The sequence below is a fragment of the Sulfuriferula thiophila genome (assembly GCF_003864975.1).
In the GTDB taxonomy this organism is placed as follows: Bacteria; Pseudomonadota; Gammaproteobacteria; order Burkholderiales; family Sulfuriferulaceae; genus Sulfuriferula; species Sulfuriferula thiophila.
Genome location: NZ_BHGL01000007.1, coordinates 192,030 through 249,700 on the forward strand (window position 1 = coordinate 192,030; position 57,671 = coordinate 249,700).

Below are 57,671 nucleotides of genomic sequence, written 5' to 3' on the forward strand. Positions count from 1 at the left end.
TGGTAACAGCACCGCTCCAGCCAATCCAAAGCTTGCTGGTCAGCATGCTGAGTATATCACTAAGCAGTTGACGAACTTCAAATCTGGCGATCGCAAGAACGCTATTATGCAAGGCATAGTCACCAGCAATAACCTCACACCAGATGACATGAAGAATCTGGGTGCTTATTTTGCTGGCCAAACCCCGAAAGCGGGTTCAGCCAAAGATAAAGCCTTAGTTGAAGCTGGCGAAAAGATTTACAAAGGTGGCAATTCCGGTAGTGGCGTACCAGCATGCGCAGCATGTCATGGCCCAGCTGGTGCAGGCATTCCTGTTCAGTTCCCACGTCTGGCTAGCCAGCACAAAGAGTATATTTACACTCAGCTGAATAACTTCCGTTTAGGCGAACGCGCCAATGACGGCGGTAAAATGATGCGCACCATCGCAGCAAAAATGACTGACCAAGAAATGAAAGCTGTTGCTGAGTACATCTCAGGCTTGCATTAATCCTATCGTCGGAACCTGACGACGTTTTAGCAGTCCATAAAGGGGTGGCATTAGTCACCCCTTTATTTTTCAGGGTATGCGCTTAACTAACAAAATGAATAAATCGTCTGCCACATTTTCCCGCTCGTTCTATGAGCTGCTAAGTTCCATGCGTTTTGCCATCAGCTTATTAAGCTTACTGGCTATCGCATCCATTATTGGCACCGTACTAAAACAGAACGAGCCATACGCCAATTACATCATCCAGTTTGGCCAATACTGGTTTGTCGTCTTCAAGTGGCTAGGCCTCTACGACGTTTATCACAGCCCCTGGTTTGTCGTCATTCTTACCTTCCTGGTGCTATCCACCAGCACATGCATTTATCGCAACCTGCCTTCCATGCTGCGAGAAATGCGCAGTTATCGGGAACACGCAACCGAACAGTCAATACGCCACTTTCAGCATTTCGCCGCATTCACCCGAACCGGCAACCCGACAACGAATTTACAGAAATACCTGGATGTACAGGGTTACCACTATAAACAGCAAGCCGATGGCGACAATTTATTACTGGCAGCCAAGCGCGGCAGCACGAATCGCCTAGGCTATATTTTGACCCACAGCGCAATCGTAATGATCTGCATTGGTGGCTTAATCGACAGCAACATTCCACTCAAGCTCGAACAGGCTTTTGACATAAAGCGCATCGAAACCCGCGACATTCCTCAAAGTCAGGTTCCTGCGATTAGCCGATTATCACCCGAAAATCTTTCATTTCGCGGTAACGTAACCATCCCCGAAGGCACCAGCGCGGATGTCGTTTTCCTCAACATTGGCGACGGCTACATGGTGCAGGACCTGCCCTTCAAAATCGCGCTCAATAAATTCCATATCGAACATTACAGCACTGGACAACCCAAATCCTTTGCCAGTGACATAGTCATCATCGATAAAAAAACTGGTCGGCCGGTTCTGGCGCATACCATTACTGTCAACCACCCGTTGACCTATGATGGCGTTGCCATCTACCAGGCCAGCTTTGGCGATGGCGGCACCCATCTGAACATGAACGGCTGGAACCTGTTTGACCACGCCGGCGAGCCATTCCCAGTCACCGGTGCGATACATGACGAATCCAAACTTGCGGCAGATGACACGCAATACACTATCGAATTTACCGATTTCCGCCCATTTAATATCGAGAGCATGGGTGATAAAACTGAGCTGACCCATGATACCCGTGCCGTAATTGGTGGTAATGCTGTTGCTGATCACAAAGACCTGCATAACGTAGGCCCGAGTTTTCAGTACAAAATCCGCAATCCGGATGGTCAGGCCAAGGAATACAGCAATTACATGCTGCCTATTCAGATAGATAATCGCTGGTATATGCTTTCCGGAATGCGGGAAGCACCGAACGAGCCTTTCCACTACATTCGATTCCCGCTTGATCCGGAGCGGACGTTAGCCGGCTTTATGCGCTTACGGGGCGCCATGCTGGATAGCAAAATGTATCCGGAAATTGCCCAGCGTTTTGCCAAAAGCGCCGTACCTGACGCTAATCCAGAAGCTCAAGCCAAGCTGGCAGACAGCACTGTCAAGGTATTAGGCATCTTTGCCAAAAGCGGCTACAAGGGATTGTCCGATTTTATTGAAAAGCGCATCCCCGCTGCTGAACGTGACAAAGCGGCACAAACCTATCTGAAAATCCTTGAACTATCCGCGTTCGAGGCATATAACATCACCCAGGCCAGAGCCAACCAGCCCGCGCCTAAGATGGATGATGAAACCGGCTGGTTTATCCGTGACAGCCTGAATAGCATTAGTGATATTTTCTTTTACGGTGCACCTGTTTATTTGCAACTTGCCAGCTTCGAAGAAGTCCAATCGACGGGTCTGCAATTAACTCGCTCACCAGGTAAGAATATCGTTTATGCCGGCTCGGCTTTGTTGGTGCTTGGTGTATTTGCCATGTTCTTCATCCGTGAGCGCAGACTCTGGTTACTTATTAAATCAGACCAAGTATTATTTGCCATGTCCAGCAATCGTAAAACACTGGATTTTGAAAATGAATTTACGCAACATAAGCAACACATTGGCGAAATCGTAAAGGAAACGTAAATGCAACTTAGCCAGACTATGCCGCGCCCTGCGCTCATTAAGCAACTCAACATCCTGGACTGGCTGTTTGCCATCCTGTTATGGTCGGGTGCAATTTATGCATTCGATTTATATGGCGGCTACATGGATGTTTATGAAAAAGGCTTCCTGTTCGGCGCCGCGACAGTTTTTTCTGTACTAGGCTGGGCCTGGAAGCCCATACGCACCTTAATTCTCGTGGTGGCCGTTCTCAGCTTATTCGGCATCTCGGATTACCATGCTGACCTAGGCCGGGCAGAACATGCTTTCTTTCTGAAATACCTGCTTGCCAGCCAATCCGCCATCATGTGGATGAGCGTACTCTTTGTACTGGCCACCATCACCTACTGGATCAGCCTGGCTTCGCGCTCCGATTTTGTTGCCAAAGTCGGCTCCGCGCTGACCTGGAGCGCCTTGACAATGGGCCTGGTCGGGCTCATGGTGCGCTGGTATGAATCCTACTTAATCAGCCCGGACGTGGGTCACATCCCCATCTCCAACCTGTACGAAGTATTCATCCTGTTTTCCATCATCACCGCATTGCTGTATCTGCATTATGAAAACCGCTATGCCAACCGCCAGATGGGTGCGTTTGTATTGCCGGTAATCAGTGCTGCCGTCGGCTTCCTGCTGTGGTACACATTCGACCGTCAAGCTCAAAACATCCAGCCGCTGGTACCAGCGCTACAATCTTACTGGATGAAAATACATGTACCGGCCAACTTTATCGGCTATGGCTCATTCTCGCTGGCTGCGATGATAGGCGTAGCTTACTTGCTGGCATCCAAGGGCATACTGGCGTCACGCCTGCCCAAGCTCGAAGTGCTTGATGATGTGATGTACAAATCCATTGCTGTCGGTTTCGGTTTTTTCACCATCGCCACTATCCTTGGTGCGATGTGGGCAGCAGAAGCATGGGGCGGCTACTGGTCATGGGATCCTAAAGAAACCTGGGCACTGATCGTCTGGCTAAATTATGCAGCCTGGCTGCACATCCGCCTGGTTAAAGGTTTACGCGGACCGATGCTGGCCTGGTGGGCTGTAGTTGGCCTGTTCGTGACCGTGTTCGCCTTCCTCGGCGTGAATATGTTCCTGTCCGGACTGCATTCTTACGGCACGCTCTAAGCGCATCACGCACCCCAAAAAATAAAGGGCGGATTGGTTTTTTCACCAATCCGCCCTTTAATATTTCATACAATCAAAACTAAACAGCCATTTTGGCAAACACACGATCTGCAGCTACCAGTGTTGCCGCAATTTCGGCAGCATCATGTGCAGCAGATACGAAACCAGCTTCAAATGCAGACGGCGCGAAATAAACCCCTTCATCCAGCATTGCATGAAAGAAATGATTGAATGCCTCTTTATCACATTGCATAACTTCATCGTAAGTGTGCGGCACTTCAGCCCGGAAATAAAGACCGAACATCCCGCCAACATGTTGCGCGCTGAAGGCTATGTCATGTTTTTTCGCCACATCAGTTAAGCCCGCAGTAAGCTGCCCGGTCACTTCACTCAGCCGCTGGTGAAAACCCGGTACCTGTATCAGTTTCAAAGTTGCCAGACCGGCAGCTACGGCCACCGGATTGCCTGACAGGGTGCCTGCCTGGTATACCGGCCCCAATGGCGCAAGTTGCTCCATGATGTCGCGCCGCCCGCCAAACGCACCCACTGGCATGCCACCGCCAATCACTTTACCAAAGGTCGACAGATCAGGAGTTATGCCATACAGCGCCTGCGCTCCGCCCAAGGCCACACGAAACCCTGTCATCACCTCATCAAAAATCAGCACGGTTCCATACTGGGTACATACGTCGCGCATGGTTCGCAGAAATTCGGCATTGGGGGCGATCAAATTCATGTTGCCTACCACTGGCTCCACAATCACAGCGGCAATCTGGTCACCATACTGCACAAACGTATCAACCAGTTGCTGAGGTACGTTGTAGTCCAGAACCAACGTATGTGCCGCCAATTCAGGCGGCACCCCTGCAGAACTGGGCTGACCAAAGGTTAGTGCGCCAGAACCGGCTTTAACCAGCAGCGAATCGCTATGACCATGGTAGCAACCTTCAAATTTAATGATTTTAGAACGTCCGGTATAGCCGCGCGCCAGACGTATGGCACTCATCGTCGCCTCAGTACCTGAACTGGTCAAACGCACCATATCCATGCTGGGAATTAACTCGGTGAGCAAATCAGCAATTTCAACTTCACGCGCAGTAGGTGCGCCAAAACTCAAACCATTCGCTGCCGCATCGCATACTGCCTGCAATACTTCAGGATGACTATGCCCGACTATCATCGGCCCCCAGGAGCCTACATAATCGATAAATTCATGCCCATCTGCATCCCATATCCTGGCACCCTTGGCTCGCTCAAAAAAACAGGGGGTACCGCCCACCGAGCGGAATGCACGCACCGGTGAATTTACTCCGCCAGGAATATGCCGTTGCGCGCGCTCAAATAATATTTGATTTTTAGTCATAATTTAGTCTTCAGTTTCGTCTATAAACAAATTGGCAAACTGCCGGGCTGTGGTTTCTATGTCACCGCTATCAAACAATGCACTGATCACCGCGACCGAATCTGCGCCCGCATTAATCAGGCTATCGGCATTGCTCAACGTAATGCCGCCGATTGCGACAATGGGCACATGAATGACGTGACCAGCCTCATGCAACAGGGTCACGTCAGCAGGACTGGCATCCGGTTTGGTGCTGGATGGAAAGAAACTGCCGAAGGCCACGTAATCGGCCCCTGCTGCCTGTGCTTTCAAAGCCAACGGCAAGGACTGATAACACGATACGCCGATAACGCGGTCATGCCCGAGTACAATTCTCGCCTCATGGATTGCACCATCGTCACGACCCAGATGCACACCATCTGCACCTACCAAGTCAGCCAGGCGCAAACTGTCATTAATAATCAGGGGCACATGGTAACGCCGACATAATTCCAGTAACTCACTGGCCTGTTCATGCTGACGCGCCACATCTGCGCTTTTATCGCGATACTGCACCACTGCCGCGCCACCACGCAGAGCCGCCTCAACCGAGGCCAGTAAATACCCGGTGTTATCTGTTTCTCGCGTAATCGCGTACAAACCCGAAATCATTGATCGTCACCGTTGCGTGCCCAAAACAAACGGTCTGGAATATATTGCCCCATACCCGGCCTGAATCCTGCTCGCAGACTTTCATAGGTGAACTCTTGTGCTTCACGCACTGCTTCAGGCAGACTCATTTTGTGTGCCAACGTAGCTGCAATCGCTGAAGCTAATGTACAACCTGACCCATGGTAGCTGCCCGGCAGCCGCGCCCAGGCATCCGTACGAATCACGCCGGTACTGTCATACAAGGTATTAATCACCTGCAACGTATTCTCATGCGTACCAGTAATCAATACATACTCGCAACCCGTACTCAATAAATGGAGCGCACACTGTTCCAGACTGGCTTCATCTGCGCCATCCATGTCGTCCTGCACCAAGCTTCTGGCTTCCACGCTATTCGGTGTAATGATGGTGGTCTGCGGAATCAGCATATCTATCAAAGCAGCGCGCATATCATCATTCGCCAGCTCATCGCCCCGCCCGGAAGCCAGCACTGGATCCAGCACCAGAGGCACGTCCGGATAATCAGCCACAATCGCGGCGATTGCCGCAATCGCTTCGATGCTCCCGAGCATGCCAATCTTGAACGCAGCTACCGGCATATCTTCCAGCACGCAACGGGCCTGGTCAGCAATCCATTCCGCGTCCAGAGGCAGATAATCTTCCACGCCAACGGTATCTTGTACCGTAATTGCCGTTATTACCGACAGGGCATGGCACCCCATACTGGTAAGGGTCAGGATATCCGCCTGAATACCTGCACCACCGGTCGGGTCAGAGGCCGCAAATGTCAGAACAACTGGAGGTGAATCATTTGTCATTTTAAAAAACCACGCCATAAAAGCGTATAACTGGATTAGAATAAGTATTTTAACTGAAAAGCGAAGAAATAATGGAATCGGCCTACAATTGCTACATGTGCGTGGTCTGCGGTTATATTTACGACGAATCTCAAGGCAGCCCTGCAGACGGGATTGCCCCGGGCACCCGTTGGGACGATGTGCCCATCAACTGGACATGCCCCGAATGCGGTGCACGCAAAGACGACTTTGAGATGGTCGCTGTTTAACCCGGCAACATAACGACCCTGCTGAACTCAGAGAAAAATCACAACAAATACTTGCCAGCAGGGCAAAATAAGATTAAAAATGTAAACACGATTAATTATTATGATGGCTACTGAGAAACATCATGAATACTGGGTCTAGCCCTAAATTAATTCACCCAATACCAATTACAACAAATTTAAAATCATTACTGGGGGCGGCGTGACCGACACAAAAAATTTGAATGGCGTTAAAGTAATGGTGATAGACGACAGCAACACCATACGCAGAAGTGCCGAAATATTTTTGAAGCAGGCTGGATGTGAAATCATACTTGCCGAGGATGGTTTTGACGCTTTAGCCAAAATCACTGATCGACAGCCTGATGTCATCTTTGTTGATGTCATGATGCCTCGTCTCGATGGCTATCAGACATGCGCGCTGATCAAAAAAAACAGCCGCTTCAAATCTACGCCTGTCATTATGCTCTCCAGCAAAGATGGTCTTTTCGATAAAGCGCGTGGACGAATTGTTGGCTCCAACGAATACCTCACCAAGCCATTTACCAAAGACACTTTACTAACCGCGGTGCAGCGTTATGCACCATCAGACAATGTATCAGAAATTTAAATTCGAGGTCTCTCATGGCAGTTCATAAAATCCTTATCGTCGACGACTCCCCAACTGAGCGTTTCTTTCTTGCCGATTTGTTGAGCAAGCAAGGCTATCAGATCAATCTGGCCGAAAACGGTACGGAAGCGCTTGAAAAAGCAAAGCAGATCATGCCAGACCTGATTCTCATGGACGTCGTCATGCCTGGCCTGAATGGCTTTCAGGCAACCCGTGCGCTATCCAAAGATGAGGAGTTGAAACATATTCCCGTGATCCTTTGCACCACCAAAGATCAGGAAACCGACAAAATATGGGGTCTGCGTCAAGGTGCGATCGAATACATCATCAAACCAGTAGATGGTAATGCACTGTTACAAAAAATTCGCTCCCTATAAGACTCAACACCTCACGAAAATACGACCATGTCAAAACGTGTCAGTCTCAAACAGTTTCAGCAAGACCTGAGCGATCGATTACAAATAGCCACCAGCCAATCCACAGCCAACAGCCGACTGGCAGTTCGAGTGGGTTCACAAAACTGGTTAGTCGATTTGGCTGAAATCAGTGAGGTAATCACCCCGCCACCTTTTGCCACTGTTCCGCTTACACAAGAATGGTTTCTTGGCGTGACCAACATCCGCGGAAAACTATTCAGCGTAGTTGATTTACCCAGTTTCTCAAAACTGGGCAATGCCCAGCGCAATCTTGAAAACAGACTCCTGATCGTCCATCCACGATTCGCCACCAATGCTGCGCTACTTATCGATCAGGCATTGGGTTTACGCAATATTGACAAAATGCAACTGGAAACCAGTGGTGATCATACCTCCTGGTGCACCAGCACGCATCGCGATAGTGATGGCCACATCTGGTACAACCTGAACATGACTGCATTAGTAACGAATCCAGAGTTTCTTACTGTTGGCATTTAACCCAAGCTCAACCAACCAAACCTAATAAATATTTTGAAGTGGAGATACAAGATGGCGTTTAACCTGCTTAGCTTAATTAACCCAAAACACCAACCAAAGAAAACCGGTCGAGTCGTATCGAATCAGGAAAACACCACCCTGATTATGAGTGGGCTAAAGAAAATATCAAATAGCGCAGCAGCTGAAACGCCGTTAATTGGTCATCTGCCAATCGAAAAACAATACATCCTAACCATGGTCTCCGGTCTTGGTTTCCTGGTATTGGCAGGTGTGTTACTTATTTATAACGGCATCCAGGTCGGTAACAAAACCGAATACATCACCAAAGCGACGGAAATGCAGATGCTATCGCAGCGTATCGCTAAAGGTGCCCAACAGGCAGTTGCCGGCAACCTTGAAGCTTTCGCCCAACTAAAAAATAGTGAAAAGCAGTTCATCGACGACTTTACCGCTATTGCCAACGGCAGCATCAGCTTGCCAGCTTCCCCGAAGTCGATACAACCCTTACTCGCTGACTTGAAAAAAGACTGGACACCGGTTGAAGCTCAAATCAATCAGATTCTTGGGCAACAAAAGGCACTGGTAGAACTGCACAGCAACGTAGAACAAATCAACAAAAGCACTAACGACTTGCTAGAGATTTCCGAACAGCTTGTTGGGCGTATGACTGACGCTAATCTGGGGCAACGCGAAACCACACTTGCCAGCCAGATGGTCATGTTAACCCAGCGCATGGCAAAAAACGCCAACGCGCTCACGGCATCCGACGCAATTGACCAGGATGTGGCATTCCAGTTAGGTAAAGACACCACCACATTCCAGGAAACATTGCGTGGCTTGCGCGACGGTAGCGAACGCATGCACATCGCCGCACTGAAGGATACCGATGCGCACAACAAGCTCGCTGAACTGGCTGCGGCATTCAAACCATTCGAAGCCTCGGTCACCAACATTCTGAGCAATATGCAGCCTCTGGTAGAAACCAAACAAGCCAGCATGGCCATTTTCAAAGCCAGTGATGAAATCCTGAAAGACGCACAGATTGCCGCGCATGCCTATGAGAAGCTGGGTTCGATCGGCAACATGATAGCTGTCGTATCCGGATTGCTGGCTTTGGCAAGTCTGGTGCTGTTCGGTTTCGTTAACATCAACGAATCTAAACGCCGCGTACAGCTCAGCGAAGCAGAGAACAAACGTAACCAGGAAGCTATTTTGCGCTTGCTGAACGAGCTTGGCGACCTTGCTGACGGTGACCTCACTACCAATGCGACCGTGACCGAAGACATCACCGGTGCTATTGCTGACTCAATCAACTTCACCATCGACGAATTACGCGGACTGGTATCTGGTATTAACCGTGCAACAGAGAAAGTGACGAACACCACCCTCCAGGCACAAGCTATTTCCGAAGAGTTGCTTGCTGCTGCGCAACGCCAATCCCAGGAAATCGAAGAAACCTCTGCCGCTATTCTGGGTATTTCCCAATCTATTAATGATGTTTCCGCCAGCGCAAGCCAATCAGCACAAGTGGCGACCCAGTCACTGGAAGCAGCGGAAAAAGGTACCAAAGCGGTAGAAAACTCCATCAGCGGCATGAACAGTATTCGTGAAAACATTCAGGAAACCTCCAAACGCATTAAGCGCCTGGGTGAATCCTCACAGGAAATTGGTGAAATCGTGGAACTGATTTCCGACATTACCGAACAGACCAACGTGCTGGCGCTGAATGCAGCGATTCAGGCTGCGGCCGCCGGCGAAGCGGGCCGTGGCTTCTCCGTGGTTGCGGAAGAGGTGCAACGTCTGGCAGAACGTTCAGGCCAAGCGACCAAACAGATTGCAGCGATTGTGAAAACCATTCAGTCAGATACTCAAGATGCTGTGTCCGCTATGGAAACCAGTACGCAAGGGGTAGTAGAAGGTGCGAAACTCTCCGATGCTGCAGGTCAGGCACTGAACGAAATTGGACAGGTATCTCGCAATCTGGCCAGTCTGATTGAAAATATTTCAACTGCAACAGATAGCCAGGCAGTTGCCGCTACCAAAGTAGCGAAGGCTATGCAGGATATTCAGCAAATTACCGAGCAAACAACCGCTGGTACACAGCAAACTGCATCCTCGATTGGTGAATTGTCCGCACTCGCAGCTGATTTGAAAAAATCCATTTCTGGTTTCAAGTTGGCATAACGTTGTTTATCGAGGGTGGTTATTTTGCATCTGTTAATCACCCTGCATACGTTGACGAGCAATAAATCGCTTAACGAGCAATCAGCGAACTAAACAGGAAAAACCATGAGCTTGATGCCAGAATACGATATCGGCCCCCTCAGTTGGGTCAAAGATGAAATAGATCGCGCCTTGCGACAAGTCAATGAAGTATTGGATCTGTACAATTTGACTGAAGATGACCCAGCCAAGTTGCGTCAAGCTCGCACGCACTTGCATCAGGTGACCGGTGCAATTGAAATGGTTGGTTTACAGGGTGTCACACTGGTATGCCAAGAGATCGAAAAACTGGTCGAAGCACTTGAATCAGGTAAACTTGCTATCGATCAAAGCATGCTGGATCTTGTCCACAACGCCTGCGATGAACTCGAGCACTATCTGGATGAATTGCTAAATGGCAAACCTAACCTTGAACTCCAGCTATTGCCGTCATATCAGCAACTAAGAGCTGCGCAAGGCATTAGCCAGACGACAGCCAGCGATTTATTTTTCCCAGATATGGCGCACCGCGCACCGCGTGCTGCGACAGCATCCAGTCTGTCAGCAGATGAACTGACACAACTGATTAAAAAATCACGATCTGCCTTCCAGCGAGGATTACTGGACTTCCTGCGCCAGCAAAATACTGAACAAGGCCTGGTAAACATGCGCTCTGCTGTGCACGCCATCGAAATGGGTATGAGCATACCAGCCAGTCGCACTTTCTGGTGGGGCGCCAGTGCATTTGTTGATTGTCTGATTAACCATTCTATCGAGCCTACATTTGCAGTGAAACAACTATGTGGTCGCATTGACTTGCAAATGCGCCGCCATATCGAGGGTTCGCACAAAATTGCAGAACGGCTGTTACGCGATCTGCTTTACTTCATTGCGCAAAGCCAGGATATCAATGAACATATTACCGAAGTTAAAAACACGTTCAGTCTGGCGCAACTTATTCCACAGCACACGACTACGTTAAACGAAATCAGTGCATTACGTCCCTTACTCAAGCAATTATTAGCGTCGGTCAACAGCACCAAGGAAGCATGGATCAAGTTTGTCTCTGGCAACCAGGACAGTCTTTCGCAGTTCCAGATCCAGATTAATGAACTCAAAGATCTGACTGGCCAACTGAACAACACCCCGATTGCACAATTAGTGAGCGAGATCAAAGAAGTTGCAGACAACTACATGCAACTCCCCAACCAGCGCCATGAAGCCATTAATCTTGAAGTAGCGACAACGCTGCTGTTAATACAAAACAATCTGGAGCATTACGAAAATATCAGTGGTGAACTAGTGCACCAGGCAGAAGTACAAAACCAGCGTTTACGTGCGGCTGCCTATGCCGAAATTGATATTAGCGAAATTGCTGATGTACCCTTGCTGGATGATTTCTCCAGACAGGCGCAAGAAAAACTGCTCATGGCTCAGGTTGCGCAGGAAATCCAAATCAATGTGCAAAAAATCGAAGAAGCCCTTGATAATTTTTTCCGCGACAATTTCCATGACCGGCAACTGCTTGCAGAGCTAGACCGTCCTATCACCGAGATTCATGGTGCACTCAGCATCATGCAACTCGATGCGGCTAATCAGGTGCTGGAACGTACCCACGAGATGATCCGCCAATTACGTGATCCGGCGGTTGCCATCGACGAATCACAATTCCCTGTCATTGCTGATGCTATTAGCAGCATAAGCCTGTATGTTGACGCGCAACGCTACCAGCGTCAGGATGCCGCCAGTATTCTACAACCCATCCTCAAACAGTTTGGACTGGTTGAAGATGTCGAGCCGGACAATCTGGACAGCAATGAACGTGTAGAGGATGAGCTCGATTCACTCAAAGCTGATTTACATCAGCAACTGGATGCATGGCAACAGAATCCCGACGAGGAGGATACAAAAAAAAAGCTCCTTGAAACTCTGCGTGAAATAAATCAGGACGCAGAGTTAGTCGGTGATCAGGCGCTGAAATCGCAGACTGCTGAAGCCTTACAGCAAATTAACGCAGGACAAGGCCAGGAAGCGTTAACTGAATTGGCAGGGCAACTGGGCAGTACCATTCACACCCACGACGAACCAAGCATCAGCGAAAGTCCTGCGCAAGAAATTGATGCCGAACTTCTGGAAATATTCTTAGAGGAAGCTACCGAAGTTCTGGCCACGATACAGGATGAATTACACACACTGACCCGGCAACCACACGATGTTGAGTCGCTGCGCACCACCCGCCGCGGCTTTCATACCCTTAAAGGAAGTGGTCGCATGGTCGGGTTGAATGAACTGGGCGAAACTGCCTGGTCAGTCGAGCAACTCTTCAATCAATGGCTGCAAGATGAGAAGAGTGCGACGCCGGAATTAATCTCATTTTTAGAGCAGGCCCATCAATTTTTTGCCACATGGGTAGACGCACTTAAAGCAGGCACAGCGATACCGGCTGGATCCGCCGATATAAGCATACAAGCGGATCAATTGCGCCTGGAGCAAAGCTGCAACACAATCGAACAGCCTGCTGTCAACCCCGAAGTCACGCCTGAGTCAATTGTTGCGGAAGCTGAAACACCGGCAATCACCCTTGCAGAAGAATTCGCGGCTGAACAGGACATGGCTGACTTCGCTGATCTGGATCATCAGCCAGCGCCGACAGAGATAGCTGATCAAAACCGCGACACTGACAGTTTTAATATCGATACGACTGAAATCCATGCTGAACATACGACACTGCAAGCACCTACAGCAGACATAGTAGAACATGACGAAATGATGGCATTTGCTCAGGATGAGCACGTCGCCGAAGAGCACTCTAACCTAACTTCATTAGTTGAAGCTAGTGAACACGATGAAACAGACACTGCGCTTACCCAAAATAACGCCGAAGCGAACAGCGCAGTAGCCGATGGAGCGCCAGAGCCCATAGCCGAGACCCATTTGACCAATGATGAGCCGGTCGACGATCGTATTGCCATTGGCACCAACCTGATCTCACCGATGTTACTCGACATCTTCCTGCGCGAAGCTGATCAACATTACCACACCTTAAGAGATGAGTTTAACCGGCTGCAAAGTCAGCCATACGAAGCAGTCAGCTACGAATTTATGCGCGCTGCCCACACGCTGGCTGGCATTGCCGGACTGACTGGGTTCAAGCCCATCGCAGAACTTGCACACTCACTGGAAGGCTGGCTCAACCGCCTGCAAGCTATTGCAGCACCGCTGCCGCAACATGACAACGCAACAGACCTGGCGATAGCCCATATCGCCAGCATGTTACGCAGCATACGCAAACAAGAAGCTCCGCAAGCCGCACCTGAGCTGGTGAGCCTGCTCGACAAGGCTCAAGCCCAGCTAGCGCATATAGCTCACGATAACGCCCCAGCAGCAGACGAAGCTGCACTATTCGCAGCAAAGAGTGAAGAGCAAGAGGGCAGCAGCACTGTGGAAGCTGTGGAAGCTGTGGAAGCTGTGGAAGCTGTGGAAGCTGTGGAAGCTGTGGAAGCTGTGGAAGCTGTGGAAGCTGTGGAAGTAGCTGAAGTAGCTGAAGCCAAGCCTGTGCAACTTAACTCGACTATGGAGAAACTGCTACTCCCCATTGACGAGCAATCACATCACAACATCACTATTGCAGATGACGTGGATGAACAACTGCTGCCAATTTTCCTTGAGGAAGCTGCCGACCTCATGCCAGCAATCGAGAAATCGATACGCAACTGGCAACAAACTCCACATGGCGAAGAACAAGCCAATCTGCAGCGCCTGTTACATACGCTTAAGGGCAGTGCACGTATGGCGGGAGCAATGCGACTGGGCGAGCTTACGCACATTTTGGAAACGGACATTATTGACGCAATCAATAAACAGCACTTCGCTCAGCATGACTTTGATCGTTTCGAAGCGCAAACCGATCAACTAAATATCGCTGTAGAACAACTACGCAACCCGACACCACCGCAACCTCTGCTGACTACAACAGCGCCAGAGCAAGTCGTGAATGATGCAATTGCTGTGCAGCAAGCTGTTGCAATGCCCACCAACATCCAGATTCCTTCGCTGGATACGGAAGCTGGCGCACAGACTTTGCGCGTACGTGCAGATACTGTTGACCGACTGGTCAATGAAGCAGGAGAAATCAACATTGCCCGTTCACGCATGGAAAGCAGCGTAGCGAACATCAAAACCAGCACACTGGAATTGAATGAGAACGTGAACCGTCTGCGCACCCAATTGCGCGAGCTGGAAATCCAGGCTGAAAGTCAGATGCAGTCCACCCTATCGCATATGCGCAACGAGGATGCCGAGTTTGACCCGCTGGAATTTGACCGTTTCACGCGTTTGCAGGAACTGACCCGCATGATCGCGGAAAGTGTTAATGATATCGGCACGGTACAGCAAAGCTTGACTATTGGTCTGAATGAAACCGATGCTGCGATTAACCAGCAAGGCCGTCTGGCCAAAGATCTGCAACAGGCGCTTATGCATATACGCATGGTGCCATTGTCGAGTATTTCCGATCGACTTCACCGCACTGTACGCCTCGCCGCCAAGGAACTGGGCAAGAAAGCCAGTCTGCAACTGGTGGGAGAACATGTTGAATTCGACCGTGGCGTGCTGGATAAAATGGTTGCTCCGCTCGAACACTTGCTACGCAACTCCGTAGCCCACGGCATTGAGATGCCAAACGAACGCCTCGCTGCTGGCAAATCCGAATACGGCGAAATCGTACTCTATGCCCGTCAGGAAGGTAATGAAGTCGTCATCGCCTTACGCGATGACGGCCGTGGACTGGATTTACAGGCCATTCGCGCCAAAGCGGTCAGCCAGGAGTTAATCAGCAACGAAGCCGTACTGCCCGCTGACGAATTAATGCAATTGATTTTTGCCAGCGGCTTCTCCACTGCAGAATCAGTGACTGCATTATCCGGCCGCGGCGTAGGTATGGACGTCGTTAAAAACGAAATCAGCCAACTTGGCGGCCGCATTGATATTGCCTCAGAAATCGGCAAAGGCGTACAGTTCTTGGTATATCTACCGCTCACCCTGGCTGTGACCCAGACGGTAATGGTGACCGTGGCAGATCGAATGTATGCAATATCGTCATCCATGGTGGAACAAGTTCAGGAATACAAAACAGCGCAGTTGAATGAATTGCTCAAACAAGGCGCTATCGATTGGCAAGGCAACCATTACGATTTCTTCTACCTGCCGCATTTGTTAGGTGAAATCAGCGCCCAGCCAATTCAACAGCAATATAGCCCGGTACTGTTATTGAAGAGCGGTAACCAGCGTGTTGCGATTCTGGTTGACAGCATGACGGGCAACCGTGAGATTGTGATAAAAAACATTGGGCCGCAATTAGCGCGCGTACTCGGCATCGCCGGTGCAACGGTGATGGGTAACGGTCAAATCGTGCTGATTCTTAACCCGGTACAACTTGCGCAACGTCAAGGTGTGCAAGTCAGACAGGATATTGCGCATGCTCCGCAGGCAGTCGCCGAAAAAATCAGCACGGCTAAAACCGTCATGGTGGTGGATGACTCGCTCACAGTGCGCAAAATCACCAGCCGCATGCTAACTCGTGAGGGTTACGAAGTCATCACCGCCAAGGATGGTGTAGATGCTTTGCAGATATTGCAAAACACGATTCCCGACGTGATGTTACTCGATATTGAAATGCCGCGCATGGATGGCTTCGAGCTCACCAAAGTGATGCGTGCCGATCAGAAAATGGCGCACATCCCTATCATCATGATCACTTCGCGCACAGCAGACAAGCACCGTGAGCATGCCATGAACCTGGGTGTAAATGCCTATATGGGTAAACCTTTCCAGGAAGACGTCGTACTTGCCAAAGTAGCGGAACTCATCAATACCACTTGCGAAATATAGCAGTAGACACACCAATAAAAATGCCCGCTAAATGCGGGCATTTTTATTGGTGTGGGTAAAGAATAAATTAACTAGCCGACCAGTCTACCACCCCAGTATAGGCGCTAAGCAAGACCAGCATACCGAATACGATACGATACCAGGCAAAGCCAACAAAGGTATGATTGGAAACAAACTTAAGTAAGGCAGCAACTGCAAGATAGGCACTTACAAATGCCGCAACAAAACCGATGGCAAAAAGCGGTATATCATTGACCGATAACAGGGCCCAGTTTTTATACAAGTCATAAACAGTTGCAGCAAACATGGTAGGAATCGCGAGAAAAAACGAAAAAGCCGTTGCCGCACTACGATTCAAACCAAACATCATGCCGCCAATAATTGTCGCTCCCGAGCGCGATACACCGGGAAACATGGCGACCGATTGCGCAAAGCCGACTTTCAGCGCATCCTGCCAGCGCATCTCCTCTATCGTATGTACACGTGGCGTTAGGGCGCGTTTCTCAACCCACAAAATAATTACTCCACCCACAATCAACGCCATTGCTACAGTATAGGGATTAAACAAATAGGTTTTGATGACATCGTGGAATAGCAATCCGAGTACTACAGCAGGCATGAATGCTATCAAAACATTGCTGGCAAAACTCCACGCAGTCGGGTCACGTGTTACCAGCCCTCGCGTTACCACGCCCAGTTTAGCGCGAAACTCCCAAACCACCGCCAGTATTGCACCCAACTGAATCACAATTTCGAATACTTTGCCGCGTGCATCACTGAAACCGCCAAGCAGGTCGCCCATGATAATCAGATGACCAGTACTGGAAATCGGCAAAAATTCGGTTAAGCCTTCAACAAGCCCTAAAATCAATGCCTTCAATGCCAATATTATATCCATGAACAAGCCACCTAAAATAAATACAGATTAACAGAACAAGATTACGCCATTCTTAATGTATTGCAGAAATATATAAAAAAAGCAGTTACCACTTCCGTGGCAACTGCGAAGCTATGGTAATACAAAGCAATGTTTATGCCTTGCGATAAATCTCGGCACCCTGCTTAACAAACTCAATAGCTTTGACTTCCATACCCTGAATCAGCGCATCCTGATCCGACAAACCTTGCTGTGCGGCGTACTCGCGTACATCCTGAGTGATTTTCATGGAACAGAAATGCGGCCCGCACATGGAGCAGAAATGCGCCACCTTGGCAGAGTCTTTAGGCAAAGTCTCATCATGGAATTCGCGCGCTTTATCCGGATCCAGACCAAGATTAAACTGGTCATCCCAACGGAACTCGAAACGTGCCTTGGATAACGCATTATCGCGTATCTGTGCACCAGGATGGCCCTTGGCCAGATCAGCCGCATGCGCCGCAATCTTGTACGCCATAATGCCGTCTTTAACGTCATTTTTATCCGGCAATCCCAGATGCTCTTTCGGGGTGACATAGCACAGCATTGCTGTGCCGTACCAGCCAATCTGCGCAGCGCCAATCGCGCTGGTAATGTGATCATAGCCCGGTGCAATATCGGTTGTCAGCGGTCCCAGCGTGTAGAACGGTGCTTCATCGCACCAGTCCAGTTGTAGATCCATGTTTTCCTTGATCAGTTGCATAGGTACGTGACCAGGGCCTTCAATCATGACCTGACAGTCGTGCTTCCACGCCACCTGTGTCAACTCACCCAGGGTTTTCAGTTCAGCCAGTTGCGCATCGTCGTTCGCATCATAGATGGAACCGGGACGCAGCCCATCACCCAGACTGAAACTGACGTCATAGGCCTTCATGATTTCGCAGATATCTTCAAAATGCGTGTAGAGGAAACTCTCTTTATGATGCGCCAGGCACCATTTAGCCATGATAGAGCCGCCACGCGACACAATACCGGTCATGCGGTTCGCCGTCAGCGGCACATGGGCCAGACGGATACCGGCATGAATGGTGAAATAATCCACACCCTGCTCGGCCTGCTCGATCAGCGTGTCACGGAACATTTCCCAGGTCAGGTCTTCCGCTTTGCCGTTCACTTTTTCCAGCGCCTGATAAATAGGCACAGTACCGATAGGCACCGGTGAATTACGGATGATCCATTCACGGGTTTCGTGGATATTCTTGCCGGTCGACAAATCCATCACCGTATCGCCACCCCAGCGGATAGACCAGGTCATTTTTTCGACTTCTTCCTGAATGGATGAACCCAGCGCGGAATTGCCGATATTGGCATTGATTTTCACCAGGAAATTACGGCCGATAATCATCGGCTCGGTTTCAGGGTGATTAATATTCGCCGGGATGATGGCACGTCCGCGTGCAATTTCTTCGCGTACAAATTCAGCGGTAATGGTCTCAGGCAAGGCCGCACCGTAGGCTTGACCGCGATGCTGACGACCCAATAGCTCATACATCTTCTGGCCAGTCGGTCCAGATGCTTTCAGCGATGCCAGATATTCTTCGCGCCGCATATTTTCGCGGATAGCGACATATTCCATTTCCGGGGTGATGATGCCTTGGCGCGCATAATGCATCTGGGTAACGTTACGCCCCGCTTTCGCCTTGCGCGGCTGACGAGCCAATCCTGGGAAGCGCATCGTCTGCAACTGCGTATCATGCAAGCGGTCACGACCATACTCAGAACTCAATCCGGTCAACGCTTCGGTATCGCCACGCTCCTCAATCCAGGTCGCGCGCACTGAACTCAAACCCTGACGGATATCAATTTTGGCAGCAGGATCGGAATACGGACCGGAACAGTCATACACATAAATAGGAGGATTAGGCTCTGCGCCAAATGAAGCGGAGGTATCAGCCTGACTGATTTCACGCATCGGCACCTGGATGTCAGGGCGCGAGCCTTGCACATAAACCTTGCGCGAATTGGGTAACGGATGGATTGCCGCTTCATCTACATGGGCATTGGCGGCAATAAATTCTGGATTGGCATTCATATTAGTGTTCCTTAAGCAATAAGCGTAAGGAGCAGGTGAGTGCTTCCCTACGACGGTATAACCCGTATCAGGTTCGAAGGGTATCTCTCACTTCATTGATTATTTACAATGAAGACCCCCAGCAGAGGTGTTAAATTATAGGAAATATGGAATAATCGCAAGAGATTAGTGATATAGGTGTAGAAATGAATATCGAACAAGCACGCTTTAACATGATAGAGCAACAAATCCGCCCTTGGGATGTCCTCAACCAGCAAGTGCTGGATCTGCTCACCAAGGTCAAACGCGAAGATTTCGTACCACAGATGTACCGCACCCTGGCCTTTGTGGATATGGAAATCCCGCTGGGTCATAACGAAGTCATGATGTCCCCTAAACTGGAAGCCCGCATACTGCAGGAGCTGGCCATCAAGAAATCCGACGTCATTCTTGAAGTCGGCACGGGTAGCGGCTACCTTACCGCTTTGCTCGCCGAACTTGGCCAGCACGTGCACAGCGTCGATATCGTGCCTGAATTCAAAACCCAGGCAAGTGCCAAACTGCAGGCAAATGGCATTACCAATGCCAGCCTGGAAGTGGGTGATGCAGCCAAAGGCTGGTCACGTCATGGCAAATACGATGTCATCGTCATCACCGGATCGACCCCCGTGTTGCCGGAAGCATTCGTGCATGATCTGAACATTGGCGGCAGGCTGTTTGCCATCACCGGCGATGCCCCTGCGATGACAGCACAACTGATCACATGCGTTGCCGAAGGCGCGTACAACACGGTGACATTGTTTGAAACCAATGTGCAGCCACTCAAGAACGCAGTGCAACCAGAACGGTTTGTGTTTTAACCCATGCAGCAAATCAGCGCGCAACAGCTGCACCTCTGGCTTACCGACGATGCACGCCCTGCGCCTGTGTTATTGGACGTCCGCGAACCATGGGAATATCAGATTGCGCATATCAGCGGCGCGCAACTGATTCCCATGCATACCGTACCAGCCCAACTGGATAAACTGGATGCGCACGCCAACATTGTGGTTATTTGCCATCACGGTATGCGCAGCATGCAAATTGCACACTTTCTGGAGCGTGCAGGATTTGGTCATATTTATAACTTGCAAGGTGGTGTTGATGCCTGGGCACAATCAGTAGATCTGAACATGCCGACTTATTAACCGGACGCTGCAATACCATGCCTAAATTGACTCGCGCTTTGCTGCTACTGATGTTGGTTTGGACTCCCGCCAGCTTTGCCAATGAATTAAGCCACGTGTATCAGGACGCACTAGGTAACGATGCAGAATATGCCGCCAGCATGGCGAACTATCAGGCTGGCCTGGAAAAATTACCGCAAGCACGCGCGGCGTTATTACCGCAAATTCAGCTCGCCGCCAATGTACTACAGAACCGCACAGACTCTTCATTCGCCGGCGTACAAAACTACCGTTCCAACAGCTTCGGTGTCAGCGTAACGCAACCGCTGTATCGGCAAGCGAGCCTGACGCAATATGCACAGGCCAAACAGCAACTGCTCGCCAATAATGCACAACTGAGCAGCAAGCAGCAGGACTTAATCCTGCGGGTTGCCAGCGCCTATTTTGATGTACTGCTAGCCCAGGACAACCTGCATGTATTACAGGCCCAGCAAACCGCCATTGAGCAGCAACTGGCCCTGGCCAAGGCCAACTTTACCGCTGGCACAGCAACCATCACCGACAGCGACGAAGCCCGGGCACGCTTTGAGCTAACCCAGGCCCAACTCATTGCAGTACAAAATGACCTCAACATCAAACAGCAAGCTTTGTCGGTCCTGACCGGCAAGCCACCCGCTACACTAGCAGGTCTCAACGCACAGCACATGCTCAACCCGGTAGCGCTTAACCAGCTCGATGCCTGGATAGCCGATGCAGTACAAAAAAATCCGCAGATGCAGGTTGAACAAGCCAACATGAACATCGCCGAGCAGGAAATCACCCGGGCGCGCAGTGGCCACCTACCCACGCTGGATGCTGTTGCCAACTATACCGACAACAACAATCAGTTATTTGGTAACAGCCTGGTCAACACCAGCAATGCCAACATTGGACTCGCGCTTAATTTCCCGCTATACCAGGGTGGGCTGGTCAATTCACATATCCGCGAAGCAGAAGCCAACAAGGACAAGGCACAGCAGAATTTGCTGGTCATTCGCCGCCAGATTGACCTCAATACCCGCCAGGCGGCATACAGCATCAACAGTCAGGCGGCGCAGGTAACGGCATACACACAGGCCGTTAACGCCAGTCTGTCGGCACTTGAATCCAACAAGCTCGGACTGACAGTAGGCATACGCACCAATATCGACGTACTCAATGCACAGCAACAATATTATGCAACCCAGCGTGATCTTGCTGCTGCGCGCTATGGTTACTGGCTGGCTAAATTACGCCTGAAGGCCAATCTCGGCTCGCTGACTGAAACTGATTTGAATGAGATAAATTAGCTGGGTTTACTGGCTAAATAGCCAGATGCCAGAGCCAGCAAACGCGCTGTTGCACCTTGATGCGCTTGACTGAAGGTCAATGCTGCGTTGTGCATATTCTGTCGAGCCAGCGGATCATGCAGCAACTGCTGCACACGCTGCGCCAACTCATCGGTATTTACTACCTGCACTGCAGCACCATCGGCGATGGCAGCACGCGTCACTTCCGCGAAATTCCACACATGCTGGCCAATGATGACAGGGCAGCCCACTGCCGCAGCTTCGATCAGATTCTGCCCGCCCAGCGGCAACAAACTGCCACCAATCAAGGCAAGGTCAGCCGCACGGTAATAGGCAAATAACTCGCCCATGCTGTCACCCAGCCAAACCTGCGTAGTGGCGGCAACCGGCTGCCCGCTACTGCGGCGCTGATAGCGTATGCCACGCTTGTCCAGCAAAGCGGCCACTTCATCAAAGCGCTGCGGATGGCGCGGCACGATAATCAACAGCGCTGCCGGAAATTGCAACTGCTGCCACGCATCCAGCACCAGCGCTTCCTCTCCTTCCCGCGTACTGGCAGCCAGCCAGACCGGCCGCTGCTGGCCTATCTCAGAGCGCCAGCGCTGACCAAGCTGCAATTGTGCCGCTGGTGGGGTAGTGTCAAATTTCAAATTACCCATAACACTCACATTACGCCCACCCAACTCCGTTAAACGTTGGGCATCCGCCGAGGTCTGGGCTGCTATGGCAGACAAACCGGTCAGGCTTTGCAGCGCCAGCGTGGCAAACCAGTGATAACGCCGTGCTGAGCGTTCCGACAGGCGCGCATTGACCAACATCACCGGCACATTTTCACGCTGACAGGCGGCAATCAGATTGGGCCAGATTTCGGTTTCCATCAGCATGCCCAGCGCCGGGCGAAACCGGCGTACAAAACGACGTACGGCAAATGCATAATCGTAAGGCAAGTACACGCGCCACACTGCATCGCCGAATAACTGCAGACTGGTGTCACGCCCGGTAGGCGTCGTATGGGTAAGCAGAAGCTGATGATCGGGATAGCGGGTCAGCAAAGCCTGCACCAGTGGTACTGCAGCACGTGTCTCACCCACGGATACAGCATGCAGCCAGATGACTGGTTTATCAGTGCGCTGCGTATAAAAGCCAAAACGCTCACCCCAGTGCCGCCAATAGCCGCGCTGCCGCCAGCCACGCCAGAGCAGGTGCAGCAGCAGATACGGCAGCGCCAGCACCAATACCAGAGAATATAGCAAACGCGACATGCGGCTACTGCTCACAAGCGGCGGCGCTGGTCGCCCTGCCCGAATCCCAGCAGCGGCGCATCCAGTTGACGCGTCCAGGCAATCACTTTGAATAACTCACCCATCTCCGCAGGGCTCATCAATTTTTGTGCGGCCGTGACTTGCGGGATATATCTGGCCGTGTCCTCCGCCGTTGTTTGCGCCAGCAAATCGGTAATGCCACAGTTAATCAGAAACTGCGCCTGGCTGGTGTAGCCCGCCAGACTCAGGCCCGCATCAATGCCCGCGACTGCCATGGCAGTAAAGTCGACGTGGGCGGTAATGTCCTGCAAGCCGGTCAAATAGAACGGATCATCATGGGCATGCTGACGATAATGGCACATGATCGTGCCTTGGTTGCGCTGCGGATGGTAGTACTCACTTTCACCAAAACCGTAGTCAATCATGATGATTGCGCCTTTGGTCAGACACTGCGCCAAGCTGCTGATGAAACCCTGGGCCGCCAGATTGATTTCACTGACATAGTCATCGGCAACGCTTATCGCTGCAGCCAACTCACGCAAATGTCCGCTTGCCAGCGCCTTATCCCGCCACACGAAGCGCTGATTCTCCCATGCCACGCCGCGCTCGGTGATATCCCCCGCATGCCAATGAAGCACATGCACCGGCATCGCATCCAGCACCTCGTTACCCACGATGCAACCTGTAAACGCAGTGGGCAGTTGCTCCAGCCAGACTACGCGGTCTGTCCACTCAGGCAATTCGCGAGCAATCAGTTGCTGCTGGCGCTCTCGCAAGTCGGCACTCACTTCCAGAATATAGTATCGCTGAGGCAGGCAATCGAGACGCACCAGTTCAGCCAGCAAATCACAAGCCAGACGCCCGCTGCCGGCGCCGGTTTCGAGCACGTCACCCCCGCTCAACGTTAACACCTGCATGACTTGGTGTGCTAGGCTACGTCCAAACAACGGTGATATCTCTGGCGCAGTCACAAAGTCTCCGGACGCGCCGAATTTCGCCGCACCTGCGCTGTAATACCCCAGACCGGGGGCATAGAGTGCCAATTCCATGTAGCGTGCGAATGATATCCAGCCATGCTCGACTATTTCATTCGCAATAAGCCGGGTAAGCTGCTCGCTGATGGCTAACGCAGCAGGGGTAGGGACAGGTAGAGACATCGTATGGACAAATGTTAAAATAGCGTAAGCATAAAGGAAATATGATGCAAGGCAAAACAGTATTAATTACCGGTGGCGCAAAACGCGTAGGCGCAGCAATTTGCCGGCGACTGCATAGCGCTGGCGCTAATCTAATGATCCATTACCGCACTTCTGTTATGGAGGCACGTGCCTTGCAATCCGAATTGAATGCACAACGCCCCGGCTCGGTTACCCTGATTCAAGCTGACCTGCTCGACTGCGACAGCTTTCCCAATCTGATACAGACCACACTTACCAGTTTTGGCCGACTCGACGTACTGATCAACAATGCCTCCAGTTTTTACGCGTCACCTGTCGGCGCCATCACCGAAAGCAACTGGCTGGACCTGATCGGCACCAACCTGAAAGCGCCGTTATTTCTGGCTCAGGCAGCCGCCACCGAATTACGTCGCCAACAAGGCTGCATCGTCAACATCACCGACATTCACGCTGAACGACCTATGAAAAGCTATGTGGTGTACAGCATTGCCAAAGCGGGACTGGTCGGCCTGACCCGCTCGCTGGCGCGGGAACTGGGGCCGGATGTGCGCGTCAATGCGGTTGCCCCCGGCCCTATCATCTGGCCGGAAGATGCGCCCGAGCTCGATGAAGTTTCGCGCCAGCGCATTATTTCCCACACCATACTCAAACAGGCCGGCGAACCAGACGATATCGCCAAGGCTGTTTATTATTTAATAGTGGATGCCGGTTACGTTACCGGACAGGTGATTAACGTTGATGGCGGGCGTAGCGTGCGCCTGTAATTGCTCAATGCAACTGCGGCATAACCTTATCCGACTCCGGCATTTCCGGATGCTCTAATTCAGCATCCGCGTTAGGAAACAGCGGTGAACCGCAATCGTCACAAAATTCCATCGGCATGGCCGTCGTCAACACCACGATCTTGCCCAGACCACCTAACTCATGCTCGATCTGACTGACGATATCCGTCTCCTCGCTTTCTTCCCCGATCAATGGCCAGACCACGCCATGCAACACTTGTGGCGTACGCAGCAGACTGAAGCCGATACGGTATTCTTCCAGCACCTGGTCATAAAATGGCGCAATCACTGCACGTAAATCACCCGGCACCACATTCAGCATCTCACATAAATAGAATATTGCTGCACGCAAGGAAAAACCGCGCGCTTCATGTTCCAGCTTGCGCCATGCACTGAAAAACGCATTAGGCAGCAGACTCTGGAAATGGCAACCCGGCAACATGGCCGCAAAAGTCGATTTGGTATGCAATTGCCAGGTTTGCAGTGCTTCGCTCTGGGTGATTTCATCCTGTTGCCAGCGGAACAAAGGCGCGCCTTTATCCACCACGACCGCTGCAAACACATAGCGCACATCCGCAACAAACTCACCTGCCGCAATCAGCTCGGAACTGTCCATGTGCAGATCTTCACCGCTTACTGCACATTGTGCCAATTGCTGTAGCAGCGCCCTGGTTTCAGTGAAGCCTCGCGGCAACTGATCGGGACTGAACAACACATCGCTGATAGCCAGCCGCGCTGAACTGGCAAGCAAATGCGTCATCACCTGCTCACGCAACTCGCGTAAACGCGGCTTGCTGATTTGCCCGGTGGGTATGGCATAACGAGACCAGACCAATAACGGAATGGCAATCAGCACGGCATCCGTATCCGCTGCATCGACCAGACTTTCCGCATAACTTTCAATTAACTGCGCGAGCACATCACACGCCGGCGGATTTTCAGTCCACAAATAATCAAGTGCCTGCTCCAGCGTTTCATTCTGTTTCTTTTGAAACAGTGAAGAAATCAACTTATTAACCTGCTGTTGCCATGACAGGCTTTCCAATTGACTGCCCGATGCATGTAATGCCAGCGCGAGCCGCACCAGTTTGGCTGTTTCACGACTGAGGCGGGAGGATGCAGAAATGCGTTTCATTGACGATATACCAGAGAGAAAAAACAAAACACCGATGGCCTGATCAACTGATCATACACATCGGTGTTTACAGTAAAAGGCTCACGCCCTGTCGAGACTAGTTTAACTTGCCATGACAGTGCTTGAATTTTTTACCTGATCCGCACGGACATGGATCATTACGGCCTACATTTATATACGGCGAAGTCGCATTCGTTGCATTGATTGGCTCGTCTTCGCCTGCCAGTACTTCATCATAATCGGCATGATGATATTCAACATTAGACAATACTGGCGGTGTGTCAACCGCTTCAATATCCGCCTCGGATTGGATCTGCACCGTGAATGTTATTTGCGTGACTTCGCGTTTGATTGCTTCCAGCATCGCGGAGAACAAATCAAATGCCTCACGCTTATACTCCTGCTTGGGATTCTTCTGCGCGTAACCACGCAAATGGATACCCTGACGCAAATGATCCAGCGCTGCCAAGTGCTCGCGCCAATGGCTATCAATATTTTGCAACATCACCGCACGTTCAAAATGGTGCATCCCGGTGTCACCCACTGCCGCCACCTTGACACCGTACGCGTCATTGGCTGCGCTGACAATCCGATCCTGCAGGCTATGCTCATCCAGGGCGCTGTCCTGATCAAGCCATTGCTGTACAGGCAACTGCAATTGAAACTCGCTGGCCAGCACCAGCTCCAGACCAGCCACATCCCATTGCTCAGCCATACTGCCTGGAATCACATGCTCACTGATCACACGGCGCAGCACATCTTCACGCATGGCGGTAATGGTTTCCGACACATCCTGCGTTTCCAGCAGTTCATTACGCTGCTGGTAGATTACCTTACGCTGATCATTGGATACATCGTCGTATTCCAGCAACTGCTTGCGCATATCGAAGTTACGCGCCTCCACCTTGCGTTGCGCATTTTCGATGGCACGCGTCACCCAAGGGTGCTCAATGGCTTCGCCTTCCGGCATTTTCAGCTTGTCCATGATCGCGCCGACCCGGTCGGAGGCGAAGATGCGCAGCAACGGGTCTTCCAGTGACAGATAGAAGCGACTGGAACCCGCATCACCCTGACGACCGGAGCGACCGCGCAACTGGTTATCTACGCGCCGTGACTCATGGCGTTCAGTACCGATAATATGCAAGCCGCCGGCAGCCAATACAGTTTCATGCACGGCTTGCCATTTGGTCTTCAGCGCAGTCGTACGCGACAGTTTATCGGCATCGGATAAATTCTCATCCAGCCGGATTTCATCCAGCTCACGCTCTATGCTGCCGCCCAGCACGATGTCAGTACCACGACCGGCCATGTTGGTAGCGATAGTAATCGCCTTCAACTGCCCTGCTTGCGCGATAATTTCTGCTTCACGCGCATGCTGCTTGGCGTTCAGAACCTCATGCGGCAATTTTGCCGCTTTCAGCAAACCGGATAAGTATTCGTTATTTTCAATCGAGGTGGTGCCGACCAGGACTGGCTGACCGCGCTCATAGCAATCCTTGATATCATTGATGATCGCCTGATGCTTTTCGCGCGCGGTACGGAACACCTGATCCATCTTGTCTATCCGCACCATCGGCCGATGTGTTGGAATAACGACGGTTTCCAGGCCGTAAATCTGCTGGAATTCGTAAGCTTCCGTATCCGCCGTACCAGTCATACCGGCCAGCTTGGTGAACATGCGGAAATAGTTCTGGAAAGTAATCGACGCCAAGGTCTGATTTTCTTTCTGGATGGCCACACCTTCCTTGGCTTCCACCGCCTGATGCAGGCCTTCTGACCAGCGCCGTCCTGACATCAGACGACCGGTAAACTCATCGACGATAACCACTTCATCATCCTGCACCACATAATGCTGATCGCGGTGGTACAGCGCATGCGCACGTAATGCAGCATACACGTGATGCATCAGGCCGATATTGGCTGCTTCGTACAAGCTTGATCCGACTGGCAACAGGCCAGCATCGGTCAATAACTGTTCAGCGTGCTCATGACCCGCTTCCGACAACAGTACGGTATGGGCTTTTTCATCGACCCAGTAATCACCCGTACCATCTTCTTTTTCTTGCCGGGTCAGGTTGGGCACCACTGTGTTCACGGCCAGATACAGCTCAGTACTGCTATCCGCCTGACCGGAGATGATTAGCGGTGTACGTGCCTCATCAATTAAAATCGAATCCACTTCATCGACAATGGCAAAATTCAGGCTACGCTGCACTTTTTCATGGGTCTGATACACCATGTTATCGCGCAGATAATCAAAGCCGAACTCATTATTGGTGCCGTAGGTGATATCCGAGGCATAGGCTGCCTGTTTTTCTTCATGCGGCATTTGCGACAGATTCACACCGACCGTCAGCCCGAGGAAGCCATGGATACGCCCCATCTGTGCCGCATCGCGGCTGGCCAGATAATCGTTGACGGTAACGATGTGTACGCCGTTACCGGACAAGGCGTTCAGGTAAGCTGGCAGGGTCGCCATCAGCGTCTTGCCTTCACCGGTACGCATTTCGGCAATTTTGCCGTCATGCAGCACCATACCACCGATCAGCTGTACGTCGTAATGGCGCAGACCCAGCACCCGCCGGCCTGCTTCGCGCACCGTGGCAAAAGCCTCAGGCAATAACTGATCAAGCGTTTCCCCGTTAGCAAAACGGGTTTTATATTCATCAGTCTTGGCGCGTAATTCCGCATCAGACAAGGCCTGGAGTTTCGGCTCCAAGGCATTGATCGCGCGAACCTTAGCCACATATTGTTTAACCAGACGGTCATTACGACTACCAAATACTTTTTTCAACAGAGATGAAATCATGGCAATGGGATATATTGTGTAGCGTTGCGTGAAAATCTGGACATGTTACCATATTCGCACTCTCATTCCGAATCGCTTTGTTGACAAGCCCTTAGATGACGAATTTTCCTTCGCAAGCCAAGCGTGCTTACCGCTTTTTCAACGGTGATGATCGCTTACGTTTGTTACAAACGCATGTAAATGAAATCATGCAACTGCAAAAACTCTGGCATACCATCGTCCCCAGCGGACTCGCCAGCGTGTCCCGCATCGGCCAGATCGATGCCAGCAACATCAGCATTTATTGCGACCATGGCGCCGCCGCTGCAAAGTTACGCCAACTCATCCCCAGCATCACCACCGCACTGGCTAAACACGGCCTGACAGGGCAGAACATACTGATCAAGGTACGCACCAATGCCATACCTAATCGTTACCGCGAAATCAATAAGCCCACCATTAGCGCGGCTGGCCTGGCTGAGCTGGAAAATTTATGTACGGAACTGGAAGCAGGACAGTTGAAAGATGCGCTGGCTAATTTGCTGAGCAAACATCCGCACCAATAGGCCCGATAGTCAATTCATTGCTGTTACGTGATGCATTAAACAGCTCATATCGTAAATTCAATGGTTTCGCAGTGTAAGATTTGTTTTGTTCACTCTGGCTTATTTGGGAATATAGATACGTTGTTTTATATGTTTCATATTTGCCACTATGGTAAATGTCATAATCACTAGCAATGACCACGAACTCCACTTGCCTATATGCACAACCGACCATGCTCCCATCTGATTCGGGTATTGCCAGATACTAAAAAAAGTACTGATATTTTCGGCTAACCAAATAAAAAATCCTATCAGTACGAATGCAAGCATAAGCGGCATACGTCGCTCGCGGTCAAATGGCTGATAGACAACAATTGCACGGGCATATAATCCGATGGCACATGCCGCTATATACCAGCGATAATCCCCTATGAAATGATGGGTATAAAAATTGGCATAAATTAGAATTGCAATCAACGTTGCCATCCAATAAGGTGGGTGATGCTCCACCCTAAGCTCCAATAGCCTCCACGCCTGAATAATATAACTGCCGACTGCCGCATACATGAATCCAGAAAACAGCGGAACACCCCATAGTTTGGTGTATGCAAAATCCGGATATGTCCATGATTGCACCCCACCTGAGGTCTTGAAAACTTCAAGCGCAAACCCAACTACGTGAAATAAACTAATAGCCTTGAGTTCATCTATCGTTTCCAGCTTGCTCCAAACCATCCATACCTGAATTGCAATCGCTATGATCAGCAACGTGTCATAGCGTGGCACACTCAATATTCCATTGCGCGGTACAAGAAATACTGCAGCAAAGAACAAACCGGCAAACAAACAGGCACGCGCTTCCTTGATGCCGAAGTACATAAACTCGACACCAAATCGCTTCATTCCGGACAGTTCTGGTTTAGCGGGTAAATTCAGCAGATGGTGATCAAGTTTGCTTAACCCCATTTCAAGACGAAAACCTTATGGAATACGCCACAAACATAGTTTTGGCTTAAAGCAACACCAGGCGTTCAGCCACCATCAATGCGCCGAACACCACTATCAATATGACTCCGAATTTCAGCACTTTCCAGACGAACTGCAGATAACGTTTCTCGCCGGTCAGAAAATACAATGCCCCTGAAAGTGCCAGTGCTATGCATGCCAGCACAAACAGCAGGCGGATGATAATCATATGCTGGTCAGTTGCGGATGGAGCTGACGTATGCCAGCAGGTGCCAGTTTTTCGTCGGCAAAGCTGACGTATTCCCAGGCGCTCTGATCCTGCAATAACGTTCTGATTAATCGATTATTCAGTGCATGACCGGATTTGTGGGCATAAAACGCGCCGATTATCGGGTGGCCAATAATGTACAAATCACCTATCGCATCCAGCACCTTATGTTTGACGAATTCATCTTCATAACGCAAACCGTCGCTGTTGAGCACACGGAACTCGTCCATGACGATGGCGTTATCCAGACTGCCGCCCAGCGCCAGTCCATTCGCGCGCAACCATTCCACTTCCTGCATAAAACCGAAAGTGCGGGCGCGACTGACTTCATTGACGTAGGAGGTCTTAGCAAAATCCAGGCTGATGGCCTGACCTGATTTTTCAAACACCGGGTGTTTGAAATCGATAGTGAATTCTATCTTGAAACCGTCAAAAGGCTCGAAACGAACGCGCTTATCGCCTTCCACTACTTCTACTGTTTTCTTGATGCGGATAAACTTTTTCGCTGCATTTTGCTGCGTGATCCCTGCTGACTGGATCAGAAATACGAAAGATGAAGCCGAACCATCCATGATCGGCACTTCCGGTCCATCGAGATCAATATAGATATTATCAACCCCGAGCCCGGCCAATGCCGACATCAGATGCTCTACTGTTGCGACGGTAGCCTTACCGTTATCCAGCGTTGAACACAAGCGGGTATCACCCACCTGCTCAGCTGCAACTACTATGTCTACAGGTTCTGCCAGATCCAGCCGACGAAACACCACCCCCGTATCTGGCGCAGCCGGGCGCAATACCATGCTGACTTTAGCACCGGTATGCAGCCCCACCCCTGAGGCACGAATGGTATTTTTTATTGTACGTTGCTGAATCATGAGCGTAGTGAACCAATTAATTCAGCGCATTATAGCGTGAATCAATTGAATCCCCAAAAACCCCTTTTTAATCCGCCTGTTTACGTAAAAATGCTGGAATATCCAGGTATTCCATACCGGACTGTTTCAACGCTTCTACTTGTGCTTCGCGGCGGTTACTGCGAAACACGGTAGGCTCAGCTTCGCCAACCTGATAGTCAACACTGGCTGATGAATAATCATCCGTACCGGTTTTAACGATCACTGGTTTAGGTTGCTGACGCGCCACTGGGCTACCCAGACCAGTTGCAACGATGGTCACACGCAACTCATCACCGATGCTCTCATCAATAACTGTACCGACAATGACTGTCGCTTCTTCGGCAGTAAAGCCTTTGATAGTGTTCATGACTTCATAGTATTCCTTCATCTTGAAGGAAGTGGATGCCGTCACGTTTACCAGCACACCACGCGCACCAGCCAGATTCACATCTTCCAGCAAGGGGCTGGCAACAGCCTGTTGCGCGGCCAGACGGGCACGGTCAGGACCGACTGCAGCAGCAGAGCCCATCATTGCCATGCCCATTTCCGACATCACTGTTTTCACGTCGGCAAAGTCGACGTTAACCATACCCGGGCAGTTAATCACTTCCGCGATACCGGCTACCGCGCCATGCAGTACGTTATTGGCGGCCTTGAATGCATCCAGCATGGACACATCTTCGCCCAGCACTTGCATCAGCTTTTCGTTAGGAATCACAATCAACGAATCCACATGACGGGATAAGGCTTCGATACCGGCATTCGCCAGACGTACGCGCTTGCCTTCGAACAGGAATGGCTTGGTCACCACGGCGACGGTTAAAATCCCCATTTCCTTGGCAACTTCGCAAACCACGGGTGCTGCACCGGTACCCGTACCACCACCCATACCTGCGGTAACAAACAGCATGTCAGCACCGTCGATCAGCTCGGCAATCCGCTCGCGATCTTCCAGCGCTGCTTCACGGCCTACTTCAGGGTTTGCGCCAGCGCCCAAACCACGGGTTACGCCAGTACCCAGTTGCAGTTGCACTTTGGCTTTATTACGCTGCAAAGCCTGCGCATCGGTGTTAATACTGATGAACTCCACACCATCGACGCCGCAATCGATCATGTGGTCCACTGCGTTACCACCGCAACCACCTACACCGATAACTTTAATTACTGCATCCTGGGTCAACGTATCCATAATTTCAAACATGCTAATCTCCTTTATCCGTGTACAAATCAAAAAATGTCATTTACTTCCAAACCGACCTAAAAATTCTTGAACCAACCCTTCATCCGCTCAAATACCTGTTGCATTGATGTTCCTGATAACTTCATCGGCTGCTTTCGGTCCTGCTGATCCATTCCTGCCAGCAGCAATCCCACCCCGGTGGCATAGCGTGCGTTATGCATCACCTCCGACAACCCACCTTCGTATTGCGGCAATCCCAACCGTACTGGCATATGAAAGACCTCCTCACCTAGCTCCACCATGCCCTGCATTGCTGCAGAGCCCCCTGTAATCACGATGCCTGAACGCATCAGCTCTTCAAATCCACTGCGGCGCAATTCCGCCTGCACCATTTCATACAACTCCAGCACGCGCGGCTCGATGACTTCAGCCAGCAACTGCCGTGACATCTGCCGTGCACCACGCTCGCCCACACCGGGCACTTCTAACATGTCATGCGCCCCCGCAAGCTGGCGCAAAGCACAACCATGGGCTATTTTCAGGTCTTCCGCGTCTTTTAGCGGCGTACGTAATGCCAGCCCGATATCATTGGTGATCTGATCACCGGCGATAGGTATCACAGCGGTATGGCGGATTGCACCTTGGGTAAATACCGCGATGTCGGTAGTACCGCCACCGATATCCACCAGCGCCACGCCAAGATCCTTTTCGTCTTCAGTCAGCACTGCCATGGCTGAAGCGAGTGGCTGCAACACCAGATCACTCACTTCCAGCCCGCAACGACGTACGCATTTAATGATGTTTTGCGCTGCCGATACCGCACCGGTGACGATATGGACTTTGACTTCCAGCCGCACGCCACTCATACCCAGTGGCTCGCGCACGTCTTCCTGGCCGTCGACCAGATATTCCTGGGGCAGGATATGCAGAATCTGCTGATCCGTCGGAATATTCACTGCGCGCGCGGTTTCTATGACTTTATCGACATCAAACTGCGTCACTTCTTTGTCTTTGATCGGCACCATGCCGTGCGAATTAAAGCTCTTGATATGGCTACCCGCGATGCCGGTATAAACTTCTGTGATCTTGCAGTCCGCCATCAATTCCGCTTCTTCCAGCGCACGCTGAATAGCATTGACGGTGGACTCGATATTGACCACCACCCCTTTTTTCAGACCGCGTGAAGGATGACTGCCCATACCAACGACTTCCATACGCCCTTCAGGCAATATTTCCGCTACGATGGCAATCACTTTGGAAGTGCCGATATCCAAACCAACAATTAATTCTCTTGTATCTCTCTGCCTGCTCATACCGATTTCCCCTGTCCTTGCACTGCCTGCGCCTTGTCGCCTGGTTTGGTCGCCAACAAGCGCACTGCAAACCCTTTCGGATAGCGCAAATCTACGCCACCCACTGCCACGCCTAACGAAGCCATCGTCGTCGGATATAACTTCACCCAACGTGCCAGACGCTCTGCAGCCTGTTCTCTACCGAGTGCTATACTCATCCCGTTATCCAATGTCACCCACCAGCTCCGTCTGTCATTCAAAGTCACTGCAACAGGTTTTGATTTAAGTGGTGCCAGTATTTTTTCGTAATCCATCCATGCCTGCGCTACTTCATGCTCACTGCCTGCGGGTCCGCTCAAGTGCGGCAGACTCAAATCGCTCGCAGCTTTGAACACCTCGCCGTAACTGTTCAGTAATGCGTCATCGTTCCAGCGTGCCAGCGGCTTATGTTCCTCCAGCGTCACCACCAGACCATCAGGCCACTGCCGGCGCACACTTGCATCACGCACCCATGGCAGCTTGATAAACGCAGCCCGTGTTGCTTCCAGGTCAGTTGAAAAGAAATTACCCGTCAATCGTTGCTGCACCACTAGCTTTGCCTGCTCGGTAGTCACATGGTGCGCACCCACGATCTTAATTTCGCGCAAATCAAAACTATCCAGCCGCGACAGCATTACCACACCTGCCCACAGCATTAATGCAGCCGTTCCCCACAGCGCCAGGCGCGTCAGTTTGGCTAGCGCTACTTCGTCATCCCACACGGGCCTGCTCCAGTATCGCCAACACCAGTTCGTCGAACGTCATGCCTGCTGCCCGTGCCGCCATTGGCACCAGACTGTGATCGGTCATGCCTGGCGAGGTATTCGCCTCCAGGAAATACGGATTACCCGCTGCATCCAGCATCACATCCAGTCGTGCCCAACCGCGGCAACCCAGCACATTAAACGCTTTTTTTGCCAGCAACTGGATAGCTTGCTCCTGCTCGGCGGGTAGTCCGCACGGCACACGATATTCCGTATCATCACGCAGATACTTGGCTTCAAAATCGTAAAATTCCTTTTTCGGAATCAGCCGTATCATTGGCAATGCCTTGTCGCCCAGAATCGCGCAGGTATATTCACCGCCTTCAATAAACTGCTCAGCCAGCACCAACGCATCAAACTGCGCCGCTTTTTCCCAGGCCTCACGCAATGTACCGGCTTGCGTCACTTTACTCATACCGATGCTGGAACCTTCACGTACCGGTTTCACAAAAATCGGCAAACCCAGACGCCGCTCAACTGCTTCAAAATCCGTATCTTCTGCCAACAGCGCATATTCCGGTGTAGGCACGCCTGCCGCCTGCCACAACAGCTTGGTACGCCATTTATCCATTGCCAGTGCGGAAGCCATCACACCGCTGCCGGTATACGGTATTTCCATCCATTCCAGCGCGCCTTGCACCGTGCCATCCTCGCCAAACCGCCCATGCAGGGATATCATCACCCGGTCAAAACCCTCTGCAGCCAATTCGGCCAGATCCTTACCCGCCGGGTCAAACGCATGCGCATCTACCCCTTGCCGCAACAATGCGGTCAGCACTGCATTACCACTGTTCAGCGACACTTCACGCTCAGCGGAGCGACCACCTAATAACACACCTACTTTTCCAAACTGGCTCATGCCTCACCCCTTAACCTGTCGCCTATCACTCGCACTTCGCGCTGCAGCGTTACGCCGCATTGCTCAGCTACCGTTGTCGCCACAAGATCAATTAAATCCTCTATATCTGCCGCACTCGCCTGACCGGCGTTCACAATAAAATTGGCATGCTTAGTCGACACTTGCGCCCCACCCAACAACTTGCCTTTTAATCCGCAGCTCTCTATCAAGCGTGCAGCAAAATCACCTTGCGGATTGCGAAATACCGAACCCGCATTCGGCTGCCCCAAGGGCTGGCTGGCAATGCGCCGTTGCAGCAAGTCTTTGATTACCTGCTTCGATGCAGCACCATCACCGATCTGCAACTCAAACCAGCCACCGACAAACCATTCTTCATTCGCTTCACGCAACGCCACATGGCGATAATCCAGTTCGTACTCGGCACGTTCACGCTTGCGCACTTGGCCCTGACGGTTGATGGTCAGCGCACTGCTGGCTATCAGCCAGGTTTCACTGCCATAGCAACCCGCATTCATCGCCAGCGCACCGCCAACCGTGCCTGGAATGCCGGCCATGAACTCAGCGCCAACCAGATCATGCCCGGCAGCAAATCGCGCCAACTTTGGTGCAGCTACGCCAGCCTCGGCGTAGATCACTCCTGATGAAGCCTGCTTGCTCTCCAGTCGTATTTCCCGCAATGCGCCATGCAGCAGGATCACCGCGCCACGCACGCCACCATCACGCACCAGCAAATTACTACCCAGCCCTATGCAATACACCGGCATATCGGCTGGCAAATTATTCAGATACACCGCCATATCGGCCACGTCTGCCGGGATGTAGAGCTGCTCTGCCACCCCGCCGGCACGCCAGCTGACATGCTTGGCCATAGGCTCATTCAGCCGCAGCTCACCACGCAAACCCTGCTGCGGGTTTACTGCAGACATTGCCGCTGTCATTTCAGCGCACACGCGCCACCTCAGCTATCAACCCCGGGGTTGCACCAATTGAGCCAGCGCCCATGGTCAGTACGACATCGCCGTCCTGCACTGTGCTTAGTACCATCTCAGGCATATCGCTTATCTGCTCTACAAATATCGGCTCTACCTTGCCGGCTACGCGTAACGCCCGTGCCAGCGCCCTGCCATCCGCCGCCACAATCGGCGCTTCGCCTGCCGCATATACTTCGGCCAGCAGCAGCACATCTACGCTAGACAATACTTTGACGAAATCTTCAAACACATCGCGGGTACGCGTATAACGGTGCGGCTGAAACGCCAGCACCAGACGCCGTCCGGGGAAAGCTGCTCGCGCTGCGGCGATGGTCGCTGCCATTTCCACCGGGTGATGCCCGTAGTCATCCACCAGCGTAAACGTACCGCCAGCCGCAACCGGGATTTCGCCATAGCGCTGAAACCGGCGCCCCACACCACTAAAATCAGCCAGTGCCTTGGCAATAGCTGCTTCCGGCGCACCGACCTCGAGGCCAATGGCTATCGCCGCAAGCGCATTCAATACGTTATGCACACCCGGCAAATTCAGCGTGACATCCATCACATGTCGCCCACCGCCATTAACTACGCCAAAGTGCATTTGGCCGCCATCGTGGCGCACATTAATCGCGCGGATATCGGCGGCTTCGCTCAGACCGTAACTGGTAACCGGTTTGGTGATTGCCGACATAATGTCACGTACATTGGCATCATCAATGCACAACACTGCTCGGCCATAGAAAGGGACGTGTTCGACAAAATCTACGAATGCCTGTTTCAGCCGGCTAAAGTCATGGCCATAAGTTTCCATATGGTCAGCATCGATGTTGGTCACCACCGCGAGCACCGGGGTCAGATGCAGAAATGACGCATCCGATTCATCCGCCTCAACCACGATGAATTCGCCCTGCCCCAACCGCGCATTGGCACCGGCGGCTTCAAGTCTTCCGCCGATAACAAAGGTTGGATCCATACCCGCTTGTGCGAGAATGCTGGTTACCAGTGATGTTGTTGTTGTCTTGCCGTGAGTACCGGCAATCGCAATACCCTGACGCAGCCGCATCAGTTCTGCCAGCATAATTGCGCGCGGCACCACGGGAATGGCGCGTTCACGGGCGGCCACAACTTCAGGGTTGTCCGCCTGCACGGCAGTCGAGGTTACGATGGCATCTGCTGCACCGACGTTATCTGCACTGTGGCCGTGAAATACCGTAATACCCAACCCGCTCAGCCTGCGGGTTGCTGTATTTTCTGCCATATCGGAACCGGTTACGACAAAGCCGAGATTCAACAACACCTCAGCTATACCGCTCATGCCTGAACCACCAATACCTACAAAATGTATCTGTTTAACTTTATGTTTCATTTGGCTAGTCCCATACAAACTTTTGCAACGGCTGCAGTAGCATCGGGCTTGGCGAGCAATTTGGCTTGCTGCGCCATCTTATTAAGCTGCTCGCGTTGCAACTGCAGCAATCCTGTCGCTAATTTCTCTGCTGTTAACTCGGTTTGCGGCATCAATATCGCAGCTCCTGCCGCTACCAGAAACTGAGCATTGGTGGTTTGATGATCGTCTACTGCATGTGGATATGGCACCAGCACGGATGGCACACCCGCCGCCGCCAGCTCTGCTACGGTCAACGCTCCTGCGCGGGTAATTGCCAGATCACTCCATGCATACACACTGGCCATATCAGCAATAAAATCTCGCACATCTGCTTTGACGCCTGCCGCAGCATAATTACCACGCAGGGTTTCCATATGCCGGGTTCCTGCCTGATGTATTACTTCCGGCCGTTGTGCTTCAGGGATCAAAGCCAGCGCTTTCGGTACCATTTCATTCAGTGCTGCTGCGCCCAGACTGCCCCCCACAACCAACAGATGTAGTTGCGCCTGAGTAGACACAGCTTTCACTGGCAATCCGGCAATATTTTCACGCACCGGGTTACCTAGCCAGACCGTGTCGACCTTGCCGCACGGTACCGGTCTGTCCTGCTGATTTTTAAACGCTGCCGGGAATCCAACCACGACTTTTTCAGCCAGACAGGCCAGTATGCGATTGCTTAATCCGGCAATGGAATTCTGCTCATGGATCACCAGCGGCTTACCTAACAACACCGCCATCATTCCGCCAGGGAAACTGGGGTAACCGCCCATGCCCAGCACCACATCAGGCCGGTGGCGCAACAATGCATTCAAAGCCTGAGCAAATGCAAGTAACAGCATCATCGGCAACATCAATTTGCGCAGCAGGCCGTTGCCGCGAATACCGCCCATCGTCAGCCAAGCCATGGTGTAACCGTGTTCCGGTACGATGCGCGATTCCATACCATTTTTAGTCCCAAGCCAGATCACCTGCCAACCCTGTTCGCGCATAGCTGCTGCGACGGCCAAACCTGGATAGATATGCCCACCGGTGCCGCCTGCCATGATCATGATAGTGCGTGTCATGTTCAGGTCCCCTTCTTGCCGCGCTTCAAGCAGCGGGTTTCAAAGTCGACTCTGAGCAATATTGCAATCGCCATGCAATTTGCCACGATACCGCTACCGCCAAACGACAAGAATGGCAGCGTCAACCCTTTGGTGGGCAACAAACCGACATTCACACCGATATTAATAGCCGCTTGCACTCCCAGCCAGATACCTATACCCATAGCGGTCAGCGCACAGAAGTGACGTTCCATCACCGCGGCCTGACGACCAATCTGGAACGCCCGCACTACCAGCCATGCGAACAGTATTATCACTGCCGCCACGCCGATAAAGCCCAGCTCCTCCGCGATCACAGCCAGCAGAAAATCGGTATGCGCTTCCGGCAAATAAAACAGTTTCTCCACGCTGCCACCCAGACCCAAACCTGTCCACTGACCGCGTCCGAATGCAATCAGTGCATGCGATAACTGATAGCCTTTGCCAAATGGATCCGCCCACGGATCCATGAATCCGACGATACGTTGCAGACGATACGGCGAGCTCCAGATCAGGCCGATGAAGCCCACCACCAGCAACACGATCAATCCGGCAAAAATACGCAGATTCAGTCCACCCAAAAACAACGCCGACATCGCGATTGCGATAATCACCACAAACGCACCGAAATCCGGCTCACGCAAGAGCAGAAAGCCGGTAAACAGGATGGCGATGAGCATCGGCAAAAACCCCTGCTTGAAGCTGTGCATGAATGCGGCTTTGCGTACGGTGTAATCTGCGGCATAAATTACTGCTGCCAGCTTCATCAGTTCAGAAGGTTGCAGATTAATAATGCCCAGCGGTAACCAGCGCTGGCTGCCGTTAACGTTGCGCCCTATCCCCGGTATCAGCACGATAGCCAGCAACACCAGCCCGCCCAGAAACAGCCACGGTGCAAAATGCTGCCATACCCGTATTGGCACCTGGAATGTGGCATAACCAGCCATCAGACCCACCACAATAAACATCGCATGGCGCATGAGAAAGAAAGTGGGATGATGGCCCGTCGCACGGTTCGCTTCAGCTATATCGATGGACGCGGAATACACCATCACCAGACCAAATGCCAGTAAAGCCGCCGTCAACCAGAGCAGTACGAAATCATATTCCGCCACATCGCGCCTGGATCTCACGGGTGCATTCATAGGGTGGCACCCCGTTCCAGCTGTTTAACTGCCGCAATAAACACATCCGCGCGGTGAGCATAATTTTTGAACATGTCGAAACTGGCACATGCAGGCGATAGCAACACCGCATCACCTGGCTTCGCCTGTTCGTAGGCAAGCGCTACAGCCTGCTCCATGCTTTCAGCACGCACTACCGGCACGCCGGCTGACACTATCGCTTCAGCAATCAGGTTGCCATCCCGGCCGATTTGCACCACTGCACGCGCTGATTGTTTCACTGCACCAGCCAGCGGGGTGAAATCCTGTCCTTTGCCATCGCCGCCTACTATCAGCACTACGGGTTTATCCATACCCTTTAATGCTGCTTCAGTTGCGCCGACGTTAGTGCCTTTGGAATCGTCATAAAAACTGACCCCGTTTATTTCCGCTACCCACTCCACACGATGTGGCAAACCTTTGAATTTACGCAGCGCATCCAGTATCGGTGTTTCCGGTAAATCCATTGCCTGGCATAATGCAAGTGCAGCAAGCGCGTTTGCTGCGTTGTGCAAACCCGCCAGTGGCAAATCGGCAATCGCCATTAATTTGCGTTTACCGCGACATAAATTGCCATCACGCACGCCATACTCATGTTCAGTTTCACTGGCATTCAGGCCGAAACTCAGTGTATTGCGATCCGTCCGCGCCATGGCCATGCTGCGCGCATCATCACGATTCAGCACCTGCACACCGCCCACATCAAATATCCGCGCCTTGGTCGCGGCATATTCATCAAGGCTGGCATAACGATCCAGATGATCTTCGCTGATATTCAGCACAGTTGCCGCGACCGGGTTGAGCGTAAATGTGGTTTCCAGTTGGAAACTCGACAGTTCCAGCACAAACACTTCCGTTTCCGGATGATCTTCCAGCGCATCCAGCACCGGTAGGCCGATGTTGCCAGCCATCAGGGTTTTTTTACCCGCAGCGCTGCACATCGCCGCCACCATACTGGTCACGGTACTTTTGCCATTCGAGCCAGTGATGGCTATTACTTTGGCATGGGAAGGCACTGCCTGTGCAAACAGCTCGACATCCCCCCACACCATGATGCCGCGCTGCATGGCGGACTGTATCAATTCATGCGCCAGCGGCACGCCCGGGCTGATAATGATACGGTCCGCCCAGACGAAATCTGCTTCCACAAACTTGCCCGTGGTAACAGGAACCTCGGGTAGCGCTTGCTGTAAGCGTGGTAAATTGGCTGGCGCAGCACTTGTATCGGCGACGCGCAGGTCTGCTCCGCGGTGTGCCAACCAGCGCGCCGCAGCCAGACCGCTATTACCCAGTCCCAGAATCAAGATATGTTGCCCGTACCAGTTCATGTTTTCGTTAACGTATTTTCAATGTTGATAAACCAATCAGCACCAGCATCATGGTGATAATCCAGAAACGCACTACCACTTGCGTTTCTTTCCAGCCCTTCAATTCATAGTGATGGTGCAACGGTGCCATGCGGAATACACGCTTGCCTGTCATTTTGAACGAGGCCACCTGTATAACCACGGATAAGGTTTCCACCACGAACACACCGCCCATGATGAACAGCACGATCTCCTGACGAGCGATCACCGCGACTACGCCCAGGGCTGCGCCCAGCGCCAGCGCACCGACGTCGCCCATAAACACTTCTGCCGGATAGGCGTTAAACCAGAGAAACGCCAGCCCTGCACCCGCTATGGATGCGCAGAACACTGCCAGCTCACCGGCACCCGGGATATGCGGCACACCCAGATAGCGGGAGAACTCGGCATGCCCGGCAACATAGGCAAAAATTGCCAGCGCTGACGCCACCATCACCGTCGGCATGATTGCCAGACCATCCAGACCATCGGTCAGATTGACCGCATTACTGGAGCCAACGATCACAAAATAGGTCAGCACAACGAAGCCCACCGTTCCCAGCGGGATCGCAATATGCTTGAAGAACGGCACGATCAGTTCGGTCTGTGCCGGCAACTCGGTGGAATAGGCGATGAACAGTGCTGCGCCCAAACCAAATACTGATTGCCAGAAATATTTAGCCTTGGCCGACAGTCCTTTGGGATTGCGGTATACCACTTTGCGGTAATCATCGACCCAGCCAACCGCGCCAAATCCAAGTGTAGTGAGCAGCGCGACCCACACGTAGCGATTACTCAAATCTCCCCACAGCAGGGTGGACACAGCAATTGACACTAATATCAACGCACCGCCCATGGTTGGTGTACCAGCTTTCACCAGATGCGATTGCGGGCCGTCGTCCCGTACCGACTGGCCAATTTTCATTGCAGTTAGTTTGCGAATTACATACGGGCCAACCATGAATGAAATGGTCAGCGAGGTCAGTGTCGCCAATACCGTACGCAGCGTAATGTAGCTAAACATATTGAAAGCGCGTAAATCTGACGACAAATGTTGAAATAGCCATAACAACATCAGGCTTGCTCCTCTAGAACTTTAACTACGCGCTCCATTTGCATGAAACGCGACCCCTTGACCAATACCGTCACATTCGCCATCAACTTTGGCAACAATGCCGCAGTTAATTCCTCTACGTTTGCAAAGTGCTGAGCACCGTTTCCGAATACCGCTACGGCATGGCGGCTTAACTCACCCAGCGCATACAGGCCATCTATGCCTGCACTTTTAGCCAATGCACCAATCTCGGCATGCAATGCCACTTCATCTGTGCCCAACTCGCCCATATCCCCAAGCACCAATAACCGTGTACCCGCTACGGCTGCCAGCACCTGTATCGCAGCGCGAGTCGAATCCGGGTTCGCGTTATAACTATCGTCAATGACGATGGCGCCCTGTCTGGCGGGTTTGCGCTGCAGCCGGCCATACACGCCTTTGAATCCCTGCAGCCCTGTCACAATCGCTTCGCCGTTAATGCCCAGCGCCATGGCTGCGGCGGCTGCTGCCAGTGCGTTCATCACGCTGTGCTCGCCTAAAACCGGCAATTGCAGGTCCAGCTGCATGATGGGTGAATTTATGTGCACGTCGCTATAAGCGGCATGCGCAACATAACTGCCGCACACTATCGTGGCGCGCTGCAAACCGAAATCCATCACTGCGCGCGTACCTGCTGACTGCCGCCACAGGGGCGCAAATACATCATCCGCATTAATTATTGCGACGCCATCTGTCGGCAATCCCAACAAAATCTCACCTTTCGCCGCCGCAATCGCCTCGACGGAACCAAGCATGCCGATATGCGCCGTGCCGGCATTATTGATGAGCGCCACGTCTGGCTGAGCCAGTCGGGTTAAATACGCGATCTCGCCCGCATGATTCATCCCCATCTCGATGACACCGTATTGATGCTGCGGCTGCAGACGCAGCAAAGTCAGCGGCATACCGATGTCATTGTTAAAATTCCCTTTGGTGGCTAATACAGCCTCATCCCCCACGGCCGCATGCAGTATCGCCGCCAGCATTTCCTTGACGCTGGTTTTGCCGCTACTTCCAGTCACGCCGATGATGCGAGCCGGCATCTGTTTACGCCAATAGGCTGCCAATTGACCCAGCGCCAGACGCGTATCCGCTACCACGAGTGCCGGCGACAATTCAGCCACACACTGGTTATCCACCATCACTGCTGCTGCCCCCGCATCCAGCGCGGCTTGTGCAAACTGATGACCGTCAAACTTTTCACCACGCAATGCAACAAACAGATCACCCGGCTGGATGTCCCGGCTATCTGTGGTTACTCGCGTAAATTCTGCTGCTCCGCGCGCCTTAGCGGCTATGGCCTGCGCTGCAACATTCAAGGTCATCATGCTCATGCGCGCGCCTCCAATGCTTGCTGGGCCACCGAAAGGTCGCTGAACGGATATTTAATCCCTGCAACTTCCTGATAGTCCTCATGCCCTTTACCTGCCACCAGCACCACATCGCCAGCCTGCGCCTGCGTGATTGCGGCACTGATTGCCTGCGCCCGATCCGCTATTACCATTTCCTGTCCATTCATCCCTGCGCGTATCTCGGCAATTATGGTTTGCGCGTCTTCGCCACGCGGATTATCCGAAGTCACCATGACCTGATCGGCCTGCTGCATCGCGATCGCGCCCATTAATGGCCGCTTGCCCGGATCTCTTTCTCCGCCACAACCGAATACGCACCACACTTTTCCGTCTTGATTCAATTCTCGTAAACTCATCAATACTTTTTCCAGCGCATCTGGCGTATGCGCATAATCAATCACCACTAATGGCTGCCCGCCCCCGCCGATTGCCTGCATGCGTCCCGCAACAGCGGTGACTGCAGACAGCGCTGTCACCGCATCGGTCAGCGCCACACCGCTCACCAGCATGGCAGCCAGACTCGCCAACAGGTTATGCGCGTTAAAACGCCCAAGCAACGGTGAACGCAGCTCCGTATTTCCCCAGTCTGTTTCAACCTGCATCACCAGCCCTGCAGTCGACAGATGCAAATTAGTGCAGCGCACATTACCTTGTTCAAAGCCATACCCAACTATCTGTACGCCATTTGTTGAACAGTTACGCGCAAGCTCACGGCCAAATTCGTCATCCTGATTCAGAATGGCGTAGCGCAAACCCGGCCAGGCAAACAACTTGGCCTTGGCTCCGGCATAGCTCGCCATGTCACCGTGATAATCCAGATGGTCGCGGGTCAGATTAGTCAGCACCGCCACATCAAATTGCACACCATTTACCCGCCCCTGATCCAGGCCGTGTGATGACACTTCCATCGCCACATTTTCTGCCCCGGCTGCGCGATAATCTGCCAAAGCCGCCTGCAACACTGCCGCATCGGGGGTGGTGTTGCCGGTGTAATCCAGCTCCGGCGGGAACCCATTTCCCAGCGTACCGATTACTGCCGTCTTGCGTCCCAGCGCGGTAAAACTTTGTGCCAGCCATTGCGTGCAGGAAGTTTTACCATTGGTGCCAGTCACTCCAATTACCCACATACCATCGGACGGATCGCCATATACCAGTGCAGCAATTTCGCCAATACTGTCTTTTAAATCCTGCACAGACACATTAGGCATTCCGGCAAATTCATCGGGCCAACTAAAATCTGCCGCTTCCCATAACACGGCCACAGCACCAGCCTTAATTGCCGCAGCAATATAACGGCGACCATCGCCCGCCTCGCCCGGATAAGCGGCAAACGCCATTCCTGGCCTGATTTGCCGGCTGTCTGCGGTCAAACCGGTTAATGCCACGCCCTGACGCGTCAATGCCGCCAGAATATTGGCGGCATTATGAAGAGCGGTGCGGCTCATGTTGACTCATCCTCGCCCACCACCGTGGTGGGCAATGACTGATGCACGATAGGTTTATCTGGCGCAACATCCATCTGACGTAGCGCGCTTTGCATCACTTTCTTAAACACCGGTGCAGACACAGTGCCACCATAATATTGACCCGCCGATGGCTCATCGACCATTACTGCAATAATCAGGCGCGGGTTACTGGCCGGCGCAAAACCAATAAATGAGGCAATGTATTTATCTGCTGAATAGCCGCCACGATCCGGCTTATGAGCCGTACCGGTCTTACCCGCCACGCGGTAACCATCCAGTGCGGCTTGCGGCGCGGTGCCTTCCGGTGTGATTACACTTTCCAGCATGGGGATCAATGCATCGGCGCTTTGTGCGCTGAACACACGCACACCGGCAGGGCCTGCCCCGGTTTGCTTAAGCATGGTCACCGGCTTCATCACACCATGATTGGTAAAAACCGTATAGGCACGCGCCAGTTGCAGCAAGCTCACCGAGATACCATTACCATACGACATGGTTGCCTGCTCGATAGGCCGCCAATGCTGGTATGGACGTAAACTGCCTGACGCAGCGCCAGGAAAACCGACACGCGGTACCGTGCCAAATCCGGCGTTATGCAATTCAGTCCACATGTATTCCGGCGACATCGACAGCGCCATCTTCGACGCACCGACGTTGCTGGATTTCTGGATTACCTGCGACACTGTCAACATGCCGTGCGGATGCGCATCGCGAATACGTTTCGGGCCGATCTGATAGCTGCCGTTTTCGGTATCGATCAGCGTATCCGGCTTATATTTACCGGTATCCATTGCAGCCGCCACTGTGAAAGGCTTCATAGTCGAACCTGGCTCATACTCATCCGTGACAGCATGATTGCGCATCTGCCATGGCTTCACGCCTTCGCGATTATTCGGATTGAATGACGGCACATTCGCCAACGCGAGAATCTCGCCGGTTTTTGCATCCAGTACCACAATCGCACCTGCCTTAGCCTTATTTGCCAGCACAGCCGCCTGCAGTTCGCGATAAGCGAGATACTGCAAGCGCATATCTATTGATAACACCAGGTCATGTCCGGGCTTAGGACTCATGATGCCTTCCACGTCCTCGAACACATTCCCTTTACGATCTTTCAACACCCGCCGACTGCCAGGTATCCCGGCCAGCCAGCTTTGATAAGCCAGCTCCATACCTTCCTGCCCGCTATCATCAATCCCGGTAAAACCCAACAAATGCGCCGCGACTTCCCCTGCAGGGTAGTAGCGGCGATATTCCCGTTGCAGTGACATGCCTGATATACCCAGCTTAGCCACCGCTTCTGCCTGATCTGGCGGCAAGCGACGTTTGATATAGACAAACTCGCGATCCTTCTGCGCCAGCTTGCCTTTCAATTCCGCTACCGGCATCTGCAACACAGTCGCCAGTTGTTTTAACTGACTAGCACTCACCTCCACCGAAGAAGGGTTAGCCCACAGAGACTCTACCGGTGTACTGATTGCCAATGGCTCGCCATTACGATCAGCGATCATGCCGCGATGCGCAGGCAACTCAACTACCCTGCTGGCCAGCGCATCGCCCTTGCGTTGCAAAAAATCGTGATGCAAGCCTTGCAAATACACCGCCCGCCCGGCCAGAACCAAAAACCCCGCCAGTATCAGCCCCAACACCAAACGCCCGCGCCATTGCTGTAAATGCAACTCCAGCAAATGGCTGGTTGGGCGAGTAGCAATACGACTCACGGCTGCACCTCAGCCGATTTTCCAGCATAGGCAATTTGCATATGCGCAGCATCAGGCAACTGCATTTGTAACTTTTCTATCGCTATTTTTTCGACTCGGGCATGCATGGCCCAAGTGCTTTGTTCTAACTGCAACTGCCCCCACTCCACCTCCAACTGGCGCTGCCTGGTCTGTTCCTGCTCCAATGCAACAAATGCTTTGCGCGCCTGATGCTGACTAGTCACCACCCCCAACGCACACAGCACAACCAGCAACAACATAAATAAATGAACGCGACTCATAGCGCTTCCATCACCCGCATCACGGCACTGCGTGCCCGCGGATTAGCCGCAATTTCCCTATCATCGGGTCGCGTGGCACGTCCGATCAATTTCATCTTGGCTGCAGGAATATCCACAGCGCGAATCGGCAATCTCGCCGGCAATGACGGCGGGCTGGATAATTCGCGCATGAAGCGCTTAACAATACGATCTTCCAGCGAATGAAAACTGATCACCACCAGACGGCCGCCCGAAGCAAGCAGAGCAACACAGTGCGGCAAGGCTAGCGACAACTCCTCAAGTTCGCGGTTGAGGTAAATCCGTATAGCCTGAAAGGTACGAGTCGCCGGGTTTTGCCCAGGCTCACGGGTAGGGACGACGGACGCGACGAGCTGCGCCAAATGTTTTGTGGTTGTGAGCGGCGTAATTGTTCTTTGCGCCACAACCGCCCTTGCAATCGACCTAGCATACCGCTCTTCACCATACTGACTAATCACCTCTTTTAACTCGGTCTCACCCACCTGCGCCAACCACTCTGCTGCAGTTGGACCGCGCGTAGTATCCATGCGCATATCCAGCGGTGCATCAAACCGGAAACTAAACCCGCGACTAGCATCATCCAATTGCGGTGAAGACACACCCAAATCCATCAATACGCCATTTACCTGGGTCACCCCACGCAGCGCCATTTCCTCGGCAACATGTTCAAAACCGCTATGTATCAGGGTAAAGCGGGGATCAGTGATAGCACTGCCGGCTGCAATTGCCATCGGATCTTTATCGAACGCGAACAGGCGACCATGCTCGCCCAACTTACTTAATATGAGCCGACTGTGCCCGCCGCGCCCGAAAGTAGCGTCGATATACGTACCATCCGGCTGAATATCCAATGCAGCAACTGCCGCTTCCAGCAGCACGGTCTCATGCTGCAAGCGCTCACTCACAGAGAGAATCCCGTTAGTTCTTCAGGCATCGCGCTGTCGGTAAACGTTAATGCCAAATCCATTTGTTCCTGCCAGCGTGACTCATTCCACAATTCAAATTTCGCACCCTGCCCCACCAGCACCACACTTTTTTCCAGACCCGCAAACTCGCGCAGCATGGCCGGCAACAAGATGCGACCTGTCGCATCCAGATCCAGATCTGCCGCATTACCCACCAGCAAACGCTGTAAACTGCGTGCCTGCGGATTGAAACTGGATAAGGCATTCAGCTTTTTTTCGATCGGCTCCCATTCCTGCAATGGGTACAGCAACAGGCACTTGCTTGGATCAGCCGTCACTACCACACGCCCGTCGCCCTGCGCTAACAGCACGTCACGATACTTCGACGGCACAGCGAGCCGTCCTTTTGTATCCAAACTGAGTGTTGTTACGCCACGAAACATGTTCTGCCTTTTAAAAAACCGGGGAGAAAATCCCCACTTTTCACCACTTATTACCACTTCTCACCACTATAGATAATAAAAATGGGAGGGTCAAGCAAGAAACAAGATTTTTTTAAATATTACAAGGACTTAGAAGCATAATTAAATGCTAATAAACAATCAAAATTAAGCACATAGCTAATATACTGAAAGTACACTATGAAGACTGAGCCAATGGCGTGCAGATCAAATAGAGAAAATCTCATTCACACACCGCTCTGAGGGAAAAACTGCCAGAATTGCCATGCCACCACAAAAAAGAAACGGCGGAGTCGAACTCCGCCGTTTCGTAACCACTAACCAACTGATAATCTACTTCGCTTCGCGCACCTCATCCATGATAGCCAGCATGTCCGCCTCCCAGCGATCAAACAAGGGTTTCAATTTAGGATCAGGGAAAAACCGCTCCAGCATTTTCGGGTGACTGGCCACCAGAATAGCCTGATCACCCTCGGCAAATATCGTAATATTCAGCGGCAGAAAAGGTATCAGTTCCGGATAACTGGCCGTCACCGCTTTCACTTCTTCATATTTGCCGAAATACACCACGCGGTACATATCGCTCTTGAAATCGCGCTTCGCCAGATTCTCATTCACTTCCTGCAAGCGAGTAATCTTGTAACCGCGACTGGAAATTGCGCTTTGCAACAACGTCATTGCTTCAGGAAACTGGTTATCAGTACGCGCCATCAGCACCCCGTCAGCCATAGCCGGTGCACTCAGGCACAACAGCAACCCGACCAACCCTACCCATTGCGCTAATCTTTTCATAACGTCGCCTCCTCCATAATGGTGGTATAACTCTGCGTCATCTGATCACACAAACGATTGAGTTCGGAATTATTGAATAAACTGCTCAACACTTTCGGATTTACCGACATCACTTTCACTTTGCCATCCTGCTCAAAAATGGTAATACGGCACGGCAGGAACATACCCACGCGCGGATCTATCGCCAGTACCTGATTCAGCAAACTGACATTGCAAAAATAGACGATAACCTGCTTGGGATTTTCATTCTCCGGCGCGGTAAACCCATACTCCAGGGTCTGCACCCGGCCATAGAAGAAATTATTATTGCTGACTGCCTGCTTGACGTTCTCTACCGTCGTTTTCAGGTCATAAGGCGAGTCACGCACGATGACCGGATTCTCCACCTGGAGCAGCGTCGCGCTGGCTGATAAAGGCTGCTGCTCCAGGCTGCGCACATAACTCACCAGATCGTTAATATCCTTCTCTTTCAGCCCGCGCTTAAGGAAAGACACCATCGGCGTACCCTCCCGCCCCTTCATCAACGTCGCTTTGATCATGGCGTCACTGGCAGAAGCGAGGAAGCCGGGGTTATGCAAAGCCGGCGCCATGATCGGCAAATCTCGCGGGCGCGAGAAGGTCACGCCCGTACCCCGGCCACCCTCTGCATTAGCACCATGACAGGCCGCACAATATTTGCTGAATAACTGCTTACCATGGGCCGGATCACCCTTGATCGGGGCAGAGGAGTACACCACAGCCGGCTGTTTATTCCAGGCACGAACATAATGCACTAAAGCGTCGACTTCCCCGGAACTCAACTGGGTAAATGCCGGCATCACCCGGCCCGGTCGCCCCACGCGGATAGTTTTGCGTATGTAATCATCGCTAATACTGGCCTGGAACGATGGCAATGCCAGCGGCACACCAATCCCCCCGGTGCCTTTCGCGCCATGACAGGCAGCACAGTTTCGCTCATACAACTGAGCACCAGACTGATCAGCTTGCGCTTGCGCTAAACCCAGCCACACCAACCCGAATACCATCAACCAACGCATCAGCATTTTCTCACTCCCCGAAATCCCCTGCGCACTACCGATATAAAACACCCGAGATATAGCGTAGCATAATTTAATACCACAATATCCTTTTATTCAACCGGTGGCATATAGCGCACGCTGATAATTTCGACTTCACGCAAACCAGCAGGGGTGTGAAAGCGTACCAGATCACCTTCGCGCGCCTTGAGCAGCGCACGCGCCAGAGGCGATACCCAGTTGATCAACCCATGCGCGGGATCGGCCTCATCTACGCCGACGATCTGATACGTCTGCTCAGCCCCGGATTCGTCAGCCACAGTTACGGTAGCACCGAAAAATACCTGCTCAAGATTTTGCTGGGTTTCAGGATGGACAACTTCGGCGGTATCCAGACGTTTGGTGAGATAGCGCAAACGCCGGTCGATTTCGCGCAACCGGCGTTTGCCATAGATATAGTCCCCATTTTCAGAACGATCACCATTCGAGGCCGCCCATGACACAATCTCCACCACTTGCGGTCGTTCAGTGCGCAACAAATGATCGAATTCGGCCTGTAGCAGCGCATGCCCACGTGGCGTCATGTAATTTTTTACGCCTTGAGGCAATGCCAGTTCCGACGTCAGTTCGTCGTCATCATCGCCGTCGGTTTCTTTGGTGAATGCTTTACTCATGGAAATACTCAGATGGAAGGAGAAGCTGATCGATAAGCCGGGTTTTGTCGTGGGCAATCATTCCTCTAGGCGACTAGTTGCCTAGCCGCTCAAGCAGCCTACCCGCAGACTCAGCGAGCCGCTTCAACGCCTGCCTATTTGGCCTTGCTCCGGATGGAGGTTACCGCGTTTCACATCCGCCAGCCCGAAAGCTGGCATACTCGTCTCTGTGGCCCTATTCCTCGCCTCACGGCGGCCGGCCATTAACCGGCATCCTGCTCTATGGAGCCCGGACTTTCCTCCCCCTTGATTACTCAAGGCAGCGATTGCCTGATCAGCTTCAACGCCATTTTACCTCAATTAAGATTAAACCAGACTTTAATCTCCACCAGCGACTTAACCGCACGACCGGCTTTTTGCGCCGGGGCGAAACCGGCTTTGGTAAAAGCGTCCAGCGCGGCCTGATCAAACACGTCTGGCGGACTGGAGTCGCCGACCGTGACTTGTTCGACCTTGCCAGTATCGCTTAGCTTGATTTTGAGTAGCACCCAGCCCTGAATGTTACTGTCAGCGGCCGCTGCGGGATAAACCGGCGTAATGGGCCGCAATGCCCGCGGATGCACATCGACTTCTTTTGCAGTGTAATAAGTGTTATCAACCAGCAACGGCACATTCACGGTAGGCAAACCGGATTTAACTGGAGGTGTCAACGGCTGTACAGTAATGGGCGATACCGGCTCAGAAGGCGAAACAGCAGGCTGCGCCGACATAACCGAAGTATCCGGCTTGGGCGGCAACATTTTAATTGGCAGGGCGCTGGGGGTAATCGCCGTCATTACCGCCACATCGCCCACCACAGGCTTGGGATGAGTTGCAACCACAGGCTGCGGCCGTTGCGACAACTCGACCTGCAAAATATTTGGCAGGCTTGATACCTGTGGCACCGACGGTGCCAGCCGCACCAGACCGATAAAGGCAGCGTGCAAGCCCAACGAAAACAGCAGCGCTGCCAGCACCCGGCGGGCAGCCGGACTCAGTTCGGGTTCATGCAACGCAGCCTGATCTGACATGGCAAATCACGCGATCAATGCAAAGTCCGGGGCATAGCCAATACAAATGGCGCAATCTCGGCATCAAAATGCTCGCCGTCTTCGGCAATCATCTGATAACTGCCCTGCATGGTACCGACCGGTGTATTCAATGCGGTACCACTGGTATATTCGAACGACTCGCCCGGCTTCAGCAATGGCTGCTCTCCTACGACCCCCAGGCCACGCACCTCCTGCACATGCTCGTCGGCATCGGTAATGATCCAGTGCCGCGATACCAGTTGCGCCGGGATCGTACCGGTATTGGTTATGGTAACGGTATAGGCAAACACATAACGCTCTTCTTCAACATCAGACTGATCTGGCAGAAATGCAGTTTGCACAGCGATAGTAATGTGGTTCTTTCTAATGTCAGCCATAGGTATCTTTCAAAAAATGGTATTTCTCAAAATCGTTTTGTTGGGCGCAATGCGGCGTTACGCGGTGCTCACTCCTCGCCTATCTACTTGATATGTCTTGTCGTTCCGCTCCGCGCGCCTTGCACTGCATCCCAACAAATCGATTTTGAGAAGCACCTAAACTCCTGCTGTTACTAGGTCACAATTACAGGTAAAATCGTATACTTTCATATCTAGCGCGTTATCAAGGAGCCATCGTGTCCAAACAATTCCGTATCGCACCAAGCATATTATCTGCAAACTTCGCCAAATTAGGGCAAGAAGTTACCGACGTAATCGCTTCGGGCACAGACATTATTCACTTTGACGTGATGGACAACCATTACGTTCCTAATTTAACCATAGGACCGCTGGTATGCGAATCGCTACGTCCGGTAACTGATGCAATAATCGATGTGCACTTGATGGTCAAGCCAGTGGATCGCATTATCCCTGATTTTGCCAAGGCTGGGGCGAACATGATTACATTTCACCCGGAAGCGTCCGAGCACATCGACCGCACTCTGGCACTGATCAAGGAATGCGGATGCAAAGCCGGTCTGGTCTTCAATCCAGGCACATCACTGCATTTCCTCGACCACGTCATGGACAAGCTCGACATGATCCTGCTGATGTCGGTTAACCCAGGCTTCGGCGGTCAGAAATTCATCCCTGAAACACTGAACAAGATTCGCGCAGTACGCCAGCGCATTGACGCATCGGGTCGCGATATCTGGCTGGAAGTTGACGGCGGCGTAAAAGTCGACAACATCGCTGAAGTCGCCCGCGCCGGTGCAGACGTATTCGTTGCCGGCTCCGCCATTTACGGCGCAGGCAAAGACACCGACCCTAACCGCTATGACAGCGTTGTTGCCGCCATGCGTGCAGAACTGGCAAAGGTAGCATAAACGATGGATTTTCCGATTAAAATTAAAGCAGTAGTAATTGACCTCGACGGCACATTGCTCAACACCGCACCCGACCTCGCCTACGCTGCCGAGCTGATGATGGCCGAGCTGGGCCTGCAAGCACCACCACTGGACACCATCAAAACCTACATCGGCAATGGCGTGTCGCGTCTGGCGAAACGTGTTTTGACCGGCGACATGGACGCAGAGCCGGATGCAGAACTGTTTGCCCGTGCGTTCCCGCTCTACGAAAAGCACTACGGCGCAAACGTCTCCAAGTATTCACGTCCGTTCGACGGCGTGGTTGCCGGTCTGGATGCATTCCGTGCGATGGGCGTGCATGTTGCCTGTATCACCAACAAAGCCGAAAAGTACACCGTCCCTCTGTTACGTGATACCGGCCTGCTGGATTACTTCGAGCTGGTGCTGTCCGGTGACTCCTTGCCTAAACGCAAGCCAGACCCGATGCCGCTGCTGCATGCATGCAAGCACTTCGGTATCGAACCGGCAGAATTGCTGCTGATCGGCGATTCGCTGAATGATACCCAGGCTGCACGTGCCGCCGGCTGCCATATATTCTGCGTACCGTATGGCTACAACCGCGGCCGCCCGGTCAGCGAGCTGGATCTGGATGCGGTTACACCGACGCTGCTGGATGCAGCCAAATTAGTCACCAAGGCCAATTAATCATGTTTGCATTTACCTTCCCGATGAAATTATCAGCACGATGGTGGCGATGGCACAGCTAACAAGCACTGTCTCCATCATTCTCATCGTATAAAGGTAAATGCATCATGACTGAACAGCAATTCTTTGAACTTGCCCGCCAGGGCTACAATCGCATCCCGCTCACCCGGGAATTACCGGCAGATCTGGATACACCGTTAGCGGTCTATCTGAAACTCGCCAACGCCCCTTATTCGTATTTGCTGGAATCCGTCGTCGGCGGTGAACAATTCGGCCGCTACTCTTTCATCGGCTTGCCTGCCCGTACCGTACTGCGCGTGCACGGGCATGTCGTCACCATCGAAACTGATGGCGTCAAAGTCGAGCAGCACGACAGCGCCGACCCGCTAGGCTTCATTGAATCGGTGCTGCAACGCTATCGTGCGGCTGATTTACCCGGGCTACCGCGCTTTGCCGGCGGACTCGCCGGTTATTTCGGCTACGACACCGTACGCTATATTGAAAAGCGCCTCGCCCACACACACAAGAACGACACCCTGCACACGCCGGACAGCCTGCTTTTGCTCACCGACGAGCTGGTCGTTGTCGATAACCTGAGCAGCTCGCTGACGCTGATCGTCTATGTCGACCCGCTGGAACCGGATGCCTACAGCAAAGGTTATGTGCGCCTCAACGAGCTCACCGAACAGTTACGCGCACCGCTTGCAGCGCCACACACCGAAGCCATTGCGCCTGCCGAAGTCGTATCCGAGTTCGGCGAAGACGCATTCAAAGCCGCAGTCAAACGTGCACAGGAGTACATCCTGGCTGGCGACATCATGCAGGTGGTACTGAGCCAGCGCATGTCGCGCCCGTTCAACGCCAGCCCGCTGACACTGTACCGTGCGCTACGCAGCCTCAACCCATCGCCGTACATGTTCTATTACGACATGGGCAGCTTCCATGTGGTCGGTGCCTCGCCGGAAATCCTGGTACGCCTGGAAGACGACACGGTCACCGTGCGCCCGATTGCCGGTACCCGTCCGCGCGGTTCCAACCGCGAATCCGACGCAGCACTGGCAACCGAATTGCTGGCCGACCCCAAAGAATGCTCCGAGCACCTGCAACTGCTCGACCTCGGCCGCAATGATGCCGGCCGCGTCGCTGTCACTGGTAGCGTCAAAGTCACCGAAAACATGCAGATCGAGCGCTACTCGCACGTCATGCATATCGTCTCCAACGTCGAAGGCAAACTTAAACCCGGCCTGAGTGCGATGGATGTACTGCGCGCCACCTTCCCGGCAGGCACGGTATCCGGCGCGCCCAAAGTGCGGGCGATGGAAATCATCGACGAACTGGAGCCGAGCAAACGCGGCATCTATGCCGGTGCAGTCGGTTATTTAAGTTTTAACGGCGCTATGGATCTGGCCATCGCCATCCGTACCGCCGTGATCAAGGACAACATGCTCTACGTCCAGGCCGGTGCCGGCATCGTCGCTGATTCCGTTCCCGAGAGCGAATGGATAGAAACCCAGAACAAAGCCCGCGCCGTGATCCGTGCAGCAGAACTTGCACAAGCAGGTCTGGAAGGGGCAGGGGAATAATATGTTATTAATGATAGACAATTACGATTCGTTCACCTACAACCTCGTGCAGTATTTCGGCGAGCTGGGTGAAGAAGTGCAAGTGTACCGCAATGATGAAATCGACCTGGATGCCATCACCGCACTCAAGCCCGACCACATCGTCATTTCGCCCGGACCATGCACGCCAAATGAAGCTGGCATTTCCGTGCCGGTAATCAAGGCTTTTGCTGGTCAAGTGCCTATCCTCGGCGTATGCCTCGGTCACCAGAGCATCGGTCAGGCTTTTGGTGGCAAGATTATTCGGGCGCAGCAATTGATGCACGGCAAAACCTCGATGATTCACCACAAGGACAGCGGCGTGTTTGCCGGCCTGCCCAATCCGCTGCGCGCCACCCGTTACCACTCGCTGGTCATCGAGCGCGAATCCCTGCCGGATTGTCTGGAAATTACCGCATGGACGGACGATGGCGAAATCATGGGCGTACGCCACAAGACCCTGCCGATCGAAGGCGTGCAATTCCACCCTGAGTCCATCCTCACCGAATATGGCCACGAAATGCTGGCCAACTTCCTCAAAGTCAAAGCGTAAGGCGGGCTCATGATTAACGCACCTCAACTGCTCAATCAATTGCTGGAGCGGCAGGACCTCAGCCGCGAGCAAATGCTCGCGCTGATGCACGCGGTGATGGGTGGCGAACTGCCGCCCACGCTGATCGCCGCTTTCCTTGTCGCCTTGCGCTGCAAGGGCGAAACCATCACCGAACTCGCCGCCGCCGCAGAAGTCATGCGTGCGCTGTCGATCAAAGTACCGTTAGCCGGCGTCGCAAATCTGGTCGACACCTGCGGCACCGGCGGCGATGGCGCCCATACCTTCAACATTTCCACCGCCTCGGCATTCGTCGCAGCTGCCGCCGGCGCCAAGGTTGCCAAACACGGTGGCCGCTCGGTATCGTCCACCTCAGGCAGTGCCGACGTGCTCGAAGCGCTGGGCGTCAACGTCAACCTCACACCGGAACAGGTCGCGCAGTGCGTGCAACAAGTCGGCATCGGCTTCATGTTCGCACCCAATCACCACAGCGCGATGAAACATGCCGCACCAGTACGCCGCGAACTGGGTGTGCGCACACTGTTCAACCTGCTCGGACCGATGACCAACCCCGCCAGCGCGCCAAACCAAGTCATGGGCGTGTATGCCCGCGAACTTACCGGCAAACTGGCGCAAGTGCTGCATACTCTGGGCAGCGAACATGTCATGGTAGTTCACGCCGCAGACGGCATGGATGAACTCAGCCTGAGCGGCGTCAGCTACGTCGCCGAACTCAACCACGGCCAGGTCACTGAATACGAAATCACACCGGAACAATTCGGTTTTGCCCGCGCTGACAACAGCAGCCTGATGGTGGATAGCGCAGCTTCAGCCAAAAACATGCTGATCAGCGCCCTCACCAACCAGCATCGGGCTGCCAGCGACATCGTCGCCCTCAACGCCGGCGCCGCTATTTACGTAGCCGACATCAGCGACAGTCTCGCAGCAGGCG

General features: G+C 52.5%; 52 protein-coding genes, 1 other RNA gene and 1 riboswitch (2 of these 54 cut by a window edge). Of the genes, 19 read left to right on the plus strand and 34 right to left on the minus strand.

Annotated elements, in window-relative coordinates; genetic code table 11:
• The 3 genes from EJE49_RS05700 to ccsB all read left to right on the plus strand — a co-directional run.
• A protein-coding gene (locus tag EJE49_RS05700; RefSeq protein WP_124949444.1) for a c-type cytochrome crosses the window boundary here: on the plus strand, nt 1-487 show its 3' portion. Its footprint begins 143 nt before the window's first position; the window shows 487 of its 630 coding nt (coding positions 144-630); the start codon falls outside the window, past its left edge; the stop codon is at nt 485-487.
• A gap of 94 nt (nt 488-581) precedes the next feature.
• Nucleotides 582-2,588 (plus strand): cytochrome c biogenesis protein ResB, encoded by a 2,007-nt coding sequence (locus EJE49_RS05705; RefSeq protein ID WP_189941724.1) that lies wholly within the window; start codon nt 582-584, stop codon nt 2,586-2,588.
• On the plus strand, nt 2,589-3,731 hold the full coding sequence (ccsB, locus tag EJE49_RS05710; protein ID WP_124949445.1) for a c-type cytochrome biogenesis protein CcsB: 1,143 nt from the start codon (nt 2,589-2,591) through the stop codon (nt 3,729-3,731).
• Nucleotides 3,732-3,810: 79 nt separating this feature from the next.
• Here the strand turns inward: ccsB and hemL are convergent, their stop codons facing one another.
• From hemL to thiD, 3 genes are read right to left on the minus strand one after another with little or no spacing between them, the layout of a single operon-like run.
• Nucleotides 3,811-5,094 (minus strand): glutamate-1-semialdehyde 2,1-aminomutase, encoded by a 1,284-nt coding sequence (gene hemL / locus EJE49_RS05715; RefSeq protein ID WP_370685816.1) that lies wholly within the window; start codon nt 5,092-5,094, stop codon nt 3,811-3,813.
• A gap of 3 nt (nt 5,095-5,097) precedes the next feature.
• The gene (gene thiE / locus EJE49_RS05720; protein WP_124949447.1) at nt 5,098-5,724 is read right to left on the minus strand and encodes a thiamine phosphate synthase; all 627 of its coding nucleotides are present in this window, start codon (nt 5,722-5,724) and stop codon (nt 5,098-5,100) included.
• Nucleotides 5,721-6,542, minus strand: coding sequence for a bifunctional hydroxymethylpyrimidine kinase/phosphomethylpyrimidine kinase (gene thiD, locus EJE49_RS05725; protein ID WP_124949448.1), 822 nt, complete (start codon nt 6,540-6,542; stop codon nt 5,721-5,723). Before thiD ends, thiE begins: the two co-directional genes overlap by 4 nt.
• A 71-nt stretch (nt 6,543-6,613) precedes the next feature.
• On the opposite strand from thiD, the gene EJE49_RS05730 reads away from it, so the two are divergent.
• From EJE49_RS05730 to EJE49_RS05755, 6 genes are all read left to right on the plus strand, one after another.
• Nucleotides 6,614-6,790 (plus strand): rubredoxin, encoded by a 177-nt coding sequence (locus EJE49_RS05730; RefSeq protein WP_124949449.1) that lies wholly within the window; start codon nt 6,614-6,616, stop codon nt 6,788-6,790.
• Between the two features lie 235 nt (nt 6,791-7,025).
• Nucleotides 7,026-7,397, plus strand: coding sequence for a response regulator (locus EJE49_RS05735; RefSeq protein WP_124949781.1), 372 nt, complete (start codon nt 7,026-7,028; stop codon nt 7,395-7,397).
• Nucleotides 7,398-7,411: 14 nt separating this feature from the next.
• Nucleotides 7,412-7,774 carry a response regulator gene (locus tag EJE49_RS05740; protein WP_087446056.1) on the plus strand — a complete coding sequence of 121 codons (363 nt, stop codon included), beginning with the start codon at nt 7,412-7,414 and terminating at the stop codon, nt 7,772-7,774.
• Between the two features lie 27 nt (nt 7,775-7,801).
• Complete coding sequence (locus EJE49_RS05745; RefSeq protein ID WP_124949450.1) at nt 7,802-8,311, plus strand: chemotaxis protein CheW; 510 nt, start codon at nt 7,802-7,804, stop codon at nt 8,309-8,311.
• Nucleotides 8,312-8,362: 51 nt separating this feature from the next.
• Complete coding sequence (locus EJE49_RS05750; protein ID WP_124949451.1) at nt 8,363-10,495, plus strand: methyl-accepting chemotaxis protein; 2,133 nt, start codon at nt 8,363-8,365, stop codon at nt 10,493-10,495.
• A 105-nt stretch (nt 10,496-10,600) separates the two neighbouring features.
• A complete protein-coding gene (locus EJE49_RS05755; protein WP_124949452.1) occupies nt 10,601-16,402 on the plus strand; it encodes an Hpt domain-containing protein in 5,802 nt (1,933 codons plus the stop codon).
• A gap of 67 nt (nt 16,403-16,469) precedes the next feature.
• On the opposite strand, the gene EJE49_RS05760 is transcribed toward EJE49_RS05755, so the two are convergent.
• Both EJE49_RS05760 and thiC read right to left on the minus strand, forming a co-directional pair.
• Entirely contained in the window at nt 16,470-17,300 is an 831-nt protein-coding gene (locus EJE49_RS05760) for an undecaprenyl-diphosphate phosphatase (protein ID WP_124949453.1), read from the minus strand.
• 133 nt (nt 17,301-17,433) lie between these two features.
• Nucleotides 17,434-19,350, minus strand: a complete 1,917-nt coding sequence (gene thiC / locus EJE49_RS05765) for a phosphomethylpyrimidine synthase ThiC (protein WP_124949454.1) — start codon at nt 19,348-19,350, stop codon at nt 17,434-17,436.
• A gap of 27 nt (nt 19,351-19,377) precedes the next feature.
• A riboswitch (TPP riboswitch) is annotated at nt 19,378-19,480 on the minus strand.
• Between the two features lie 55 nt (nt 19,481-19,535).
• On the opposite strand from thiC, the gene EJE49_RS05770 reads away from it, so the two are divergent.
• Genes EJE49_RS05770 through EJE49_RS05780 form a run of 3 tightly spaced genes read left to right on the plus strand, consistent with a single transcriptional unit; the run spans nt 19,536 to nt 21,823 of the window.
• Nucleotides 19,536-20,189 (plus strand): protein-L-isoaspartate O-methyltransferase family protein, encoded by a 654-nt coding sequence (locus EJE49_RS05770; protein WP_124949455.1) that lies wholly within the window; start codon nt 19,536-19,538, stop codon nt 20,187-20,189.
• A gap of 3 nt (nt 20,190-20,192) precedes the next feature.
• Nucleotides 20,193-20,516 (plus strand): rhodanese-like domain-containing protein, encoded by a 324-nt coding sequence (locus EJE49_RS05775; RefSeq protein ID WP_124949456.1) that lies wholly within the window; start codon nt 20,193-20,195, stop codon nt 20,514-20,516.
• A 17-nt stretch (nt 20,517-20,533) separates the two neighbouring features.
• Complete coding sequence (locus EJE49_RS05780; RefSeq protein ID WP_223246766.1) at nt 20,534-21,823, plus strand: TolC family outer membrane protein; 1,290 nt, start codon at nt 20,534-20,536, stop codon at nt 21,821-21,823.
• Here EJE49_RS05780 and waaA read toward each other — a convergent pair.
• Together waaA and EJE49_RS05790 are read right to left on the minus strand one after the other, a co-directional pair.
• Nucleotides 21,820-23,085 (minus strand): lipid IV(A) 3-deoxy-D-manno-octulosonic acid transferase, encoded by a 1,266-nt coding sequence (waaA, locus tag EJE49_RS05785; RefSeq protein ID WP_124949457.1) that lies wholly within the window; start codon nt 23,083-23,085, stop codon nt 21,820-21,822. The two genes, EJE49_RS05780 and waaA, sit on opposite strands and share 4 nt — an antisense overlap.
• A gap of 11 nt (nt 23,086-23,096) precedes the next feature.
• On the minus strand, nt 23,097-24,242 hold the full coding sequence (locus tag EJE49_RS05790) for a class I SAM-dependent methyltransferase (RefSeq protein WP_124949458.1): 1,146 nt from the start codon (nt 24,240-24,242) through the stop codon (nt 23,097-23,099).
• A gap of 44 nt (nt 24,243-24,286) precedes the next feature.
• Here EJE49_RS05790 and EJE49_RS05795 point away from each other — a divergent pair, with 44 nt between their 5' ends.
• Nucleotides 24,287-25,027 carry a pteridine reductase gene (locus EJE49_RS05795; protein ID WP_124949459.1) on the plus strand — a complete coding sequence of 247 codons (741 nt, stop codon included), beginning with the start codon at nt 24,287-24,289 and terminating at the stop codon, nt 25,025-25,027.
• Nucleotides 25,028-25,031: 4 nt separating this feature from the next.
• Here EJE49_RS05795 and EJE49_RS05800 read toward each other — a convergent pair whose 3' ends face one another.
• Together EJE49_RS05800 and secA are read right to left on the minus strand one after the other, a co-directional pair.
• Entirely contained in the window at nt 25,032-26,180 is a 1,149-nt protein-coding gene (locus tag EJE49_RS05800) for a DUF2863 family protein (protein WP_124949460.1), read from the minus strand.
• A gap of 97 nt (nt 26,181-26,277) precedes the next feature.
• Nucleotides 26,278-28,989, minus strand: coding sequence for a preprotein translocase subunit SecA (gene secA, locus EJE49_RS05805; protein ID WP_124949461.1), 2,712 nt, complete (start codon nt 28,987-28,989; stop codon nt 26,278-26,280).
• A gap of 95 nt (nt 28,990-29,084) precedes the next feature.
• On the opposite strand from secA, the gene EJE49_RS05810 reads away from it, so the two are divergent.
• Nucleotides 29,085-29,534: a DciA family protein gene (locus EJE49_RS05810; RefSeq protein ID WP_124949462.1), complete on the plus strand. Its 450-nt coding sequence runs from the start codon at nt 29,085-29,087 to the stop codon at nt 29,532-29,534.
• A gap of 99 nt (nt 29,535-29,633) precedes the next feature.
• On the opposite strand, the gene EJE49_RS05815 is transcribed toward EJE49_RS05810, so the two are convergent.
• The 25 genes from EJE49_RS05815 to apaG all read right to left on the minus strand — a co-directional run bounded on the left by EJE49_RS05815 (nt 29,634) and on the right by apaG (nt 52,955).
• A complete protein-coding gene (locus EJE49_RS05815) occupies nt 29,634-30,479 on the minus strand; it encodes a DUF817 domain-containing protein (protein WP_124949463.1) in 846 nt (281 codons plus the stop codon).
• A 46-nt stretch (nt 30,480-30,525) separates the two neighbouring features.
• Nucleotides 30,526-30,708 carry a hypothetical protein gene (locus EJE49_RS05820; RefSeq protein ID WP_124949464.1) on the minus strand — a complete coding sequence of 61 codons (183 nt, stop codon included), beginning with the start codon at nt 30,706-30,708 and terminating at the stop codon, nt 30,526-30,528.
• Entirely contained in the window at nt 30,705-31,625 is a 921-nt protein-coding gene (gene lpxC, locus EJE49_RS05825; protein WP_124949465.1) for a UDP-3-O-acyl-N-acetylglucosamine deacetylase, read from the minus strand. Before lpxC ends, EJE49_RS05820 begins: the two co-directional genes overlap by 4 nt.
• A 67-nt stretch (nt 31,626-31,692) precedes the next feature.
• Nucleotides 31,693-32,847, minus strand: a complete 1,155-nt coding sequence (gene ftsZ, locus EJE49_RS05830) for a cell division protein FtsZ (RefSeq protein WP_124949466.1) — start codon at nt 32,845-32,847, stop codon at nt 31,693-31,695.
• 56 nt (nt 32,848-32,903) lie between these two features.
• Nucleotides 32,904-34,139: a cell division protein FtsA gene (ftsA, locus tag EJE49_RS05835; RefSeq protein WP_124949467.1), complete on the minus strand. Its 1,236-nt coding sequence runs from the start codon at nt 34,137-34,139 to the stop codon at nt 32,904-32,906.
• On the minus strand, nt 34,136-34,879 hold the full coding sequence (locus EJE49_RS05840) for a cell division protein FtsQ/DivIB (RefSeq protein WP_124949468.1): 744 nt from the start codon (nt 34,877-34,879) through the stop codon (nt 34,136-34,138). The genes ftsA and EJE49_RS05840 overlap by 4 nt, the downstream gene beginning before the upstream one ends.
• Nucleotides 34,869-35,780, minus strand: coding sequence for a D-alanine--D-alanine ligase (locus EJE49_RS05845; RefSeq protein WP_124949469.1), 912 nt, complete (start codon nt 35,778-35,780; stop codon nt 34,869-34,871). The genes EJE49_RS05840 and EJE49_RS05845 overlap by 11 nt, the downstream gene beginning before the upstream one ends.
• On the minus strand, nt 35,777-36,706 hold the full coding sequence (murB, locus tag EJE49_RS05850; RefSeq protein ID WP_124949470.1) for a UDP-N-acetylmuramate dehydrogenase: 930 nt from the start codon (nt 36,704-36,706) through the stop codon (nt 35,777-35,779). Before murB ends, EJE49_RS05845 begins: the two co-directional genes overlap by 4 nt.
• 13 nt (nt 36,707-36,719) lie before the next feature.
• Nucleotides 36,720-38,117, minus strand: coding sequence for a UDP-N-acetylmuramate--L-alanine ligase (murC, locus tag EJE49_RS05855; protein ID WP_124949471.1), 1,398 nt, complete (start codon nt 38,115-38,117; stop codon nt 36,720-36,722).
• Complete coding sequence (murG, locus tag EJE49_RS05860) at nt 38,114-39,202, minus strand: undecaprenyldiphospho-muramoylpentapeptide beta-N-acetylglucosaminyltransferase (protein WP_124949472.1); 1,089 nt, start codon at nt 39,200-39,202, stop codon at nt 38,114-38,116. The genes murC and murG overlap by 4 nt, the downstream gene beginning before the upstream one ends.
• A 2-nt stretch (nt 39,203-39,204) precedes the next feature.
• Nucleotides 39,205-40,365: a putative lipid II flippase FtsW gene (gene ftsW / locus EJE49_RS05865; RefSeq protein WP_124949473.1), complete on the minus strand. Its 1,161-nt coding sequence runs from the start codon at nt 40,363-40,365 to the stop codon at nt 39,205-39,207.
• The gene (murD, locus tag EJE49_RS05870; RefSeq protein WP_124949474.1) at nt 40,362-41,711 is read right to left on the minus strand and encodes a UDP-N-acetylmuramoyl-L-alanine--D-glutamate ligase; all 1,350 of its coding nucleotides are present in this window, start codon (nt 41,709-41,711) and stop codon (nt 40,362-40,364) included. Before murD ends, ftsW begins: the two co-directional genes overlap by 4 nt.
• 7 nt (nt 41,712-41,718) lie before the next feature.
• On the minus strand, nt 41,719-42,804 hold the full coding sequence (gene mraY, locus EJE49_RS05875; protein ID WP_124949475.1) for a phospho-N-acetylmuramoyl-pentapeptide-transferase: 1,086 nt from the start codon (nt 42,802-42,804) through the stop codon (nt 41,719-41,721).
• Entirely contained in the window at nt 42,804-44,156 is a 1,353-nt protein-coding gene (locus EJE49_RS05880; protein ID WP_306308183.1) for a UDP-N-acetylmuramoyl-tripeptide--D-alanyl-D-alanine ligase, read from the minus strand. The genes mraY and EJE49_RS05880 overlap by 1 nt, the downstream gene beginning before the upstream one ends.
• On the minus strand, nt 44,153-45,619 hold the full coding sequence (locus EJE49_RS05885) for a UDP-N-acetylmuramoyl-L-alanyl-D-glutamate--2,6-diaminopimelate ligase (protein ID WP_124949476.1): 1,467 nt from the start codon (nt 45,617-45,619) through the stop codon (nt 44,153-44,155). Before EJE49_RS05885 ends, EJE49_RS05880 begins: the two co-directional genes overlap by 4 nt.
• A complete protein-coding gene (locus EJE49_RS05890) occupies nt 45,616-47,361 on the minus strand; it encodes a peptidoglycan D,D-transpeptidase FtsI family protein (RefSeq protein WP_223246767.1) in 1,746 nt (581 codons plus the stop codon). Before EJE49_RS05890 ends, EJE49_RS05885 begins: the two co-directional genes overlap by 4 nt.
• Nucleotides 47,358-47,642, minus strand: a complete 285-nt coding sequence (ftsL, locus tag EJE49_RS05895) for a cell division protein FtsL (protein ID WP_124949477.1) — start codon at nt 47,640-47,642, stop codon at nt 47,358-47,360. The genes EJE49_RS05890 and ftsL overlap by 4 nt, the downstream gene beginning before the upstream one ends.
• Nucleotides 47,639-48,565: a 16S rRNA (cytosine(1402)-N(4))-methyltransferase RsmH gene (gene rsmH / locus EJE49_RS05900; protein WP_124949478.1), complete on the minus strand. Its 927-nt coding sequence runs from the start codon at nt 48,563-48,565 to the stop codon at nt 47,639-47,641. Before rsmH ends, ftsL begins: the two co-directional genes overlap by 4 nt.
• Complete coding sequence (gene mraZ, locus EJE49_RS05905; protein WP_124949479.1) at nt 48,562-49,008, minus strand: division/cell wall cluster transcriptional repressor MraZ; 447 nt, start codon at nt 49,006-49,008, stop codon at nt 48,562-48,564. The genes rsmH and mraZ overlap by 4 nt, the downstream gene beginning before the upstream one ends.
• A 351-nt stretch (nt 49,009-49,359) precedes the next feature.
• Nucleotides 49,360-49,818, minus strand: a complete 459-nt coding sequence (locus tag EJE49_RS05910) for a DUF302 domain-containing protein (RefSeq protein WP_124949480.1) — start codon at nt 49,816-49,818, stop codon at nt 49,360-49,362.
• Nucleotides 49,815-50,861, minus strand: coding sequence for a c-type cytochrome (locus EJE49_RS05915; protein ID WP_124949481.1), 1,047 nt, complete (start codon nt 50,859-50,861; stop codon nt 49,815-49,817). Before EJE49_RS05915 ends, EJE49_RS05910 begins: the two co-directional genes overlap by 4 nt.
• 86 nt (nt 50,862-50,947) lie before the next feature.
• On the minus strand, nt 50,948-51,508 hold the full coding sequence (gene greB, locus EJE49_RS05920) for a transcription elongation factor GreB (protein ID WP_124949482.1): 561 nt from the start codon (nt 51,506-51,508) through the stop codon (nt 50,948-50,950).
• Between the two features lie 17 nt (nt 51,509-51,525).
• An RNA gene (gene rnpB, locus EJE49_RS05925) (RNase P RNA component class A) lies at nt 51,526-51,829 on the minus strand.
• Nucleotides 51,830-51,843: 14 nt separating this feature from the next.
• Entirely contained in the window at nt 51,844-52,557 is a 714-nt protein-coding gene (locus EJE49_RS05930) for an energy transducer TonB (RefSeq protein ID WP_124949483.1), read from the minus strand.
• 14 nt (nt 52,558-52,571) lie between these two features.
• Nucleotides 52,572-52,955, minus strand: coding sequence for a Co2+/Mg2+ efflux facilitator ApaG/CorD (gene apaG / locus EJE49_RS05935; RefSeq protein WP_124949484.1), 384 nt, complete (start codon nt 52,953-52,955; stop codon nt 52,572-52,574).
• Between the two features lie 236 nt (nt 52,956-53,191).
• Here apaG and rpe point away from each other — a divergent pair, with 236 nt between their 5' ends.
• The 5 genes from rpe to trpD form a co-directional block, all read left to right on the plus strand.
• Entirely contained in the window at nt 53,192-53,881 is a 690-nt protein-coding gene (gene rpe, locus EJE49_RS05940) for a ribulose-phosphate 3-epimerase (protein WP_124949485.1), read from the plus strand.
• A gap of 3 nt (nt 53,882-53,884) precedes the next feature.
• Complete coding sequence (locus tag EJE49_RS05945; protein WP_124949486.1) at nt 53,885-54,568, plus strand: phosphoglycolate phosphatase; 684 nt, start codon at nt 53,885-53,887, stop codon at nt 54,566-54,568.
• A 107-nt stretch (nt 54,569-54,675) separates the two neighbouring features.
• Complete coding sequence (gene trpE / locus EJE49_RS05950) at nt 54,676-56,151, plus strand: anthranilate synthase component I (protein WP_124949487.1); 1,476 nt, start codon at nt 54,676-54,678, stop codon at nt 56,149-56,151.
• A 1-nt stretch (nt 56,152) separates the two neighbouring features.
• Nucleotides 56,153-56,722, plus strand: coding sequence for an anthranilate synthase component II (locus EJE49_RS05955; RefSeq protein WP_124949488.1), 570 nt, complete (start codon nt 56,153-56,155; stop codon nt 56,720-56,722).
• Between the two features lie 9 nt (nt 56,723-56,731).
• Nucleotides 56,732-57,671, plus strand: partial view of an anthranilate phosphoribosyltransferase gene (gene trpD, locus EJE49_RS05960; protein WP_124949489.1) — the 5' portion only. It continues 83 nt past the right edge of the window; only the first 940 of its 1,023 coding nucleotides appear in the window; it begins with the start codon at nt 56,732-56,734; its stop codon lies beyond the right edge, outside the window.

Bases quoted from the DNA above. Each gene is read 5' to 3' on its own strand.
- EJE49_RS05705 (WP_189941724.1), top strand. From the start codon at position 582: ATGAATAAATCGTCTGCCACATTTTCCCGCTCGTTCTATGAGCTGCTA.
- ccsB (WP_124949445.1), top strand. From the start codon at position 2,589: ATGCAACTTAGCCAGACTATGCCGCGCCCTGCGCTCATTAAGCAACTC.
- hemL (WP_370685816.1), bottom strand. From the start codon at position 5,094: ATGACTAAAAATCAAATATTATTTGAGCGCGCGCAACGGCATATTCCT.
- thiE (WP_124949447.1), bottom strand. From the start codon at position 5,724: ATGATTTCGGGTTTGTACGCGATTACGCGAGAAACAGATAACACCGGG.
- thiD (WP_124949448.1), bottom strand. From the start codon at position 6,542: ATGACAAATGATTCACCTCCAGTTGTTCTGACATTTGCGGCCTCTGAC.
- EJE49_RS05730 (WP_124949449.1), top strand. From the start codon at position 6,614: ATGGAATCGGCCTACAATTGCTACATGTGCGTGGTCTGCGGTTATATT.
- EJE49_RS05735 (WP_124949781.1), top strand. From the start codon at position 7,026: ATGGTGATAGACGACAGCAACACCATACGCAGAAGTGCCGAAATATTT.
- EJE49_RS05740 (WP_087446056.1), top strand. From the start codon at position 7,412: ATGGCAGTTCATAAAATCCTTATCGTCGACGACTCCCCAACTGAGCGT.
- EJE49_RS05745 (WP_124949450.1), top strand. From the start codon at position 7,802: ATGTCAAAACGTGTCAGTCTCAAACAGTTTCAGCAAGACCTGAGCGAT.
- EJE49_RS05750 (WP_124949451.1), top strand. From the start codon at position 8,363: ATGGCGTTTAACCTGCTTAGCTTAATTAACCCAAAACACCAACCAAAG.
- EJE49_RS05755 (WP_124949452.1), top strand. From the start codon at position 10,601: ATGAGCTTGATGCCAGAATACGATATCGGCCCCCTCAGTTGGGTCAAA.
- EJE49_RS05760 (WP_124949453.1), bottom strand. From the start codon at position 17,300: ATGGATATAATATTGGCATTGAAGGCATTGATTTTAGGGCTTGTTGAA.
- thiC (WP_124949454.1), bottom strand. From the start codon at position 19,350: ATGAATGCCAATCCAGAATTTATTGCCGCCAATGCCCATGTAGATGAA.
- EJE49_RS05770 (WP_124949455.1), top strand. From the start codon at position 19,536: ATGAATATCGAACAAGCACGCTTTAACATGATAGAGCAACAAATCCGC.
- EJE49_RS05775 (WP_124949456.1), top strand. From the start codon at position 20,193: ATGCAGCAAATCAGCGCGCAACAGCTGCACCTCTGGCTTACCGACGAT.
- EJE49_RS05780 (WP_223246766.1), top strand. From the start codon at position 20,534: ATGCCTAAATTGACTCGCGCTTTGCTGCTACTGATGTTGGTTTGGACT.
- waaA (WP_124949457.1), bottom strand. From the start codon at position 23,085: ATGTCGCGTTTGCTATATTCTCTGGTATTGGTGCTGGCGCTGCCGTAT.
- EJE49_RS05790 (WP_124949458.1), bottom strand. From the start codon at position 24,242: ATGTCTCTACCTGTCCCTACCCCTGCTGCGTTAGCCATCAGCGAGCAG.
- EJE49_RS05795 (WP_124949459.1), top strand. From the start codon at position 24,287: ATGCAAGGCAAAACAGTATTAATTACCGGTGGCGCAAAACGCGTAGGC.
- EJE49_RS05800 (WP_124949460.1), bottom strand. From the start codon at position 26,180: ATGAAACGCATTTCTGCATCCTCCCGCCTCAGTCGTGAAACAGCCAAA.
- secA (WP_124949461.1), bottom strand. From the start codon at position 28,989: ATGATTTCATCTCTGTTGAAAAAAGTATTTGGTAGTCGTAATGACCGT.
- EJE49_RS05810 (WP_124949462.1), top strand. From the start codon at position 29,085: ATGACGAATTTTCCTTCGCAAGCCAAGCGTGCTTACCGCTTTTTCAAC.
- EJE49_RS05815 (WP_124949463.1), bottom strand. From the start codon at position 30,479: ATGGGGTTAAGCAAACTTGATCACCATCTGCTGAATTTACCCGCTAAA.
- EJE49_RS05820 (WP_124949464.1), bottom strand. From the start codon at position 30,708: ATGATTATCATCCGCCTGCTGTTTGTGCTGGCATGCATAGCACTGGCA.
- lpxC (WP_124949465.1), bottom strand. From the start codon at position 31,625: ATGATTCAGCAACGTACAATAAAAAATACCATTCGTGCCTCAGGGGTG.
- ftsZ (WP_124949466.1), bottom strand. From the start codon at position 32,847: ATGTTTGAAATTATGGATACGTTGACCCAGGATGCAGTAATTAAAGTT.
- ftsA (WP_124949467.1), bottom strand. From the start codon at position 34,139: ATGAGCAGGCAGAGAGATACAAGAGAATTAATTGTTGGTTTGGATATC.
- EJE49_RS05845 (WP_124949469.1), bottom strand. From the start codon at position 35,780: ATGAGCCAGTTTGGAAAAGTAGGTGTGTTATTAGGTGGTCGCTCCGCT.
- murB (WP_124949470.1), bottom strand. From the start codon at position 36,706: ATGTCTGCAGTAAACCCGCAGCAGGGTTTGCGTGGTGAGCTGCGGCTG.
- murC (WP_124949471.1), bottom strand. From the start codon at position 38,117: ATGAAACATAAAGTTAAACAGATACATTTTGTAGGTATTGGTGGTTCA.
- murG (WP_124949472.1), bottom strand. From the start codon at position 39,202: ATGACACGCACTATCATGATCATGGCAGGCGGCACCGGTGGGCATATC.
- ftsW (WP_124949473.1), bottom strand. From the start codon at position 40,365: ATGAATGCACCCGTGAGATCCAGGCGCGATGTGGCGGAATATGATTTC.
- murD (WP_124949474.1), bottom strand. From the start codon at position 41,711: ATGAACTGGTACGGGCAACATATCTTGATTCTGGGACTGGGTAATAGC.
- mraY (WP_124949475.1), bottom strand. From the start codon at position 42,804: ATGTTGTTATGGCTATTTCAACATTTGTCGTCAGATTTACGCGCTTTC.
- EJE49_RS05880 (WP_306308183.1), bottom strand. From the start codon at position 44,156: ATGAGCATGATGACCTTGAATGTTGCAGCGCAGGCCATAGCCGCTAAG.
- EJE49_RS05885 (WP_124949476.1), bottom strand. From the start codon at position 45,619: ATGAGCCGCACCGCTCTTCATAATGCCGCCAATATTCTGGCGGCATTG.
- ftsL (WP_124949477.1), bottom strand. From the start codon at position 47,642: ATGAGTCGCGTTCATTTATTTATGTTGTTGCTGGTTGTGCTGTGTGCG.
- mraZ (WP_124949479.1), bottom strand. From the start codon at position 49,008: ATGTTTCGTGGCGTAACAACACTCAGTTTGGATACAAAAGGACGGCTC.
- EJE49_RS05910 (WP_124949480.1), bottom strand. From the start codon at position 49,818: ATGAAAAGATTAGCGCAATGGGTAGGGTTGGTCGGGTTGCTGTTGTGC.
- EJE49_RS05915 (WP_124949481.1), bottom strand. From the start codon at position 50,861: ATGCTGATGCGTTGGTTGATGGTATTCGGGTTGGTGTGGCTGGGTTTA.
- greB (WP_124949482.1), bottom strand. From the start codon at position 51,508: ATGAGTAAAGCATTCACCAAAGAAACCGACGGCGATGATGACGACGAA.
- EJE49_RS05930 (WP_124949483.1), bottom strand. From the start codon at position 52,557: ATGTCAGATCAGGCTGCGTTGCATGAACCCGAACTGAGTCCGGCTGCC.
- apaG (WP_124949484.1), bottom strand. From the start codon at position 52,955: ATGGCTGACATTAGAAAGAACCACATTACTATCGCTGTGCAAACTGCA.
- EJE49_RS05945 (WP_124949486.1), top strand. From the start codon at position 53,885: ATGGATTTTCCGATTAAAATTAAAGCAGTAGTAATTGACCTCGACGGC.
- trpE (WP_124949487.1), top strand. From the start codon at position 54,676: ATGACTGAACAGCAATTCTTTGAACTTGCCCGCCAGGGCTACAATCGC.
- EJE49_RS05955 (WP_124949488.1), top strand. From the start codon at position 56,153: ATGTTATTAATGATAGACAATTACGATTCGTTCACCTACAACCTCGTG.